Consider the following 56,237-nt stretch of genomic DNA (forward strand, 5'->3'; position numbering starts at 1 on the left):
TGGGTGAACTTGACCACGCTGGACTGGCTGATGCCCAGCGCATTGGCCAGTTGCTGCGAGGAGTAGTCGCGCAGCAGTTGCGCGTTGTCCAGGATGAAATCCGCGATGCGACGTTCCACCGCCGACATCTGGTCGCGTTCGGAGCGGATCTTGACGAGGGGCGACATGTCGGATCGGGTTCCTGCTCAGGCAGCGATATCGGTTTCCAGCCCACGGATCTCGCGAATGCCCAGACCCGGTGCATCCGTCACCGAGATCTCGGATTCGTTGAAGATTACCCCACCGTCCACCGGATTGAACTGGCACAGCGAGGGGCCGTCCAGGTCGACCTTGGTGATCACGTCGGCCTTGGCCACCGCCACGTGCACCGCGGCGGCCACGCTGATGCTGGTTTCCAGCATGCAGCCGATCATGCATTCGATGCCATGCATGGCCGCGATGTCGGCAATCCGGATGGCATTGGAAATGCCCCCGGTCTTCATCAGCTTGATGTTGATGATGTCGGCCGCGCGCAGCCGGATCAACTCGATCACCTCCATCGGACCGAACACGCTTTCGTCGGCCATCACCGGGGTGTGCACGCGCTCGGTGACGTAGCGCATGCCGGCCAGGTCGCGTGCCTTCACCGGCTGCTCGACCAGCTCCAGCTTGATGCCGGCATCCTCCAGCGTCTGCAGCGCATATACCGCCTGCTTCGCGGTCCAGCCCTGGTTGGCGTCCAGCCGCAGCAAGGCGCGCCCCTCCACCGCGGCATAGATCGCCTTGACCCGCTCGATGTCCACGCCGATGTCCTTGCCCACCTTGATCTTCAGCGATTCGAAACCGCGCTCCACGGCACTGATGGAGTCGGCCACCATCTTGTCGATGTAGTCCACGCTGATGGTGATGTCGGTGGTGATCACCGGATCGCCGCCGCCGAGCAGCTTGTACAGCGGCGCCTTGTACAACTGGCCCCACAGGTCGTACAGCGCGATTTCCACGGCCGCCTTGGCGCTGGTGTTTTTCTCCATCGAGGACTGCACCAGGCCGGCAAGCCGATTGAGGTCGGCCACGTCCTGGCCGATCAGCCGTGGCGAAATGTAATGGCGGATCGCGTCGATGATGGAGCCATGGGTATCGCCCGTGATCACCGCCGTGGCCGGGGCTTCGCCATAACCGATGTGGCCGGTGTCGGTATGCACCATGACCACGATGTCCTCGACCTGGTTGACGGTCCGCAGCGCCGTCTTGAACGGCGTCTTCAGCGGAACCCGCAGCATGCCGAATTGAATGTCGGTAATTTTCATGGAGAGCCGTGTCCGTGAGTTCGATGGAAATTCGTCGACCGTCTGTCGCCGGCGATCAGCGACGCATGCGCACGATGCTGGTCATGTGGTCGATGAAGGTGGTGCCGTCCTTGCCGTACAGCATCGGCAACAACGGCGTGACCGACACCGCGTTGAGCTTGACGTGCGCAGTGGAACCGTCGGGCTTGAGGTAGCTCATGCCCAGCACGTCGTGGATCACCCACGGCTGGCCCTGCCACTGGCCCAGCACCATCATCACGTGGCCGGGGATGTAGACCAGGTCGCCGAGCCGGAGCTGCATCGCCGCCTTCAACCGCACCTCGTGGCTGTCGGCGGCAGTGAACAGGCGATGCGCCAGCGCCGGGCTCACGCCCTGGTCACTGGTGTTGCGCGGCATCTGCACGCCCATGCTGCGATAGACGTCGGAGACGAAGCCCGAGCAGTCGCGACCGTCGTAGGCATGGCCCCAACCGTAGCGCTCGCCAAGGAACTTGAACGCCTGGGTGATCAGGTTGCGTGGCGTCAGCGGCAGGTAGTCGCCGGCGGTGTCGGTGTTCTTCTGCAACAACGCGGGCACCAGCGCGAGACTGCCGTCGTCCTTGCGCATCGGCAATTGCAGCGTGTACGAGGTGTACGGGGTCTGGCCGTTCACCGGCTGGTCGGGCGGCAGCGTGGTCAGCAGCGGCACGCGCGTGGCCATGTCCAGCTGCAATTGCGACACCGCCGGCTGCTCGGGGGTGAATACCGTGCGCACACTGGCGCCGGTGACCACCCGGTACGGCGTTTTCGCGGCGTAACCGAGCACCACGTTCTTCGGTGCTTCGGCCACGTACTTCTTTTCCATCCATGCCGCGTAGCGCGGGCTGATCACGAACAGCCACCGGCCATCCCCGCTGGTGTGCACGATGGCCACCGGCGTACCGGGAAATTCGGCGCTTTCCTGGAAACGGTCGATGTCGGTATCGCCCTGCCGACTGAACACACGCAGCATGGTCGGAAAGCTGCGCAACGCGGCACGATGCACCACCAGGCCATAGCGCACCGGCTGTTGCGCAGGGATCGCGCCCAGTGCCAGCTCGCTCATCAGGCTATCCAGCGTGGCCTTGGGTACCGGCCGGCCATGCACGTCGTAAAGCGTGTGCGTAGGTCGTTTCGAACGGTGCTCGATCCAGCCGGTCACCTGCGCCCGCGACACCGACGCGGGCAATGCGGCGAGGTCGTGCATCGACGGATCGAGCTTCAGCAGTTTCGCGTTCTGCGCATCGATCTGCGCGCGGGTGAGGATGAGCTGGTCAGGCGTGGCCTGCAGGCCGATCCAGAACGCCGGGGTGATCTGCGCCTCGCCCACGCCGAGCACGCCGCTCGGCGGTATCGGCAACGTGCCGGCTGCATCGCGCGCCTGCAACGGTGCATGGGCGAACACGAAGGCCAACGCCAAAGCCGCGAACATCGAACGTTTCATCGCTTCACTCCTACATCGCCGCCGCGTGCGACATCAGGCTGGCCACCACCAGGCCAAAACCGGTTCCGAGGATATAGCCGAGCAAGGCCAGCAGGACGCCCACCGGCACCAGCGACTTCGAATAGCTGGCGGCCAGCACCGGCGTGGCCGCCACCCCGCCGATGCACGCCAGCGAAGAGATGCCACACAAATACAGGTCGAAATGGAACAGCCGCGCCAGCAGCACCAGCAGCGTGGCGTGGATGGCAATCACGGTGAACCCGCAGGCGATGTACAGCGGCGCCTGCGCGATACCCTGGAAATTGCTCTGCGAGGCCAGCACCGCCACCACCACGATCAGCAGCGCGCTGGAAATCGCCCCCGCGCCCGGGAAGCGCGCCACCGGCGTCTGCGCCACCAGCAGCCCGGCCACGGTGGCCAGCAGGATCGCCCAGGTCGTCGCCGACACCATGTTTGATGTGGGCAGCTTGCCGCCCAGCCACACCGAGAGCGCACCTACCGCCAGCGCCGCGCCCAGCCACAGCAGCACGTTGTCATATCGGATCGGCCCGATCGCCGGTCGCTCGGCCACGACCAGGTCACCGCTGGACTTTGCCCGCGTCCAGCGGTTGAACGCGGTTGCCAGCGGCCCGATCGAGAACAGCACCACCACCCAGGTCGAATAACCCAGTGCGTCGGTGAGCAGCGAGAAAGCCAGCATCGAATCGGGCATGCCGATGGCCTGCTTCACCGCCACCATGTTGGCGCTGCCGCCCATCCAGCTGCCGGACAGCGCAGCCAGCGGCATCCAGCCATTGCCCGCTGGCAGCCAATGGCGATAGATCAGGAAGGCCCCCATGAACGCCGCGAACAGGCATATCGAAGTGCAGGCGAATACCGCCAGCACGCGCGGACCCAGGGCGAAGATCGCGCGCAGGTCGCAGTTGATCATCAACAGGAACAACAGCGCCGGGATGGCGCGCCCAATCACCGTCGCTTGCGCAGCATGGATCTCGGCATTCACCTGCCACAGCCCCGACACCGAGAGCGCCGTGACCACCAGATAGGTCAGCACGATCGGCGGCAGCACATTGAACACGCGCCAGCCGGAATAACGCTCGACCGCCGGGAACAGGCCGGCGACCAGCAGCATCACCGCGAGATAGGGCCAGACCGTGTGGATCATCGTTTCCCCTTGCCATGGACTGCTGCCGGACGTGCAGGCGCAGCCAGTCTACTTCGAACTGGAATACTTAATTCAACAAATAACAGTTTGAAGCATAAATTATTGACCATCGATTGCAAGCATGCTACACAGCCACCTCGGGGAAAACTTAGCGGGGTGTTCCACGGTGAGAACCGCACCACTTCCGATCATCATGATGCAACACGGGCTGCGTCTGCTGCTTGCCGGCTCGTGGCTCGCCGCCACCTGCGTGGTCGCGGGCGCGGCGCCAGCGACGACAGCGGACACGACCCACCGGATCGCCGCCAGCATCGACGCCGGCCAGTTCCAGACCGCGACCGCCGACATTGATGCCGCGCTGGCCCAACCCGGGCTGGACGCCGCCACCCGCCGGGCACTGCTGTTCCAGCGCGAGCGCATGCGCCGCATCGGCATGGATTTTTCGCTCGACGCGACCACGCTGAAGGCGCGCATCCGCGAACAGATTCCCGACCTGCGCGAGGACGAGTTCCAGCGCTGGGACGCCCACGGCCTGTTCGAGCACATGGTGATCGACGGCCATCTCCGTTACTTCAAGCGCGACGCCGCCAACCTGTACCGGCTCAGCGCCGAGGCCGCCGCGCGTCGCGCCCATCCCGCACCGTTCTATGACGATCCGTACGGAACCCTGGGCGACTATCACCGCTCCGTGCGCCAGGCCGCGCTGGCCAGCCATCGCAGCAGCGTGGAAGCGCATCGCGTGCGCATTACCCAGACGCTGACGGTGGATGCCGACGCGGTGCCGGCCGGTCAGGTCGTGCGCGCATGGATTCCCTATCCGAAACCGCTGCCCGGCCAGCAGGACGACATCCGCTTCATCGCCAGCGTGCCGGCGAAGCACGAACTCGCGCCAGCCAGCGCGCCGCAGCGCACGGCCTATTTCGAGAAAACCGCACAAGCCGGCAAGCCCACCCGTTTCTCGGTCACCTACGAGCTGACCCTGTCCGCGCAGTACCACGTCATCGACCCGGACAAGGTGGTGCCGGCGAAGATCACGCCGGAGCTGGCGCCCTACGTGGCCGAACGTCCGCCGCATGTCGTGTTCACCGAGCAGATGCAGCTGTTCTCGCGACAGGTGGTCGGCAACGAAAAAAACCCGTACCGCATCGCGCAGAAGCTGTTCGCCGCGGTGGACGACATTCCCTGGGCCGGTGCGCGCGAGTACTCCACCATCGGCAACCTCAGCGATTACGCGCTGCACGCCGGCCACGCCGATTGCGGCCAGCAGACCATGCTGCTGATCACCTTGCTGCGGATGAACGGGATTCCCGCACGCTGGCAGTCCGGCGCGATCTTCGCGCCGGGCGGCTACGACGACATCCACGACTGGGGCCAGCTCTACCTGGCGCCCTACGGCTGGATTCCGATGGACGTGACCTTCGGACGCTTGTATCCGGGCGCTCACCCGAAACCGGGCGATGCCGCACTGGAATGGTTCTACCTCGGTGGACTGGATGCCTGGCGCGTCGCCTTCAACAGCGACTTCGGCCGGGACTTCGTGCCGGCCAAGCACGACTTCCGTTCCGACACCGTGGATTCGCAGCGCGGCGAGGTCGAGTGGAGCGGGGGAAACCTCTACTACGACCAGTGGCACTACGGCTTCAACTGGACGCCGGTGTCCGGGCCTGCCGCATCGGCGCAGGGAAACGTGCACCACTAAACCACCACCGCTTTTCATATATGGCATCGACGGCGTCGATGGGGAGATGGGGAATATGAGCAGCAGCCGATACTTTCGCAGGACCGTGTTGTGCGCGGCGCTGGGCCTCGGCCTGTCGTCGCTGGCGATGGCCCCGGCACGGGCCGGCAATACCGATGGTGCAGTGGTCGGGCGGACCCAGGCCGCCGCCACGTTGATCATCACCAGCCCCTCCACCGGGCTGACCCGCACCATCGTCGCGGACAGCCACGGCAACTACCGCTTTCCGTTCCTGCCCGTCGGCCGTTACGTGCTCACTGCCAGCAGCGCGGGACATGCGCTGGGCGAGCCGCAAAACGTCACCGTGAGCCTGGGCAACACCACCACCGTGGATGTGGGCATCAAGACCGCAGCGACCGAGCTGGCCGCAGTGAACGTGGTCAGCAGCACGCTGCCGATCATCGACGTCACCTCCACCGAATCGGCCACCAACATTTCCCACGCCCAGCTCCAGCGCCTGCCGGTGGAGCAGAACGTGGCTTCGGTGGCGATGCTGGCGCCCGGCGTGGTCAAGGGCAATGCCGGCATCGGCGGCATCTCCTTCGGCGGCTCGTCGATCGCCGAGAACGCGTTCTATGTCAACGGCCTCAACGTCACCGATTTCTACAACCGCAACGGCTTCTCGGAAGCGCCGTTCGATTTCTACCAGGAATTCCAGGTCAAGACCGGCGGCTACTCGGTGGAGTTCGGCCGCACCACCGGCGGCGTGGTCAACGCGGTGGCCCGCTCGGGTACCAACGAATTCAAGTTCGGCACCACCCTCACCATGGAGCCGGGCAACTGGCATTCGGTGGCACTGAACCGCTACGACGCCGACGGCAACCGCTACATCACCTCCAGCCGCGACCGGCAGTCGCTGATCAAGACCAATGTCTGGGCGTCCGGCCCGATCGTGAAGGACAAGCTGTTCTTCTTCGCGATGTACGAGCAGCGCGGCAACTCCCCGCGCAACACCGATGACCTCGGTGAGATCATGAACGAGCACAACGGCGACAACGGCTTCTGGGGCGCCACCGTCGACTGGAACATCACCGACAGAAACACGCTGTCGCTGATGGCCTTCTCCGACAAGGACCACGATGTCGACAGCGTCTACGGCTACGACTACGCCACCGATACGGAAGGCGCACGCACCAACGTGGTCAACAACCGGACCGGTGGCCGCAACTGGGCGCTGACCTGGAGCAGCTACCTCACCAACGACTTCTCGATGAAGTTGATGTACGGCAAGAACCAGCGCCAGTCCAACACCGAGTCGCAACTCGACGAGCAATGCAACGTCGTGGCCGCCACCAGCGCGGTGCTGAACCAGTATCCGCCGGGTGCGGCACTGGGCTGCACCAACAGCTCCACCGTGTATGCGCGCACCGACAAGCGTACCCAATACCGTGCCGACTTCGAATGGACGCTGGGCAACCACCTGCTGCGTTTCGGCTATGACCACGAGAAGGACGTCTCCGACTACGCGCGGCACTACGCCGGCCCGGGCGGCTACTACTACAACGTCTACGCCACCACGCCCGGCAGCACCATCGACAACGGCGGCGTGGTGCCACCCGGCTACAACGCTTATGTCCGCGCCCGCCAGTACGTGATCGCCGGCACCTTCCCCACCATCAACTCGGCGGTGTACCTGGAAGACAACTGGTCGATCACGCCGAACCTGGTGCTCAACGCCGGCATTCGCAACGACAGCTTCGACAACGAAGCCGCCAACGGCCAGAGCTACATCAAGATCGACAAGCAGATCGCGCCGCGTCTGGGTTTCTCGTGGGACGTGAAGGGCGACGCCACGATGAAGATCTTCGGCAACCTCGGCCGTTACTACCTGCCAGTGGCCAACGTGATCAACATCAAGCAAGCTGGTGGCCTGCTCGACCGGCGCACCTACTACGGTTTCGATGGCTGGGAAACCCAGACCCTCAACGGCGTGTCGTACGTGGTGCCCAGGCTCGGGCCGCAAATCGGCAACGTGGACGAATCGCAGGGCAATGGCACCGTCGGCGACCTGCGCTCCGAGGTCGACCGCCACATGGATCCGGTCTACCAGGACGAAGCCATTCTCGGCTTCCAGCAACTGCTGAGCGCGAAGTGGTCGTGGGGCGTGCGTGGCATCTACCGGCGCATGCACAACGCGATCGACGACATGGAAATCAGCGCCACCCCGCAATGCGGCGGCAATGGCTACGTGGGCTGGGTGATGGCCAACCCCGGCAAGAATGTCACGGTGTGGGGCGACACCAACTGCGATGGCACGCCGGACGGCTGGGTCACCATCAACACCGCCAAGTACGGCTGGGCGATGTACGACTCGGCCGGCAATTACCTGGGCCAGCGCGGCTGGAAGAAACCCAAGCGCACCTATGGCGCCTTCGAATTCCAGCTCGACCGCGCATGGGACGAGAAGTGGTCGCTGAACGCCTCGTACACGATCGCGTGGAACCGTGGCAACGCGGAAGGCCCGGTCAACTCCGATACCGACTTCGACGATACCGGCCGCACCGAAAACTGGGACAACCCCTACGTCAATCTCAGCAACGGCTTTCTGCCGAACGATCGCCGCCACCAGCTGAAGGTGCGTGGCACCTACGCGCTCGCCAAGCACTGGCAGGTCGGCGCCAACCTCGAACTCAACTCGGGTGGGCCGATCACCAGCTACGGCGTGGGCAATCCCTATGACGCCACCAACTATCACAGCTACTTCATCTGCGTGGACAAGTGCGGTTCCATTCCCGGGCAGTTCGACGCGGACGGCAACCCGGTGCAATACCCCTCCGAAGACCGCGTCTACCACGAGGTGAAACGCGGCAACTACGGGCGCCTGCCGTGGACCTATACCGTCGACGCCAACATCACCTACCTGCGTCCGTTCGACGGCGGCACCCTGCGCGTGAAGCTGACGGCGTTCAACCTGTTCAACCAGCAGCGTACGGTGCAGGTGGACCAGGACCTGCAAACCAGCATCTCCAACTCCACCAACAGCACCTTCCTGCAACCGTTCATCTTCCAGCCTCCGCGTTACGTGCAGCTCGCCGTAGCCCTCGATTTCTGACGGCCTCCCCGCGTGGCGACCCGCACAGCTTGCGGGTCGCCTTTTTTTGATTCCACGAGCAAGCCCATGAGCACGCTGTCCATCCAGCAGACTGCCACCGGCATGGACGCCAGGTCCTCGGCGCAGTTCGACGGCGTCGATCTCGCCGCGCTCGCCGACCGGCTCGGCACGCCGCTCCACGCCTACTCCGCCAGCGCGATCCGCCAACGCATCAACGCGCTGCAGCAGGCGCTGCATGGCCTCGACGCGACGATCTGCTACGCCGTCAAGGCCAACGGCAATCGCGCCATCCTCGAACTGATGGCCGCGGCGGGACTGGGTGCGGACATCGTCTCCGCCGGCGAACTGCGCCGCGCGTTGCAGGCGGGCATCCCGCCCGAGCGCATCGTGTTCTCCGGCGTGGGCAAGAGCGAGGACGAGATCGCCGGCGCACTCGACGTGGGCATCCGGCGCTTCAACGTGGAATCGCTGGACGAACTGCATGCCATCGAACGACTGGCGGCGACGCAACACACCACCGCACGCGCCGCGGTGCGCATCAACCCGAACGTGGACGCACTCACCCACGCCAAGATCGCCACCGGCAAGTCGGAGAACAAGTTCGGCGTAAGCATCGACGAGGCACGTCACTGGTTCGCCGCGCGCGAACAACTGCGGCACGTGCGACTGGACGGCCTGCACGTGCACATCGGCTCGCAGATCCTTTCGCTGGAACCGTTCCGTCTCGCCCTGCAGCGCGTGGCCGCGTTCTGGCACGAGCTGCGCGAGGCCGGTCATCCCATCGCCAGCATCGATGTCGGCGGCGGCCTCGGCGTGCGCTATCGCGAGGACGACACGCCGATCGCGGCGGAAGACTATGCGGCGACCATCCGCGAGGCGCTGGCCGGCTTCGACGGGGATCTGCTGCTCGAACCTGGCCGCTATCTGGTGGCCGAAGCCGGCGTATTGCTGACCCGCGTGATACGCATCAAACAGGGCGAAGCGCGCGACTTCCTGGTGCTCGACGCGGCCATGAACGACCTGGCGCGCCCGAGCCTGTACGACGCCTGGCACGATATCGTGCCGGTCGCGAACGAGACCCGGCCGGAAACCGTCTACGACGTGGTCGGGCCGGTCTGCGAAACCGGCGACACCTTCGCCCGCGACCGCCGCCTGCCCGCCTGTGCCGCCGGCGACCTGTTGATGATCCGCACCACCGGCGCCTATGGTGCCTCGATGGCCTCCACCTACAACTCGCGGCCCCTGGCCGCCGAGGCGCTGCTCGATCGCGGCCGCTACGCCGTGGTTCGCAGGCGCCAGCATTTCGAGGAAATGACCGCCGGCGAACCATCGGCCCGGCATTGGGAGACGGCATGAAACATTTTGCACCGCACACGCTCATGCTTGGCGCGCTGGCATCGGGCCTGCTCGCCTTTGGCCAGCCCGCCGCCGGCGCCACGCAAACGGCCCGGCCCGCCGATCCACCGATCACCATCGACACCCACGTCGACATCCCGTTCACCTACATGCGCGAGCCACGCTTCGATGTCGGCAAGGACACCCGATTACTGGTCGACCTGGGCAAGATGGAACGCGGCGGGCTCAATGCCGCGTTCTTCGTGATCTGGGTGCCACAGGGGCCGCTCACGCCCGCGGGCTACACCAAGGCCGTGCGCCAGGCCGAGGAAAAGTACGAGGGCATCGAACGCATGCTGATGCGCTATCCCGACCGCATCCGCCTCGCCACCACGCCGGCGCAGGCCATGGCCAACCGCCGCGCCGGCCTGCTCTCGGCCATGATCGGCATCGAGAACAGCTATTCGCTCGGCCACGACATCCACCGCCTGGATGCCACCTACGACCGGGGCGCGCGCTACGTGGGGCTGGTCCACGTGGGCGACAACGACCTGTGCACCAGTTCGTTGCCGGACACGAAGCACGGCGAGCCGGCCATGAACAGCGCGGGCGACAAGGGCATGAGCGCGTTCGGTCGCGAGGTGGTGACACGCGCCAACCAGCTCGGCATGATGGTCGATATCTCGCACGCCTCTGATCGCTGCGTGCGCGACGCGCTGGCCTATTCGAAGGCACCGATCATCGCCTCGCACTCCGGTGCGCGTGCCGTGCTCGACCACCCGCGCAACCTGCCCGACGACCTGCTGCGCGCGATCGCCGCCAAGGGCGGCGTGATCCAGGCGGTGGCCTACAAGGAATTCCTCAAGCACGACCCCGGTCGCGAGGCCGCCGAAAAGAAGCTGCAGGACGCCGTGGCCAAGGCCCATGGCGACGCCGAATACGACAGCGACAAGGACGACTACCTGCCAGCGATGGCCCGAGGCATGGCCGAGATCGAGAAGACATACCCGTTGCCCACCCTGGACGACTACGTGAAGCAGATCCGGCACATGGTGCAGGTCGCCGGGATCGACCACGTGGGCATCGCCTCGGACTTCGATGGCGGCGGCGGCATCACCGGATGGAAGGACGCCAGCGAAACCCGCAACGTCACGATGGCGCTGCGCCACGCCGGCTTCAGCGATGCCGACATCGCGAAAATCTGGGGCGGCAACCTGCTGCGCGTGTGGGGCGAGGTGGCGCGCGATGCACGACACTGAGTGCGACACGCCCTCGCGCCCACCAGACAATGCGGCAACCCCGCCTTCGCTCCCTCCCCCACCTGGCAGGGGAGGGCCGGGGTGGGGTGCTCTCCTGCAAGCTCCGGCTCCCCCCTCCCGACTTCCCCCTGCACGCAGGGGGAGGAGAACGGCAGCCCTCCCGCGACCTTGCCTTGCCGATCCGGCAAGGCGCCGCATGCGCGGCGCGTGGCTCGCCTTGCTGTGGCTGGCCTTGCCCTGCGCCGCCGCGCCCGCGCTGCAGGCGGCCAGCCAGCAGGCTCGCACCACCTACGACCCCATCCTCGACGCCGTGGTGGCGCGCTACCACCTGCCCGGCATCGCGCTGGGCGTGATCGAGCACGGCCAGGTGGTCTACATCGGCACGCGCGGCGAGACCATCGCCGGCTCGGGCCACAAGATCACCCCGCGCACGCTGTTCAAGATCGCGTCCAACAGCAAGGCGATGACCACGGCCTTGCTCGGCCGGCTGGTCGACCAGGGCAAGCTGCACTGGAACGACCCGGTGACGAAGTACCTGCCGGACTTCCGCATGCACGACCCGTGGGTCACGAAGAACATGCGCGTGGCCGACCTGCTCACCCACTCCAGCGGTCTGCCCGAAGGCGGCGGCGACCTGATGCTGTGGCCTGAGCCCAACGCGTTCACCCGCGCCGACATCATCCACGGCCTGCGCTACATCAAGCCCGGCTACAGCTTCCGTTCGAAGTACCAGTACGACAACCTGCTTTACGTGGTGGCCGGTGAAGTCGCCGCCGCCGCGGGCGGCGCGCCCTACGAGACGCTGATGCACCGCGAGGTGTTCCAGCCGCTGGGACTCGACCGCTGCCAGGTCGGCCAGTGGAACCGCGACGCCGTGGGCGACGTGGCCGAGCCGCACTACCACGAGGGCAGCCGCAACATCCCGATGCGCGAGGACGGCGCGGTGATCCCCGCGATCACCTCCGCCCCCGCCGGCGGCATCCGCTGCGATCTCGACGACATGCTCGTCTGGGCGCGCAACTGGCTGGCGCCCACGCCGGCGCAGCTGCAGTGGCTGTCGGCACGGCAACGCCACGTACTGCAGTCGCCGCACATGCTGATCCCGGTGTCCGGGCAACGCCGCACGTGGGACCACAGCCACATCATGGCCTACGGCTACGGCTGGCGCATGACCGACGTGGACGGCAGCTGGACGGTGTGGCACACCGGCACGCTGGGCGGCATGTATTCCGAGCTGATGCTGCTGCCCGACCGCCAGAGCGGCTTCGTGTTCATGATCAACGGCGAGGCAGACGACGCGCGCACCGTGCTCGGCGAGGTGCTGGTCAAGCACTTCACCGCGCCGGGCGACACGCACGGCGTGGCCTGGTACGCCGAAGCGCTGGAGCGCGCTGACAAGCAGGCGACGGCCCGCGCCGCCGCGCCCGACACTTCCGCCGCCCAGCCGCTCGCGCCCGCCGCCCTGTCGGCATGGACCGGTCGCTACCGCGATCCCTGGCTCGGCGAGATGACGCTGTGCCCGGACAATGGCCGCGTGCACTTCGCCGTCGCCAAGTCGCCCAGGCTGAATGGCGAGGTGATGCGCCTGGGCAGCCGCGACCTGGTGCGCTGGACCGACCGCAACGTGGCGCCCGACGCCTGGCTGGACCTGCATCCCGCGCAGGGCGGGCAAGCCGCCACGCTGACCATGGCCAAGGTCGATGCGCTGGGCGACTTCAGCTCCGACTACGAGGACCTGCACTTCACCCGCACGGGGGACTGCCCATGACATCCCGCTTCCTGCCCATCGCACTCTTCGCGCTCGCCTTCGCGCCCTACGCGGCGCACGCCGAACAGGCGCCGCAGCTCTCGCCCGCGAAGACCGCGGCGCAAGCCAACCTGGTCGACATCCGCAGCCTGGTGCCCGACATCGCCGAGGACATCAAGTACGCCGGCAGCGACAACTTCGTCGGTCGCCCGGTGCACGGCTACCTTGCCCCGAAATGCCTGCTGCTGCGCCCGGCTGCCGACGCACTGGCCCGGGTCGAACACGACCTGCGGGCGCAGCACTATCGGCTGAAGCTGTGGGATTGCTACCGCCCCGCCCGCGCGGTGGCGGACTTCGTGCACTGGGCGCACGACCTCTCCGACCAGCGCACCAAACCGCAGCACTACCCGAACCTGGACAAGTCGAAATTGCTCGGCGTCTACATCGCCCCCGTGTCCGGCCACAGCCGTGGCGCCACCGTCGACCTGACCATGGAGCGCTGCGCCACCGACGGCACGCATTGCGCGCCACTGGACATGGGTACCGGCTTCGACTGGTTCGGCGTCCGCGCCCACACCGACGCCTCCGGCATCAGTGCCACCCAGCTCGCCAACCGCCACCGCCTGCGCGCCGCCATGGAGCATGAGGGGTTCAAGAACTACACCATGGAATGGTGGCACTACACCCTGACGCCCGAGCCCACGCCGCACACGCTGTACGACGTGCCAGTGCAATGAATGCTCCACTCTCGCCACGCCCTGCACGAAACAATCCCTCTCCCCTCGGGAGAGGGTGCCGGCAGGCGGGAGAGGGTACGGCCGGAGCGCAACGCCAAGCTCCGCCTGAACCCTCACCCCGCCCCCTCTCCCAGCGGGAGAGGGGCTCAAGCACCAGCGCCCAGAGGCTCGCCATGCGCTTCGCCACCATCCTCGCCCTTTCGCTTCTCGCCGCCGGCACTGCCAACGCCACCACCGCCGACGCCATCCAGAACGCCAACCGCCTGATGCAGAAATATACCGGCGACGTTCCCGGTGCCTCGCTGCTGGTGATCAAGGATGGCAAGCCGCTGATCGACCGCGGCTACGGCATGGCCGACCTGGAACACCACGTCGCCGCCACGCCGGCCACCGACTATCGCCTCGCTTCCATCACCAAGCAGTTCACCGCCGCGGCGATCCTGCTGCTGTCGCAGGACGGCAAGCTGAAACTCGACGACTCGATCCGCCACTGGCTGCCGTCGCTGCCGACCTTCGCCGGCAAGGTGACGCTGCGCGAGCTGCTCTGCCATACCGGTGGCCTGCTCGACTACGAGGACCTGATTCCAACCGGCGCCACCAAGCAGTTGAACGACCAGGACGTGCTGCGCATGGTCTCCGCCACCACGCACACCTACTTCGCGCCCGGCTCCACCTACCGCTACAGCAACACCGGCTACGTGCTGCTCGGTCTGGTGGTGGAAAAAGCCTCCGGCCTGCCGCTGCAGGACTTCCTCAAGCAGCGCATCTTCACGCCACTGCACATGGACCACACCCTGCTCTACGTGCACGACGACAAGACGGTGCCACATCGCGCCTACGGCTACAGCGAAACCGATGGCCAATGGCAACGCACCGACCAGGACCTGACCAGCGCCACCCGCGGCGACGGCGGCATCTATTCGTCCATCGACGACCTGGCCAAATGGGATGCCGCGCTGTACGACGACCGCCTGCTCAGCGATGCCTCGCGCAAGCTGGCCTTCAGCCCGCACGTCAAAGTCACTGGCGAACCGTACGAAGCCAGTTACGGTTTCGGCTGGCGCATCACCGGCGACACGCTGTGGCACTCCGGCGAAAGCATCGGCTTTCGCAACGTGATCGTGCGCTGGCCGAAGCAGCATCTCACGGTGATCCTGCTCAGCAATCGCAACACGCCGGAACCCTACCGCACCGTGCTGGCCATCGCCGAGCCGTTCCTGCAATGACTGTCCCCATTGCCCGTCGGCTTCCCGCCATCACGTCCCCTTACCGTCATTCCAGCTTGCGCTGGAATGACGGGCGAAAAGCAGAAGCCATGAAACCCACCGCCATGCGCCAGATACTTCAAATTCCCGGCCTCGTGCGCGCCGCCACCCTGCTGCTCGCACTCGCACTCCTCGCCGCCTGCACCCACGCGCCGCCGCGCAATCCGCTGGCCACCTGGGTGCCTTCGCCCAACCACGACATCCGTCGGCCGGTGCTGATCGTGTTGCACTTCACCAACGAGCATTCGGCGCAGGAAGCACTCGATACCTTGCGCACCCGCAACAGCGGCGGCCCGGTCAGTGCGCATTACCTGATCGGCAGCGACGGCCACATCTACCAACTGGTGGCCGATCAGCTGCGTGCCTGGCACGCAGGGCCAGGGCGCTGGGGCACCATCACCGACCTCAACTCCGCTTCGATCGGCATCGAGCTGGACAACGATGGCCACACACCATTCGCCCAACCACAGATCGCCAGCCTGCTGCGCCTGCTCGCCGATCTCACCACCCGGCTGCATATCCCGCCCACGCAGATCATCGGCCACGAAGACCTGGCCCCCGGACGCAAGGACGATCCCGGCCCGCTATTCCCGTGGCAACAACTCGCCGATGCCGGTTTCGGCCGCTGGCCAAAAGGCCCGCTATGCGATCCACCCGCAGGTTTCGATCCATGGATGGCGCTGGCCGTGGTTGGCTATCCCCTGGACGACCGCCCCGCCGCCGTGCGCTCCGTCCACCACCACTTCCGCGGCATGGACGGCGACACGCTGGACGCACAGGATCTGCGCATTCTCTACAACCTTGCGCAGCAGATCGAACCGGGGCCGGATACCTGCGCCGCACCGGCGCCACAATCCCCCTGACACCGGGAAGCCGCATCGTGCATCATGCGGCCTCCATCCTTCACGGACGACCGGCCGATGATCTACCTGCAACTCCTGCTGCTCGTCATCGGCGTGGCGCTGCTGGTCGTCGGCTACCGGCGCAACGAACGCAAGCTGATGCTGGTTGCGGCCATCGTGCTGTTCCTCGCCGGCAGCGGGGCCCAGCTCGTCACCGGCTTTGTCGAAGGGTTGCACCAAGGTATCGCCGGCTGGGCGAAATAAGCGGCATTCCGGGATGCCTGTTCAAGATCTCTCCGTACTTGCACTTGTAGGAGCGGCTTCAGCCGCGATGCTTTGGGCAATGCGTCCGGAAAGCCCAAAGCATCGCGGCTGAAGCCGCTCCTACATCGCAAAGATGAAGGACTGGACGAGATTTTGAACGGCCCCTAACGTCCGCGCCCCTGCCCCGGCGACACACTCGGGTGCAGCGTCGGAACGGCTTGCGACGGAAGCGGAAAAGCCAGCACCTGGTCGGTGTAGGTCTCGACCAGCGCACTGAAAGGGTGGCCGGCCGCGTCGTACAGCAGCGCCCGGTGCTGCAACACCTCGTGCGGTATCGCCAGCCTGCCGGTGCCGGCCGGCAGCGGCGTTGCGCGCATCTCCCAGCCGGCGGGCAGGGGCGACCACAGCAACCTGGCCGACAATGTCTTGCGGCGGAAGTGCAACGGCCGCACCACCTTGCCGAACGGCACGTCACTGTGGTCGAGCTGGTCGTTCATCGCCGCGGTGAGCCGGTTGGGCAGGTACCAGTTGTCCGCCTCGGACAGCACGTGGTCGCCGCAGGCCAGGCGCACGCGGCGGTAACGCACCGGCTCGTCTGCACCGACGTCCAGCCGCTGGCGCATGTCCGGCGGCAGCGGCTTGTCGCGTCCGCGCACGCGGTACGCGAGCACGGTGGCGGGCGTGGCCATGCCGTGCGCCGCACACCAGCGTTCGAGCGTCAGCGTGGCACTGTCGTGGCCGAGCAGGTCGGCGTTGAAGGTCTCGAGCAGGGCCAGCGCCTGGGTACGGGCGAGCACGGTGTCCGGCCAGCCGGCCCCGTCGGCGACGGCACCGCCACTGGACATCGCCAGCAGCAGCGCCATGGCGACGAGCCAGGCCTGCCGCTTCACAGCCCCTTCGCCGCCTGCGCCACCGCGCGGAACAGCGCGCGCCCCTTGTTCATCGTCTCCTCCCACTCGGCGGCGGGGTCGGAGTCGTAGACGATGCCGGCGCCCGCCTGCACGTGCAGACGGCCGTCCTGGATCACCGCTGTGCGGATCGCGATGGCAGTGTCGGCATCGCCCCACCAGCCGATCCAGCCGATGGCGCCGGCGTAGATGTTGCGCTTGTACGGTTCGAGTTCCTGGATGATTTCCAGCGCGCGGATCTTCGGCGCGCCCGAGAGCGTGCCGGCCGGGAACGTGGCCTTGAGCACATCCATGTAACTGAGGTTCGGCCTGGCGGTGCCCTGCACCTGCGAGACGATGTGCATGACGTGCGAGTAACGCTCGATCGCGAACGAATCGGTGACCTCGACCGTGCCGGTTTCGCTGATCCGGCCGATGTCGTTGCGACCCAGGTCGATCAGCATCACGTGCTCGGCGCGTTCCTTGGGATCGGCCAGCAGCTCGGCTTCCAGTGCCTGGTCCTCGGCCTCGGTGGCGCCGCGCTTGCGCGTGCCGGCCAACGGGCGCACCAGTACCTTGCCGTCTTTCAGCCGAGCGAGGATTTCCGGCGACGAGCCGACGATCTGGGTCTCGCCGAGATCCACGAAATACATGTACGGCGACGGATTCAATGCGCGCAACGCGCGGTACACATCCACCGGCCGCGCATTGAAGCCCACGCTGAGCCGCTGCGACGGCACCACCTGGAAGATGTCACCGGCACGGATGTATTCCTTCGCCTTCTCCACCATCGCCTCGAACTCGGGCTTGGTGAAGGAGGATTTGAAATCGCTTTCGTCCAGCGCGGTGGACTGGGTCAGCTGCGGATAGGCCGCGCCGCCCTGGCGCAGGCGATAGACCAGCGCGTCGAGCCGGCGCTGCGCCTGCGCGTAAGCCTGCGGCTGCGACGGATCGGCATGCACGATCAGGTAGAGCCGCCCCTTGAGGTTGTCGAAAACCGCCACTTCCTCGGCCAGCATCAGCAGCACGTCGGGCGTACCCAGCTCGTCGGCGCGGTCCCACTGCGCCAGGCGCGGCTCGATGTAGCCGATCGTCTCGAAGCCGAAGTAGCCCACCAGTCCACCGCTGAACGCCGGCAGCTGCGGCAGCCGCGGCACGTCGTACTGCGCGCGCAGCTTCTCGATCTCGCCCAGCGGATCGTCGAGGTGGCGGCGCTCGGTGACTTCACCCGAATCCTCCACTTCCAGTTCATGTCCGCGCAGGCGATACACCCGCTTCGCCGGCAGGCCAATGATCGAATAGCGTCCCCAGGTGGCGCCGCCCTCGACCGATTCGAACAGGAAGGTGTACGGGCCATCGGCCAGTTTCAGGTACACCGACAGCGGCGTGTCCAGGTCGGAGAACACCTCGCGCACCAGCGGAATGCGGGTGTGGCCCTGCGCGGCCAGTGCATCGAAGTCGTCTTGGCTGATTTTGCCTGGGGAAATCACGTGGGGGTCCTGCGGGGAAAGTGCATCAAGATAGCAGTCTGTACGGCCATGGGCACGCTCTTCACCCCGGCTTGTTCTGCCGATGGCACTGCCACTAATCTCGCTTCAGGGGAATGCATCGAACAGGGGACCGGTTCGATTTCGGCGATTCGCGACAGACAAACCAGGCTTCCGGCCGGTCTGCGCGTAATGCGCGCATGGATTCCCTTCGTGATCGTCTTTCCGGCGGGACAGCCATGGAAAGCCTATTGCCACCGGCCTTTGTGCAGGTAGCGGCGAATGCAGGACAACCCACAAGGAGTGCAACGTGACAACCACGAACCAGACATGGATCGGCCAGAACGGCAAGCAATACGGCCCGTATGGCGAAGCACAAATCCGCCAATGGCTGAAAGAGGGCAAGCTGGCCCCAGACGCCGTGGCCTGGCGCGACGGCATGGCCGACTGGGTGCCCATCGCCCAGCTGTTCCCTGCCCCGGCCGCTGATCAGCCACCTCAGCCACCCGTCCCGCCTGCACCGCCGCCGTTTGCCAGCAGCTACGCGAACACCACGACTGGCGTGTTCTCGGCTCGCACAGACGACTATTCGTCAGCGACGAACAACACGGATATCCCCACACCACCGTCGCTGCACTGGGCGCTGATCTGGCTGTTCGCCATCCTCACGTTCGGGATCTTCGGCCTCGTATGGCCCTTCATCCAGGCCAACTGGGTGCGCAAGATCGATTCACGCAGCAATGCCATGCTGTTGCTCGGCCTGGCCACCGGCTGTCTCGTGGTGGGCTATCCGATGTATTTCGCCAGCCTCGCGTCGCTGCCCCATGGCGGTGGCGGCACGATAAGCGTTGCCGGTTTGCTGTTGCTGGCCTCCTGGGTGCTTTACCTGGTGGCCTTTTTCTCGATGGCCGGCTCCATGCGCGACAAGCTGGCAAGCCGGGAGCTGCCGCTGGAAATCGGCGGCGTCACCCTGTTCTTCTTCACCATGTATTACCTGCAGGGCCAGCTCAGCTGGGTCGCCCGCTGGAAGCGCACCGGACAGGTGACCCCGCGCGCGCCCAAAGGTGTGTTCTGGGCGCTGTTCTGCATCGTGCCTTTCGTGATTGCCATCCTCGCGGCCATCACCATTCCTGCCTACCAGGGTTACATCAACCGCGCCGAAATTTCCCAGGGCGCCGCCCTAGCCAGTGGCGCCAAGGTCGCGGTCGCCGAGTACTACAACAATCATGGCGAGCTGCCGGCGAACAATGCGGCAGCGGGACTCGCCGAGGACACATCTATCAGCGGCAAGTATGTTTCCGGCGTCTCCATTACTGACGGCAGGATCATGGTGACGTATCGCACCCTGGCGGCAAGCCGTAGCATCCGGGACAAGGTGTTGGTGCTGACGCCGCAGGTCGACCAGGGTTCGATCACCTGGAGCTGCGGCGACAGCACGATTCCGTACCGGGAGCTGCCACGCAGCTGCAGGCAATAATCCCCGCAATCGCCTTCGACTCAACCCAGCCGCTGCCTCGGCATGCCACGCAGGCGCAGGCTGAAGGCCACGCCGCTGCCATCGTCGAGGTTGCGCGCCGCCGCCGTGCCAGCGTGGCGCTCGGCAACCAGGCGCACCACGTACAGGCCCAGCCCAAGATGCGGCGCGTCGCCGGGCGTGGCCTTGTCACGCAGGCTCACCAGCGAATCGAACAGGCGGCCCTGCATCGCCGCGGGTAGCGGCGGTCCCTGGTTGGCCAGCTCGATTTCGGCACCCCCATCGATCACGCGCAGGGTCAGTCGCAGCCAGCCATCGGGTGGCGTGAACGACAACGCGTTGTCCAGCAGCTTGTCCAGCGCCTGCGCAATCGGTTCGGGTGCGCAATGCAGATGCAACGGCACCTCCGGCAACACGCATTCCAGTCGACGTTCGCCAATCAGCGGACGGTAGGCCTCGGCGCAGCCACGCACCACTTCGCACAAGTCCACGTCTTCCGGCTCGGCCGCAGCGATGGCGCGCTCCATCCGGCTCGACTCGCTCATCGCGCGCACCAGTGCGCCCAGTCGTGCCACGCCATCGCGGGCGCGGGCGAGGTAGGGCTGCGCATCCGGCGGCAATTCGCCTTGTGCCAGCAAGGTGTGCTCAAGGTTGTCCAGCGAAGACTTCACGATCGCCAATGGCGTATTCAATTCGTGCGACAGTTTCGAGGCCAGCGTACGCAGGTAGTCGGTATAGCCACCCACCACCTCGAACAAGCGCGAGAAGCTGCGCGCCAGGTCGCCAATCTCGTCATCGGCCTCGACCATCGGGAAATGCTCGCCGCGCAAATGGCCGTCCAGACGGCCGTCGTCCAACTGGGCCCGTTCGGCGGCATCGCGCAGACGCCCCAGTCGCAGACTCAAGCGCGTGGCGAACGCGAACAGCACGATGCCTGCAGCCAGCAGCACGCCGAAACTGGTCAGCAGCAGGCCGAACAGTGCGCGATTGGCCAGCAACGGCACCGCGCGACTGGCCTGCTCCAGCAGCAGCACGCCGTCCGGCTTGCCCTGTCGTTCGATCGGCACTGCCGCCGCCAAAACCACCGTGCCGCGCTGCTCACCCCAGCGCCACATGGCCGAAGGCTTGCCCTTCAGCGCCGTCTGCACTTCGGGCAGGCCTGGCTTCGGCGCCTGCTCGGTCCACGGTTCGGCATCGTGCAGACGATCGGCCAGCAGTGCGCGATAAACCACGGAAGCAAACCAGCCCGGCTGCCGCCCGGCCATGCCCAGTCGACCACTCTGTGCCAGCAACCAGCCCTGCCGCGAAAACACGCGCGCGTGCACATCGACCGGGGCGAGCTGGGTCAGCTCATGCGCCAGCGGATCGGAATATTGCAGCAGGGGCCGCGTATCGACTGCCGTGGGATCGCCACCGGTCACGCCGTCGTAAACGCCCACGCCGAGCCGATCCAGCGCCAGCGTAGGTGGCAGCCGCAATTCCACCTGATAGCCGCTGCCGTCCTCCTGCCACCACGCGTCGATACGATCGGGCAGGCCCGGCACGGCCGGGTCCAGCGGCTCGGCCACCAGCGGCCCCGGCGCGGCACTGGCCAGCAGGTAACGACGCTGGCCGGAGGCATTCGCCAGCAGCAGGGTGATGTGGTCTGCGCGCAGTGCGCCCGGGTCGTCGGCATCGGCACGCGTGCGGCGCGCGCAGCGGATATCGGCGTAGAGGTAGAAGCCATCCGCATCGCTGCCCAGCAGCAGCTTGCCGCGCGTGCCCAGCGACTGGCTCCAGGGCGTCATCGGCGCCCAGTCGTTGCCGTAGCCATCCACGGTGATCGGATTCACCGCCTGCTGCACATACCAGCCGGTGTCGCCCTGCGGCAGCGGCGCATGCGTCACCACCAGGCTGCGCGCCACCGCCCGCGCCGAGGCAATCAACGCCTGCGCCTGCCCTTCGCGCAGCAGCGTCTCCATCTGCCGCACATACAGCCAGCCGGCCACCGGCAAAGCCAGCGTGCACAGGGCGACCAGCAGCAGTTTGCGGCGCAGGGTCATGGCGTGGCCATGAGGTTATGCAATGCGCGGCTCAGTGGGCGGCCGCCGCGGGTTTCGCCAACGGCGGCGCCACGTAGTGCCGGTAATGCGAAGCCACCACCACGCGCATGAAGTCGTCGAGCAAGGCGCGCTGCTGCGGGCCGCCGTCGTTGAAGCTCATCGACCAGCTCAGGCGCACGCCACTGGCCTTGCCGGGATCGCAGAAGGCGACCACGTCGTCGACATGGTCGCTGCCTTCGTAAACGGTGGCCTGGCACGGCATGGCGGCATGCGGCACGGGGAAGCTGCGCGTCTTCGCGGTCGGATCGCGCTGCAGGTAATGCTTGCGATCGGCATCCAGCTCGGCCTGCAACGTGGGCAACTTGCTCGGCCATACATTGAGCACCATCACCCGCTGCGGCTTGCCGGTCCATTCGCCCTGGTAGAGCACCGCGTCGACGCCGATGGCGCGGGCATAGGTGCAGCAATCGCGGGTCCAGCCGGCCGGCGTGTCCACGGCAATCGCCCAAGCCGGAACCTTGCCGTCGCGCGCACCATGGGCCAGCACGTTGCCCGGGGTGGCGCCCGACCCGGCCGTTGTCGCCGCTGCTCCGCCCGCCCATGCCGATATGCCGTACGCGCACAGCGCCAGCAGCAGCCACGCACGACATCCGCGCATCACGGCTTCCACCGGTAGCCGACGCCATGCACGGTCTCGATGGCATCGAACTCCGGCGCCACCGCGATGAACTTCTTGCGGATGCGCTTGATGTGCGAGGTGATGGTGGCGTCATCCACCACCAGCTCGGCCTCGCGCATCAGCTGGTCGCGGTTCTTCACGTGGCCGGGGAAGCGCACCAGCGTGTGCACCATCCAGAATTCGGTCACGGTGAGCGGTACTTCCGCGTCATTCCAGGTGATGCGCATGCGCTCGGATTCGAGCTTCAGCGGACCATGTTCGATCACCGTCTCGCTGGACGTCGGCGCCTTCAGCGACTCGATCCGGCGGAACAGCGCGGCGATGCGCGCGGCCAGCTGGTGCAGGCTGGTGTCCTTGCTGAGGTAGTCGTCGGCGCCCAGGCGCAGGCCGGAAATCACGTCGAAATCCGAATCGCGCGCGGTGAGGAAGATGATCGGCAGCGTGCCCGACTTGGCGCGCAATTCGCGGCACAGGTCGAACCCGCCTTCCGGCTCGTCGCCCAGGCCGATGTCGATGATGACCAGCTCCGGCAACCTGGCCGCAAACGCGGTGGACGCATCCTGGCGCGACCCGTAACCGCGCGTGTCGTAGCCGAAACGGTTCAGCGCCTCGACGTAATTGGCGCGAATCAGCGGTTCGTCCTCGACGATGGCGATGCTGCGACCCATGGGCGATTGTCCTGTGAGGTGATGCTGCGCAGCGTGCTATGCGCGGCGGTCTCGCGCAAGCCACCGTTCGCCACTGCCCGCGTTTTGCCCGATTCGGTCGCCGCTTCGCCCGCTGGCGGACGGCTGACGCGCCGCTGACGGGCGCCTGATGGAATCCAGCCCCGCAGGAACCCCGACGATGCCCAACACCTCCCAGCGCCCCGATCCCGATGCCGAACTGCACCACTTCGAGCCATTGCGCGTGGTGCTGGCACTGGGTGCCCTGCTGCTGGCGCTGTTGCTGATGCTGCCTTGAGCAGCGCCCGCATGTCTCGATCCCGTTTGATGCCGTTTGCCATGATCGTTTCGATTGCCATGGAAGGCGTGGGCGTGACCGGCGCGAAAGGATGCGCGCCGGTCACCACCTGGAGCCAGCGCGCCGATCCGAATAGGCAACCGCTGTAACCGCACGTTCACGGCTTTCCCGCCGTTCCTTCAGCCCCTCCCCGCGGAGGGGCTTTTTTTGCGTTTTGCGCGCGGCCTCGCTGCTGGCCGGCATGCGCAGGTGGGCCGTGTCGCGGATTTTCCGCGTTCAGGGAACCAATCGAAAAGAACCCGGTCCGATACTTCGACAGGCGCGCCTTCCATGGCCGTGGAAGTCGCCGCGAGCGTTGGTTTGAGCCTCCACGATCGCGACGGCGCAGGTGCGCAAGTCAATGGTGCTCTCCTCAAGCGTCGTCACGACGCTCTTTGATCCCGGCGCAATTCGTTGCGTCGGGATTTTTATGCGCGGGCGATGGCCTCGCGCATGGCGGCAATCTCCGCCGCGTAATCATCCGCACCGAAGATCGCCGATCCGGCGACGAAGGTATCCGCGCCGGCGGCGGCAATGGCGCCGATGTTGTCGGCGTTGACGCCGCCATCGATTTCCAGCCGCACGTCCAGCCCGCGCTCGTCGATCATGCGACGCACGCGACGCAGTTTCTCCAACGCCATCGGAATGAACTTCTGGCCACCGAAGCCGGGGTTCACCGACATGATCAGCACCAGGTCGAGCTTGTCCAGCACGTAGTCGAGGCAATCCAGCGACGTGGCCGGGTTGAACACCAGGCCCGCCTTGCAGCCGGAGTCACGGATCAGGCCGATGGTACGGTCGACATGTTCGCTGGCTTCCGGATGGAAGCTGATCAGGCTGGCGCCGGCCCTGGCGAAATCCGGGGCGATGCGATCGACCGGCTTGACCATCAGGTGCACGTCGATCGGCGCGGTGACGCCGTACTTGCGCAGCGCCTTGAGCACCATCGGGCCCATCGTGAGGTTGGGCACGTAATGGTTGTCCATCACGTCGAAATGCACCCAATCGCCACCGGCGGCCAGCACGGCGGCGGTGTCCTCGCCCAGTCGGGCGAAATCGGCGGAAAGGATGGAAGGGGCGATGACGGGGGATTGCTTGGCCATGGCGTCGTCTCTGCGATGTAGGAGCGCACCCTGTGCGCGATGAAGGGGTGCGATGGAAGTTTACGGCGTCATCGCTTCGTAGGCTTTTCGCGCACAGGGTGCGCTCCTACATGTCATTCGGTCATTTGAACCCGCGCTCTTCCTTGATGCGGTCGTAGGCGGCATTGATCTCGCTGGCACGCGCTTCGGCGCGCTTGCGCATGTCTTCGGGCAAGTCGCCGAGGCGGTCCGGATGATGTTCGGAAATCAGCTTGCGGTAGGCGCGCTTCACCGCGCGGTCATCCGCGTCACGGGCAATGCCCAGGATGGCGTAGGGATCCGGACCCTGGGTATTGCGCGTGGGCGGCACGTAGCCGCCACTTCCGCCGGTACCGCGACTGTAGCCGCGCTGGCCGCCGGCGCCGGCGTTCCACGCGTAGCCTTTCATCGCCATCAGCGCCATCAGTTCCATGTCGCTGACCCGCAGGGCGAAGGCCAACTGGCGCAGGATCGCCATCTTTTCCGGTGGCGGATTGCCTTCGGCCAGCACCGTCTCGATCACCACGTCGAGCACGGGGAAAGCGTGGTCGCGACGCAAGCCGACCCACTGGCGCAGCTCGTCGATCATCGGGGTGACGTCGAATTCCGGCTGCTTGCCGCGGTTGAAGCTGGCCACGGCCTGCTGGCGCAACTCCGCGCTGAGGCCCATCCGCGTCATCATGCGTTCGGCCACGGCGATTTCCGCCTCGGAAACCCGACCGTCCGATTTCGCCACGGCGCCGAGCAGGGCAAACAGCGGCCCCACGAAGCCGCCGGCTTCCGGCGTGGCGCTGCGGCGCTGGCTGAAGCGCAGGTTGTCCAGCACGAAGCCGATGATGCCGCCCACCGCCGCACCGACGATGCCGTGACCCAGCAGCAGGCCGGCTATGGCGAACCAGATGGTGTAGGTGTAGCTCATGGCTGCGACTTGGCCGGCGACTGCGGTAACTGGGCGCTATACCACTGCGCCAGCGCATCGAGGTCCGCATCGCTGAGCGGGCCGATGGCGGCACGCATCACCGCCACGTTGCGGCTGCCGTCGCGGTAGTCCTTGAGCGCCTTGCGCAGGTAATCCAGCTTCTGCCCGGCGAGATTGGGCACGCCTGGCACGCGAGCCATGCCGGTGTCGCCATGGCAGGCTGCGCACAAGCCAAGCCGCACGGGCTTCGCCGGCGTGGCGGCCACGGCCGGAAAGGCAAAAGCGAAGCTGAGTGCCGCAATCAGTACGGTTCGCATCGGCAGGAAGGAAACAATAAAGTCGCCGATTCTAGCAGTGCCGACCGCGGGAGCGTGGGCTACAGCCATGGTTCGAGGCGAAATGCCTCACCTGCGAGGCCCGCTTTTCGACGATTCGGCGGCCTATGGCAGTGCCTTGGGCCAGGAAGCGGTGGAAAAATGGACCGCAGACGGGGCTTTGCGGTCGGACGATGGCCGTGGCCGCGCTTCTGAACGCCCACACCGCCACTGCGGCGCGGCGCCGCTACAATGGGCGATCCCTCCACCCAACGTATTCGGAGCGCACGTGCCTACCACCTTGCTGCAAGCCGACCTGCCCGGCCTCGACCTGATCCACCGCGGCAAGGTGCGCGATGTCTATGCGCTGTCTGGCAATCGGCTGCTGATCGTTGCCACCGATCGCCTGTCCGCCTTCGACGTGGTGATGCCCGACCCGATTCCCGGCAAGGGCGAGATGCTCACGCAAATCTCCAACTTCTGGTTCGGCAAGACCGCGCACATCATCCCCAACCACCTGCTGCACACGCCGCTGGCCGAAGTGCTGCCGGCGGGCGTGGACCCCGCGCTGTACGAGAAGCGCGCCGTGGTGACGCGTCGATTGAAGCCGGTGCCGGTGGAAGCCATTGCGCGCGGCTACCTGATCGGTTCGGGCTGGAAGGATTACCAGCGCAGCGGCACGCTGTGCGGCATCACGCTTCCGGCCGGATTGAAGCAGGCGCAACAGCTGCCGGAACCGATCTTCACGCCGTCGACCAAGGCCGCCATGGGCGACCACGACGAGAACGTGAGCTTCGATGCGGTGATTTCCGCCGTCGGTGCGGAACTGGCCGGCCAGGTGCGCGACGCCACGCTGGCCATCTACAAGTGGGCCGCCGCCTATGCCGCCGAACGCGGCATCATCCTGGCCGACACCAAGTTCGAGTTCGGTACCGACGAAGATGGCAAGCTCTACGTGATGGACGAGATGCTCACTCCGGATTCCTCGCGCTACTGGCCCGCCGACGAATACCGCGTCGGCATCAGCCCGCCCAGCTACGACAAGCAGTTCGTGCGCGACTGGCTGGAAACGCAGGACTGGAACAAGAAAGCGCCGGGCCCGAAGATTCCGGCCGAGGTCATCGCGCGCACCCGTGCCAAATACGCCGAGGCACTGCAGCGGCTTGCCGGCATCCAGTTGGACTGACGAATGAACGCCTGGTTGTCCCTGACCATCGCGATCATTGCCGAAGTGATCGGCACCAGCGCGCTGAAGGCCAGTGAGGGTTTCAGCCGTCCCTGGCCCAGCGTGCTCGTGGTGGTTGGCTATGCCGCGGCGTTCTATTTCCTTAGCCTCACCTTGCGGCGCATACCGATAGGCATCGCCTACGCGGTATGGGCCGGAGCCGGCACCGTGCTAATCACAGTGATTGGCGCGGTGGTGTTCCGTCAGAAGATCGACTTGGCTGGTGGCATCGGCATCGGCCTGATCGTTGCTGGCGTCCTGGTGCTGAACCTGCTATCCAAAAGCAGCGCCCATTGAGCGCCCAACCGGGGGATTCCAACCATGCGCACCATGCAGGACTGGCTCGACAGCTACAGCAGCGACCATCGCAATCCGACCAACCAGCGACTGCACTGGCTGTGCGTACCACCGATCGTGTGGTCGGTAATCGCCCTGCTCTGGGCCATTCCGATACCGGCCTCGCTGGCCCGCCAAGGCTCTTGGGCCGTGCTGGTGATGGTGCTGGCGTTCTACTGGTACTGGCAGCGCTCGCGTCGCCTGGCGACGGCCCTGTTGATCGCCTTCGCCGTGCTCGGCCTGATCACCCACGTGCTGTATGAGCGGCTGGGTGCCGAGCACCTGTGCTACCTGGCAGTCATCGTGTTCGTGATCGCCTGGATCGGCCAGTTCGTTGGCCATCACTATGAAGGACGGCGGCCCAGCTTCCTTACCGACCTCTCCTATCTGTTGATCGGCCCGGCATGGCTGATGGAAAAGCTGCTGCGCAAACTGGGCCTTGGAGCCTCGGCATGACCGCTACCCTGCTCACCCTGCTCAGCAGCCTGGTCTGGTGGGTGCTCTACAGCTCCATCGGCGCACTGTTCTGCGCCTTGATCGCGTGGGTGGTGTTGCGCTGGTGCGAACAGGGTCCGCCCGTATTCAACCGCGTCTACATGGCCTGCCTGCTCTGGACGCTGCTCGGCGTACTGATGGTGGCCGGTGTGGCCATCCATGTCGGCAACGTGCGCCCACCCTACGGTGAACTGCTCCACTCCAGCCTGCTGCGGCTGGTACTGGTGATCGACATGCTGGTGGGCGTGGTGTTGCTGTGGCGATTGATTCCGCGCTATGACCAGCGGCGGATTCGCCCGACCAGCGCGTGCCTGGCCGTCGCCATCGTGATGGCGATTGTCTTTGGGGTGGCCACCTCGGTCGGGGTGACCTGACGGTTTTTCGGTTTGGCTTGTGCTCTTCGTGATCGCCAGGTTGCTCGCCTGCGGCGGGCTTTCGCTCGCATTGGCGTGATCGGTGGGTGGCTCGCTTGCAGCGGGCTTTTGCTCGTTCTGACGTAGTCGATGACTGGCTCGCCTGCGGCGGGCTTTCGAGCGCCTGCCGGCGCCCGAGTTACCTCTCTTTGCTGGCCCAAAGAGACGTAACCCAGAGAAATGGCCTGATGGGACCCGCCGACCCTACAAGCCTTGGCGGTCGAGGTGTTTGGAACCTGCGTGACACTTCCTGTTACACGCACGGCCACGCCGCGCCGTCACCGTCAACTGAGGGGTAGGAAGAGCAAGCTCGCGTAATCGGACTCGACGCTGCGGTGTGCGGCTTTTTCATCCCCTTCGAGAAGCGGCGCGCGGCGGAGGATCAGGCCCGCAGGGTGGCTGGCAGGGATGCCAGCCAGTTCGACGCCATGGCAGGCGACGGCATGGATGCCGGAGTTGAGGCAACGCAGGACGCAGTTGCCCGATGCCCTGTCGGCGAACCCCCGTAGCCGGGCGCGGACCCGCCGGCTCGCAGAGCCGGTGGGCGCGAACGCAGGGTGTCCCTCTTTTGGTTCCGTTTTCTCGGACAAGCGAGAAAATGAACCCGGCCGCCGGCAGGCGGGCGGAACCCCGTCACCAAAGGTGGCGGCATGCAGGCGACCACACTCCGGCAAAACGACACAGCCTGCGCCTTCCGGATAACAGTGAACGAAGGCTGGAAGCGCTTCTCAACAGACGCATGTTGTGTCATCCAATGAAAAGCACCCGCATGCAGCACGCAAACCCGTTCGCCTACCCTGACTGACAAACAAAAGGCGGGCCATGGCGGCCCGCCTTTTTCACGACACGAAAACCAGCGTCAGCCGATCACGCGCTTGGTCGCGTCGATCACGTGGGCCACGGTGATGCCGAAGTAATCGAACAATTGCGGTGCCGGGGCCGAGGCGCCGAAGGTGGTCATGCCGATCACTTCGCCGTCCAGGCCGACATACTTGCGCCAGAAATCGGCGATGCCGGCTTCCACCGCCACGCGTGCACGGCACCAGCCGGGCAACACGCCCTCGCGGTATTCCACCGGCTGCGCATCGAAGGTTTCGGTGCACGGCATCGACACCACGCGTACCGGCACATTCTGCTGCGCCAGCGCACGCGCCGCTTCCATCGCCAGCTCCACTTCGGAACCGGTGGCGATCAGGATCGCCTTGAACTTGGTGTCGGCCGGATCGGACAGCACGTAGCCACCGCGCGCGATGTCGGCCAGCTGCTGTGTGGTGCGCTGCTGGTGCTTCAGCGTCTGGCGTGAGAACACCAGGCACGAAGGGCCATCCTTGCGCTCGATCGCCGACTTCCACGACACCGCCGACTCCACCGCGTCGCAGGGACGCCATACGCGGTTGTTCGGGATGTAGCGCAGCGAGGCCATGTGCTCCACCGGCTGGTGGGTGGGGCCGTCTTCGCCCAGGCCGATCGAATCGTGGGTGTAGACGTGGATGGAATGCGCCGGGATCAACGCGCTCATGCGCACGGCGTTGCGCGCGTAATCGGAGAACACCAGGAAGGTGGCGTCGTAGGGCACGAAGCCGCCATGCAACGCCAGGCCGTTGCCGATCGCGGTCATGCCGAACTCGCGCACGCCGGAATGGATGTAGTTGGCGTTGGGGCTGGCTTCGGTAACGCTGACCGAGCCCTTCCAGATGGTGAGGTTGGAGCCGGCCAGGTCGGCCGAGCCGCCGATCAGCTCCGGCAGCAGCGGGCCAAACGCGTCCAGCGTCATCTGCGAGGCCTTGCGGCTGGCCACGTTCGGACCTTCGGCCTGCAGCTTCTCGACGAAGGCCTGCGACTTCTCGGCCCAGTCGGTCGGCAGCTCGGCGGCCAGTCGGCGCTTGAACTCGGCCGCCAGTTCCGGATGCGCCTTGGCGTACTCGGCGAACAGCGCGTTCCACTCGGATTCGAGCTTGGCGCCGGCTTCCTTCGCGTCCCAGCCGGCGTAGATGTCGGCGGGGATGTCGAACGGCGGCGAACGCCAGTCGAGCATGTCGCGCGCGGCGGCGATCTCATCCTTGCCCAGCGCCGAGCCGTGGCAGGATTCGGTGCCTTCCTTGTTCGGCGAACCGAAGCCGATGATGGTCTTGCACATCACCAGCGTGGGCTTGCCGGTCTCGGCCTTGGCCGCGGCCAGCGCCGCCTTGACCTTCTCGGCATCGTGGCCGTCCACGTCGCGGATCACGTGCCAGCCGCAGGCCTCGAAACGCCCGGCGGTGTCGTCGGTGAACCAGCCTGGCACTTCACCGTCGATGGAGATGTTGTTGTCGTCGTAGATCAGGGTGAGCTTGCCCAGCTTCCAGGTACCGGCCAGCGAGATCGCCTCCTGCGAGATGCCTTCCATCAGGCAGCCGTCGCCGCAGAACACCCAGGTATGGTGGTCGACCACATTGAAACCGGGCTGATTGAAGCGCTCGGCCAGCACCTTCTCGGCCAGCGCGAAGCCCACGCCGTTGGCGATGCCCTGGCCCAGCGGGCCGGTGGTGGTTTCCACACCCACCGTCTCATGCGCTTCCGGGTGGCCCGGCGTCTTCGAGTGCAGCTGGCGGAAGCGCTTCAACTCGCTCATCGGCAGGTCGTAGCCGGACAGATGCAGCACGGCGTACTGCAGCATCGAGCCGTGGCCGTTGGACAACATGAAACGGTCGCGGTTGAACCAGTGCGGGTTGGCCGGGTTGTGGTGGTGGAAGTCGTTCCACAGCACCTCGGCGATATCCGCCATGCCCATCGGCATGCCCGGGTGACCGGAGTTGGCCGCCTCCACGGCGTCCATGGCAAGGGCACGCACGGCATTGGCAAGTTGGCGACGGGTGGTCATGAAAGCATCTCCGATGGGCTGCGGTGACGAAAAACCGTCATTGTCGCCGATCGCCATGGGCATGTCGCGCAGCAATGCTGCCCGAGGGCGGGACTTAACCCGACCTTAATACTGCACTTAACGGTATTGAAACCCTTCAGGCGTGTGCCCATCTAATGGCACGGCACCGCTACATGACGGTTGCCGGACCGCGACATCACCTTTCCCCAAGGCGTCGCGGGACGCATCAAAAACAAGAGGATCATCCCCATGAACAAGACGTTGTTTGCCCTTGCCCTGGCCACCGGCGGCCTGATCGCGGTTCCTGCCGCATTCGCGCAAGACTCCACCCCCACGGCCCAGCACGGCTGGTACGTCGGCGCCGATGCCGGCTATGCCCACATCACCCAGGGCAATTACGACAACGGCGCTTTCGCCGGCGGCGTGAAAGGCGGCTATCGCTTCGCGATCAACCCCGAAACCTCGCTGGGCGTGGAAGTCGGCTACCAGTACCTGGGTCGCACCAAGGCCGATGGCGCATATAACGGCCTGCCCGGCACCAAGTCCAAGCTGCGCGGCAGCACCGCCGGCCTCGACCTGCGCTACAACTTCCAGCCGAACTGGTACGCCGAAATTCGCGGCGGCGCTTTCTACGCCCAGGCCGAAGGCCTGACCGGCGGCGACAATGCGCAATTCCGCCACTTCGAGAAAACCAGCTATTACGCCGGCGCCGGCGTGGGTTACAACTTCAACCCGCAGTGGAGCGTGGGCCTGAATTACAACTATTACGGCGCCTCCGACAAGGGTCTGAAAATGAACCCGAACGTCTACACCGTATCGGGCGAATATCGTTTCTGATGGCTTGAAACGGCTTTGACAAAGCCTGTGCAATCAGGCACCTGGAGGCGCCTGATTGCCTGGCAGCCCAACATTTCAGAAAACAGAACGATTGCTGAATTAATTCAGACTTAATGCTTTTACTACGGTCGTTGAATCTTTTCCGTAGTGCTCCATCTAAGTATTCGTCCTTGTCGGATTTCATTCCGATTCGGCACCGGTACCGCCGTTTTCCCCAACCCGGTCGGTCACCGTTTTTCCAATAACAGGAGACACTCCATGAAGAAGTCGCTGCTCGCCCTCGCTTTCGCCACCGCCGGCCTGATGGCCGCCCCGGCCGTCTTCGCGCAGAGTGCGCCGAACGGCAACGGTGGCTGGTTCGTCAACGGCAACGTCGGCCGCACTTCCATCAACAAGGGCCCGTATGACGGTCACGACACCGGCTACGGCATCAACGGCGGCTACCGCTGGGCGGTGAGCCCGTCGGTCGCGCTGGGCGCCGAGATCGGCTACAACGATCTGGGCAACATCCACGCCAAGAACATCTTCAACGGCAATCGCGTGGTCGATCGCCAGAAGACCCAGTTGCATGGCTGGACCGCCGGCGTGAACGGCCACTTCAACATCAGCCCGAACTGGTATGTCAGTGCCCGCACCGGCATCTACGGCTGGAAGGGCCACGGCCTGAGCAACGACGACCTGCCGACCCGCCATCGCCTGGATGACACCAGCTGGTACGCCGGCGCCGGCTTCGGCTACGACTTCACCAACAACTTCAGCCTCGGCCTGAACTACGACTACTACAACGCCAAGAAGCACAACGTCGACCTGAGCACCGACATGGTCTCGGTCAGCGCCGAATACCGCTTCTGATCGACGGCTGCAAACGTCGGAAACAAGAACGGGCGCCGCGAGGCGCCCGTTTTCATTTGCCGAACAGCGAATCGGCTTACTTGCCGTTCCACTGCCCCAGTGCGGCCAGGCCGTTGTCCTTGGCGCGCGCGTGCACGGTCTTCTGGGCGTCGGCGTAGTTCGCCTTCATGTCCTTGGACCACAGCTTCAACGCGGCCTGCTGCATGGCGCGGCCGTAGGAGAACGACAGCGGCCACGGGTGCGGGCCCATGCGGTTCATGGCATTGAGGTGCGAGGTGCTCTGCTCGTCGGTCTGGCCGCCGGACAGGAACACGATGCCCGGCAACGAGGCCGGCACGCAGGTCTTGAGCACCCGCACGGTGGCCTCGGCCACTTCCTCGACGCTGGCCTGCTCGTCGCATGCCTTGCCCGGAATGACCATGCTGGACTTCAGGATGGTGCCTTCCAGCATCACGTTCTGCTCGTACAGCGCGTTGAACAGGCTGCGCAGCACGGCCTCGTGCACTTCATAGCTCACCTCGATGGTGTGGTCGCCATCCATGATGACTTCCGGCTCGACCATCGGCACCAGGCCCGCTTCCTGGCACAGCGCGGCGTAGCGTGCCAGCGCGTGGCAGTTGGCTTCGATCGCGGTGGAGCTGGGGTTGTCCTCGGTGATGTTGATCACCGCGCGCCACTTGGCGAACTGGGCACCCAGCCTGGCGTACTCTTCCAGGCGCGGACGCAGGCCGTCCAGGCCTTCGGTGACCACGTCGCCCGGGAAGCCGGCCAGCGGCACCGGGCCCTTGTCCACCTTGATGCCGGGGATGATGCCGGCCTTCTTCATCACTTCCGTGAACGGCACGCCGTCCTTGGTCTTCTGGCGGATCGTCTCGTCGTACAGGATGGCGCCGGAGATATGCTCGTTCAGGCCCGGCGTGGTCAGCAGCAGCTCGCGATAGGCGCGACGGTTCTCCTCGCTGTTCTCGATACCGACCGCCTCGAAGCGCTTGGCGATGGTCTTGGTCGATTCGTCGATGGCGATGATGCCCTTCCCGGGCGCAACCATCGCCAGGGCGATGCTTTCGAGATCTTCGATGCTCATGAACGACTCCGCAAAACTGATGGCGGCCACTCGGCCGCCCCATGGGTGGATGCCGCCCACTACGGGCTGGCAAGGCTCAAACCGCGCATTGTAGCCGGAACCGGCATCCGCGACAGACGTCGGTTCAGCCTTGGTTGTAGCCCGGCAGGGCGCAGGGCGCCATCAGCTTGTCGCGGGCCGCCTTGTCGTCGGGGGAGTTGAACGGCACCACGTAGTAGGTCGCCACGGGGTTGTGGCTGCGGTTGCTCAGCGACGGGCCATAACGGAAATTGGTTACTGCACTGGCCGCCGCCGGGCCCAGGTCGCTGGCCGGCACGACCTTCTGCACCTTCACGTGCAACGGTACGCCATCGGAGCCGATCAGGTAACTGACCGCCACGCAACCGGGCTTGAGCAGGTTCTTGCCGCTGTTGGGCATGTTCACCTGCACCTTGGTGTTCAGGCGGATCCAGTAGTTGTACAGCTGCTGCGGGCCCACCTTGCGAGCCTCCTGCGCCAATACCGGCAGGGTGCAGAGCACGGCGGAAGCCAGCAACAACGACTGACAGAGGCGGCGTGACGTGGTGTTCATCGGGAATCTCCTGCGCAGGGGCGAAAGCGGGTGCACGCACGCAGTTTAATCGTCTTGCGCGACGCCCGTGTCATGGTTTGCCGGCTTGTCGTCGACATGCGGATAACCACGCAAGCGGTGGAGCATGCCAGTCAACCCCCGCGCACCAACCAACAGGGCGGCACCCGCAACCATCTGCACTACGACATGGATCACGCCGGACCACGCCGAGGCCGCCATCGCCGTATCCGGATACATCGCGGCCATCCGATGTACTCGCCACGCGATCCAGACTTGCGGCACAGCCGACGACAACCCGCCCACGAGCAACCACGCACCGAGCGTCGCAAAGGCGATGCGCTGGATGGCTTCGACACCCAGCGGGCTTTCCAGCACCTCGTGTCCCGAACGCCCGATCGCCCATCTCGCCAGCAACCCCGGTTTCAACCACAGCGCCACGGCGATCAGCAGGCCCACGATGATCAAGGACAACTCGATCAATCGCAGGACCGCATCGCGGGTTTCCAGCCAGAACGACAGCAATGTGACAAGCAGCTCCACGGCCATCAACACCGCAGCCAGCCGGATAGCAACGCACAACACCGTATAAAGCGTCGTTTTCATGCCCCTCCCTGTGCAACGCCGCGCTACCGGCGTCAAAGATCGCGCATGGTATCTACTGCGCCGTCGGCACCCACCGACAGCAGCTTCAGCGTGTTGGTGCCGCCGACGTGGCCCACGCGGTCACCGTAGGTGATCACCACGCGGTCGCCCTCGCCCAGCTTGCCCTTCTCGAACAGCAGCCGCACCGCGGCGCGGGTGGAGGCGGCCATGCTCTGCTTCTCGCCATGGCTGAATTCCACCGGCTGCACGTCGCGCAGCAGCAGCATGCGGCGGCGTGCGGCGGCGAACGGCGACATGCCGTAGATCGGCACCGCGCTGCGATAACGCGACAGCCACTGCGCGGTGGCGCCGGATTCGGTGAGCGCGACGATGGCGCGCACGCCCAACTGGCCGGCCAGCACCATTGCGGCCAGCGCAATCGCCTGGTCGGTGCGGTCCATCCGGTGATGTGCGGCGGACAAGTCTTCCTTCGGTTCGAACTGGCGTTCGGCGCCCAGGCAGATGCGGGCCAGCGCGGCCACCGCCTTGTCCGGATGGGCGCCGGCGGCCGATTCTTCGGACAGCATTACCGCATCGGTGCCGTCGATCACCGCGTTGGCCACGTCCAGCACTTCGGCGCGGGTGGGAATCGGCGAACGCACCATCGACTGCAGCATCTGGGTGGCGGTGATCACCGCGCGATTGCGTTCCACCGCCTCGCGGATGATCTTCTTCTGCAAACCGGGCAGCTCGGCATCGCCGATCTCCACGCCCAGGTCGCCGCGCGCCACCATCACCACGTCGGACGCATCGATGATCTCGCCCAGCACGGGGATGGCGTCGGCGCGCTCGATCTTGGACACCAGCGCCGCGTTGCCACCGGCTTCATGCAACAGGCGGCGAGCCTCGTGCATGTCGGCGGCGGAGCGCACGAAGGATACGGCCAGGAAGTCCGCGCCAATCTCGGCGGCGAGCTTGATGTCGGCCTTGTCCTTGTCCGACAGCGCTGTCACGGAAAGCCCGCCACCTTGGCGATTGAGGCCCTTGCGGTTGGACAACTTGCCGGCAACCAGCACCTCGCAGCGCACTTCGGCGCCCACCACCTCAAGCACGGTCAGCGCGACCAGGCCGTCGTCCAGCAGCAGCACGTCGCCTGCATGCACGTCATGCGGCAACTCGTGATAGCTCACGCCCACGCGGTCGATGTTGCCGGGCGGGGCGTCGGGCGAGCAATCCAGCACGAAGTGCTTGCCCACCTCCAGTTCCACCGGGCCTTCCGCAAACGTCTCGATGCGGATTTTCGGCCCCTGCAGGTCAGCCAGCACGCCGACTTCGCGGCCGGCAGCGGCCGCCGCCTTGCGCACCGCGTCGGCGCGGGCACGGTGATCGTCCGCATGGCCGTGGGAAAGATTCAGGCGGACCACGTCCACGCCCTCGGCAATGATCTTTTCGAGCATGCCCGGCGCGTCGGTGGCGGGACCGAGGGTGGCGACGATGCGGGTACGGCGGTTCTGCGTTGCGTTTGTCATCCGGCCATGTCTGGTGTCGTTTATCGTCCGATCAGACTATCAGAAGCCCAAGGGCATGCGCGTGCGTTATGCATCAATCTCCCAACGCGGTATTGAGCACCTCGGCCAGGCGCCGCCCGGCAATGCGCAACCGGCGCTCGGCCACCGGTAGCTCCGCGTCGACGTAGGTCTGGCCGATCTTGTGTTTGGACGGATAAATGTCTCGCGTGATCCGGCAGGATTCCTCGGCCCACTGCGCGTAGGGATTGTCCAGCGGCGCGATCGGCGGCGGCAGCGCCACCGGGCCTTCGGCATCGAGCTTCTGCGTGTAGGCCTGCCAGTGAAGGCCGGTCGTGTAGAGCATGCCGGAGTCCCAGACCCGATGCAGATTGCTGCCCTTGCCCTCGAACTGCACCTGGAACTTGTTGCCGCCAAGGTCGTCGCGATAACCGGCATGCAGCGGCTGGTGGATGTCGCCCACGAAATGCACCACGAACTTCAACGCCTGCTGACGCACCGCGTCGGGCTGGTTCTTGTCGCCCAGGATCGCGATGTAGTGCTGCAGCGCAGCGACCACTCATTCGCCATTGCGGCAATCGCGCGGCGGCACGTAATCGCACGACGGGCCGCCGCGGAAATTGATGTAATGCAGCCGGCGCGTCTGCTTCCACAGGGTTTGATCGGCCGGGTTGTCCTGGATCTGGTCGGGCCAGCTGGCGACGTCGGCCAGTTCGGTCACATGATCCAGCGCCAGCAGGTGTTCGACCTCGGCCTCGGCAGCCGGGCTGAGGTGGCGCTGTGCCAGTGCGGCGACGATGCTGTGGCCGAGCGGGCCCCAGGCCCAGGCGGGGGTGACGACGGCGAACGCGGCGAGCAGCGCGACGACAAGGCGGCGGTACGACATGAGAGTGGCTTCCCGAATGATGCAGGCAACGAGTCTGCCATATCCCGCCCACGGCCAGTCATCTCCGCAGCCAGCGCGCCGATACCCACCAGCCCAGCAACATGGCCGGCAGCAACCAGACCAGATCGGCATTGCCAAGCCCGATGCCAGCCAGCACCGGCCCGGGACAGTAGCCGGCCAAACCCCAGCCAGTCCCGAACACCGCCGCCCCGAGCAACAGGCGTGCGTCGACGCGGCGTTCTGCCGGCAGATGAAACGCGCCATCCAGCAAGGGTCGCGGACAACGCACCACGAAACGGTAACCGACCGCGTAGGTCCCCATCGCCCCCAGCATCACCAGCAGCAGGCTGGGATCCCACATCCCCGCCACATCGAGAAACCCGAGCACCCGTTGAGGATCAGCCATCCCGGACCATGCCAACCCTGCGCCGAACAGCAGGCCGGCCAGCCATGCCATCACCCACTTCATGACACCCCTCCATGCTACAGATGACGCCGGACGAAGACGCTCAGCATGGCGACCGCCATGAACACGAGCACGGCCGCCAGCGAGCGCGGCGAACCGCGACCGAGTCCACACACGCCATGGCCACTGGTACACCCCGAGCCAACGCGGGTGCCGATACCCACCAGCAGCCCGGCCAGGATGAGGCGCCATGGTGCCGCGTGGCTGGCGACCGACAAACCGCCCACGCCCAGGGCCCACACCGCCGCGCCCGCCGGCAGGCCCAGCACAAATGCCAGGCGCCAGCCGATGTCGCCGAGTCGTGGCGGCAACAAACCCGCCGCGATACCGCTGACGCCGGCAATCCGCCCCACCGTGACCAACAACAACAGCGAGGCCAGACCGATCAGCATTCCGCCTCCCAACGCGGCCCAGGGCGCAAATGCAGGACTCATGTCCGTGCCTCCAGTGCCGAAGCATCCAGCGGCAGCTTCAGAAAATGCCCGCCGGAAGCATCTTTCGGCGGCAGTTCACCTGCGCGGATATTGAGTTGCACCGCTGGCCAAAACAGCCGCGGCGTGCCCAGCGAGGCGTCGCGCTGCTCGCGCAGAGACACGAAGGTCGCCTCGTCCGTGGCATCGGTGAGATGCGCATTGCTTGCGCGCTGCTCGCGCAATGGCACCATGCAGCGTGGCCATGCGCCCTCGGGCGGATAGTCATGGCACAGATACAGCCGGGTGTCATCCGGCAATGCGTACAGGCGGCGCACGGAAGCATACAGCGTCGCGGCACTGCCACCCGGGAAGTCGCAACGCGCACTGCCTGCGGCGGGTGAAAACAGGGTGTCACCAACGAATACGGCGTCGCCCACCCGATAGCTGACACTGTCAGCGGTGTGTCCGGGCGTGGCCAACACCTCCAGCATGGCCGAACCCAGCGGCAGGCGCTCGCCATCGTGCAAAAGGCGGTCGAACGGAGCACCTTCGGCAGCAAACTCGCGCCCAAGACCCAGCCGCTGCCTGAGGGTTGCCTGCACTTCAACCACACCCGCGCCGGTCGCCACGGGAGCGCCGGTCTGGCGACGCAACCACGCCGCAGCGCTCAAGTGATCGGCGTGGGCGTGCGTCTCCAGGATCCAGGCCAGATCAAGTCGCTGGACACGAAGATGGTCCAGCACGGTGCGCGCACCCGTCGCATCCAGACGACCACTGGCCGGGTCGAAATCCAGTACGGGATCAATGACTGCCGCCACGCCGTCAGGGAGGTCGCTGACAACATGCGTCCAGCTCGAGGTGGGAACGTGCAGGAAAGACTCGACTACAGGCATGGCAACGACTCCGAGAATCTGTGAGTTACTATATATTAGAAATATCTAATTTAGCAACTTATGACATCATGCCTCCCATGAAGCCTGCTCCCAACATGGCCCGCATGCGCGCCCACGCCGGAGAGGCCAGCGCGCTGCTCAAGGCGCTGGCCAACGAACAGCGGCTGCTGGTCTTGTGCCACCTGGCCAGCGGCGAGCTGGCCGTGGGCGAATTGCTGGAACGAGTGGACCTGGGCCAATCCGCGCTGTCGCAGCACCTCGCGAAACTGCGCGAAGCCGAGCTGGTACAAACCCGGCGCGAGGCCCAGGTGGTGTATTACCGTCTTGCCGAAGGGCCGGTGCAGGCGCTGATGGACACACTGCACGACATTTATTGCGGGCCGCCCACGCGCCAGCAGCGCTGATCCCGGCAAGGCTTGCAGATTCGCTGTAAAATCCCGCTTTCCGGCCGCGCCTGCCGCGGCCGTCCATCCCCGTCGATTTGGAGGACGCTGTCTCATGACCATCAAGGTCGGTATCAACGGCTTCGGCCGCATCGGTCGCAATGTGTTCCGCTCTGCGGTGCAAAACTTCGGCAACGACATTGAAGTCGTGGCGATCAACGACCTGCTCGAACCGGATTATCTCGCTTACATGCTGAGCTATGACTCCGTGCACGGCCGCTTCAAGGGTGACGTATCGATCGACGGTGGCCACCTGGTGGTCAACGGCAAGAAGGTTCGCCTGACCCAGGAGCGCGATCCGGCCGCACTGAAGTGGGGCGAGGCGGGCGTGGACGTGGTGATCGAGTCCACCGGCCTGTTCCTGACCAAGGAATCGGCGCAGAAGCATCTGGACGCCGGTGCGAAGAAGGTGATCCTGTCGGCCCCGTCCAAGGACGACACGCCGATGTTCGTGTTCGGCGTGAACCACGCCACCTACGCGGGCCAGGCGATTATCTCCAATGCCAGCTGCACCACCAACTGCCTGGCACCAGTCGCCAAGGTGCTGCACGACAAGTGGGGCATCAAGCGCGGCCTGATGACCACCGTGCACGCCGCCACGGCGAGCCAGAAGGTCGTCGACGGCCCGTCCAACAAGGACTGGCGCGGCGGTCGCGGCATCCTCGAGAACATCATCCCCTCGTCCACCGGCGCAGCCAAGGCCGTCGGCGTGGTCATCCCCGAGCTCAACAAGAAGCTCACCGGCATGAGCTTCCGCGTGCCGACCTCCGACGTTTCCGTGGTCGACCTCACCGTCGAACTCGAGAAGGGCGCCAGCTATGCGGACATCTGCGCCGAAATGAAGGCGCAGAGCCAGGGCGCGCTGAAGGGTGTGCTGGCCTATACCGAAGACAAGGTGGTGTCCACGGACTTCCGTGGCGAGACCCACACCTCGGTGTTCGACGCCACCGCCGGCATCGCGCTGGACGATACCTTCGTCAAGCTGGTGACCTGGTACGACAACGAGTGGGGCTACTCGAACAAGTGCCTGGAAATGGTGCGCGTCGTCGCGAAGTAATTCCCGCACGAGCACATGCAAAAAAGCCGCGTCGAGGCATCGACGCGGCTTTTTTCATGCGCGCCGGTTTTCGCACGCCGCCCCGCTTTCCTGTGGAGCCCGCTGGCGGGCGATGCTCTGGTTTCAATGTACATCGCCCGCCAGCGGGCCCCTGCAGTGCGCCGATGCGAAGAAGTTGCGTGGCGACTCAGCGTTTCAGCAGCGGCAGTTTGTCCGGCACGCCGTCCCACTGTGCCGCATCCTCCGGCGACGGTTTCTTTGCCGTCAGCACCGGCCACTCGCGCGCCAGTTCGGCATTGAGCGCAAGAAAACCCTCTTGCCCGGCCGGTACGTCCAGCTCGGGGAAGATCGCGCCCACCGGGCACTCGTCCACGCACAGGGTGCAGTCGATGCACTCGTCCGGATCGATCACCAGGAAGTTCGGCCCCTCGTGGAAGCAGTCCACCGGGCACACCTCGACGCAGTCGGTGTGTTTGCAGTTGATGCAGTTTTCGGTAACGACGTGGGTCATGGTTTTCTCCGCGGACAGTATGTCGACGGCAGCCATCCACGGCGCTGATCCAGGTCAACCCGCAGGGTGCGGACAACGGAAAGGCGCGAATCGCGGAAACCTGCGACAACGCACCACAGCGGCTGAGCCCCTGTACGCCGCGGTCGCTTGACGCACGTCAATCGCAAGAACATGTCGCGCCTGCAAAATATCGGTATCTGCTACTGGATTCCACGCATGTCCTCCACCGAGTATTACAACGACAAGGTCGTTCGTCAGTTCCTGCTGGCCTCGGCCGTGTGGGGCATCATCGGCATGTCGGTCGGGCTGTATGCCGCGGCCGATCTGATGTGGCCCGCGCTCAACTTCAACGTGCCGTGGCTGACCTTCAGCCGGATCCGCCCGGATCACACCTTCGGCGTGATCTTCGCCTTCGGCGGCAGCGCGCTGATGGGTACCTGCTTCTACATCGTGCAACGCACCGGCCACGCACGGCTGGCCTACGGCAAGCTGGCCGCCTTCGTGTTCTGGGGCTGGCAGCTGATCTGCGTGTGCTCGATGGTCTCCATGCCGCTGGGGCTGACCCAGAGCAAGGAATACGCCGAGCCGGAATGGTGGATCGACATCATGATCGCCGTGGTCTGGGTCAGCTTCGGCGTGGTGTTCTTCGGCAGTCTGGCGCGCCGGCGCATCCGCCACATCTATGTGGCGAACTGGTATTACGGCGCCTTCATCATCGCGGTAGGCCTGCTGCACATCATCAACAACCTGGCCATCCCGGTGTCGTTCACCAAGTCCTACCCGATCTACTCGGGCGTGGTCGATGCAATGGTGCAATGGTGGTACGGCCACAACGCGGTAGCGTTCTTCCTCACCGCCGGCTTCCTCGGGATGATGTACTACTTCGTGCCGCGCCAGGCGCAGCAGCCGTTGTGGAGCTACCGCTTCTCCATCGTCAATTTCTGGGCGCTGATCTCGGTCTACATGTGGGCCGGCGCGCACCACCTGATGTACACCGCCCTGCCGGACTGGGTGCAATCGGTCGGCATGGCGTTCTCGCTGGTGCTGCTGATGCCAAGCTGGGGCTCGGCGGCGAACGGCCTGATGACCTTCAACGGCTCGTGGTCGAAACTGAAGACCGACCCCGCGGTGAAGTTCATGGTGATGGCGCTGGTGTTCTACGCCGCCGCCACCTTCGAAGGCACGATGATGGCGGTGAAGACGGTGAACTCGCTGTCGCACTACACCGACTGGACCATCGCCCACGTGCACTCCGGCTCGCTGGGCTGGGTGGCGATGATCACCATCGGCTCGCTGTACGCGATGGCGCCGCGTGCGCTGGGCCGTCCCGCAATGCATTCGCACAAGGCGATGGACCTGCACTTCTGGCTGCACATCATGGGCACGCTGATGTACGTGGGCTCGATGTGGACCGCCGGCATCACCGAAGGCGAGATGTGGCGCGCCACGCTGCCGGACGGCTCGCTGAAATACGCCTTCCTCGACAGCCTGATCGCGATCAAGCCGATGTACCTGATCCGCTGGGCCGGCGGCGCGCTGATCCTCAGCGGCATGTGGGTGATGGCCTGGAACCTGTGGCACACCGCCGCCGATGCCCGCGCGCGGCTGATCAAGCCGATCCCGGTGCCGATTCCCGAGCCGGTGCCCGACCAGGTGCCTGCCCCGCTGCCGGCCGTTATCTGATGCGATCGTCCATGATCGCCGCTTCGTTGAAGCTCCTGTTCTCGGGGGCCTCTCCGGTCCCGCAAGTCCAAAGGCGGCCATCCATGGCCGCACTCTTCAAGTAGAGCTCTCACCTCATGGCCTACAAACATTTCGAATTCATCGAGAAGCACGCCGCGGTGCTGGGCATCTTCACCGCGATCATGGTGTCATTCGGCGGCCTGGCCGAGATCACCCCGTTGTTCATGGAGGCGCATACGGTGAAGGCGCCACCCGGGGTGAAGCCGTATGACCCGCTGCGCCTGGCCGGGCGCGACGTCTACGTGCGCGAAGGCTGCTACCTGTGCCACTCGCAGATGATCCGCGCGCTGCGCTTCGAAACCCAACGCTACGGGCATTTCTCCACCGCCGAGGAGTCGGTCTATGACCGCCCGTTCCAGTGGGGTTCCAAGCGCACCGGGCCCGACCTGGCCCGCGTCGGCGGCAAGTATTCCGACCAATGGCAGCGCATGCACCTGTTGAACCCGCGCAGCGTGGTGCCGCAATCGAACATGCCCGGTTACCCGTGGCTGGAACACAACACCATCGACGGCGCCGACATCCAGGCGCGCATGCGCGTGCTGCGCAAACTCGGCGATCCGTACAGCGATGCCGACATTGCCGGCGCGCCGGCGGCGGTCAAGGGCAAGACCGAGATGGATGCGCTGATCGCCTACCTGCAAGGGCTGGGCATCGACAACGAGCCGCATCCCCTGACCGTGGCCGACACCGGCAAGGCAGGTACGCCATGAATCCGATCTGGGGCCATGTGGCCGGCGTCGTCACCGTGTTGCTGATGCTCATCTTCATCGGCATCTGGATCTGGGCGTGGCGCAAACGCCACAAGAAGGTGTTCGACTACATGGCGAAACTGCCGCTGCAAGACGACGACCCGGACGCCGACGTCTACGCCATCCAGACCCGTTCGAAGGAGGAACCGCGATGAGCATGGGCTGGTCGTTGTGGGTGATGTTCCTGGTGGTGCTCAACATGGGCATCAGCCTGTTTCTGTTCCTGTGGGGGCCGCGCGCGAAGATTCCGTCCCAGCCCGACCAGACCACCGGCCACGCGTGGGCGCACGGCACCATCCGCGAGGGACTGCGCCCGCTGCCACGCTGGTGGCTGCTGCTGTCCGGCAGCATGTTCATCGGTGGCATCGGTTACCTTGTGTTGTACCCGGGCTTCGGCAACCACAAGGGCCTGCTGCATTGGACCTCGCACGGCCAGTTGGCGAAGGCCGTCGCGGCCAACGATGCCAAGCTCGACCCGCTGCTGCAGCGCTTCGACCTGTATTCCGTCGAACAACTCGCCGGCGACCCCGAAGCACAACAGATGGGCCAGCGCCTGTTCGACGACAACTGCGCGGCCTGCCACGGCCGCAACGCCCACGGCAACCAGGCGCTGGGGGCGCCGAACCTCACCGACAACGACTGGTTGTACGGCGGCAGCGGCAAGGACATCACCACCTCGATCCATGACGGTCGTGGCGGCGTGATGCCGCCGTGGGCCAGCCTCGGCGAGCAGACCGTGAAGAACCTCGCGCAATACGTTCTCAGCCTGTCCGGCGAGCCGCACGACGCGAAGATGGCGGCCGCGGCCGAGCCGATCTTCAAGGGCACCTGCGCAGCCTGCCACGGCGCCGACGGCAAGGGCACGCAGGCACTGGGCGCGCCCAATCTCACCGACCACATCTGGCTGCATGGCGGTTCGCTCGCGGACATCGAGAAGACCATCCACGACGGTCGTCAGGGCCACATGCCGAACTGGGACAAGCGCCTGAGCGACGACGACATCCACGTTCTGGCCGCCTACGTCTACCACGTGTCACACCCCGATGTCGGCGCGCAATAACCCGCACCCCGGTGACCACGGAGAGGCCTGGTACCAGCAGCCGATCCTGTGGTTCGGCGCAGCGATCTTCGCCGCGTTGCTGGCCGGCTGCGTTTGGATGATCGTGGTGAGCGCACGCCACGCCGACACGCCACTGGATGCCCCGCACGCGGTACTCGGCGTTCCCGCCTCCACCCATTCCACGCACCCGCCATCGCCATGAACGCCACCGCCGCATGGGCGCGACCGGGGCTGGCCGCACAAGTGCTGCGCACGCGGCGCGACGGCTGCAGTGAAGTGGCGTTGCGCGTGCCGTCGCTGGACGATCCGCGGCGGGTGCTCCACCTGGAGCAGGCGATCCACACGCTGCCCGGCGTGCAACGCGTCGCCATCGATGTCACGGCCCGGCGCGTGCGCGTGGTGTGGGATGCACGGCACACGTCGTTGCCACGCCTGCTCGACGCCTTCGCCCATGCCCGCTGCGAGGCGCAACCCTTGCGTCACGATCGCATCGACGACGAACGCGCGTGCGCGATGCGCGATGCGCTCAAGCGCCTACTGGTCGCCGGCATGTGCGCGATGCAGGTGATGAGTTATGCGCTGGTGCTCTACCTCGGCGCGGTGGACATCGAAGACGCCAGCACGCGCGGGCTGTTCCGCTGGCTGGGGCTGATCTCCGCGCTGCCGATCGTCGGTTACTCGGCCATCCCGTTCTACATCGGCGCCGCGCGCGAGTTGCGCGAACGCCGGCTCGGCATCCATCTGCCGGTGGCACTGGCCGTCGTGCTGATCTTTTTCGCCAGCGTCTTCGCCACGCTGCGCGGACACGGCGAGATCTATTTCGATTCGATCAGCATGTTCGTGTTCCTGCTGCTGGTCGCGCGCCACGTGGAATTGCGTGCCCGCCAGCGCAGCGGTGCGCTGGGCGATGCCAGCATCGACGCCACCCCGTTGCTTGCGCAACGCCGCAGCGCCGACGGCCGACTGGAAACCGTCGCTGCGATGGAACTGGCGCCCGGCGACCGGGTACACGTGGCCGAGGGCGCCACCGTCCCGGCCGATGGCCTGCTGGAAAATGCCTGGGTGCAGGTGGACGAAGCACTGCTCTCCGGCGAATCACGCCCGGTGCGGCGCCAACGCGGCGAGCGCCTGATCGCCGGCAGCGTGCTGCTGACCGGCCCGGCCGAGTTGACGGTCGAACACGGCGGCGACGCCACGGCGCTGGCAAAGCTGGATGCGCTTGGTCGTCGTGCCCGCGAAGCACGCTGCGTCACCACGTCCCCTACCGACCGCGCGATCGCCCGCTTCGTCGCCCGCGTGCTGTTGCTCACCGCGCTCACCGCGCTGGGCTGGCTGCTGGTCGATCCCGCGCGCGCGTTCGAGTCGGCTGTCGCCGTGCTGGTGGTCGCCTGCCCGTGTGCGTTCGCGTTGACCCGGCCGGCCGCACTCAGTTGCGCTCTTGGCGCATTGTCACAGCACGGCGTGCTGGTGACCGACGATGCCGCGCTGGATACGCTGGCGCGCGTCGATACCGCCCTGTTCGACAAGACCGGCACCCTCGGCGTGCCCACGCTCGACCGCGAACATATCGATACACGGCGCGACCTCACCCCGGCCGAAGCGCTGTCCCTGGCCGCCGCGCTGGCGCGGGAAAGCACGCACCCGCTGGCTCACGCCCTGACCAACGCCGCGAGTGACGAGGCCGCACTCTTGCATGCCCATCAGGCGCAAGTCAGCGCCGGCGGGGGTATCGAAGCCATCGTGGACGGTCGCCGTCTGCGCCTGGGTCGCGTTGGTTTTGCGCTCGCCGACAGCAACGAGCCGGACGCTGCCGACGGCGCCCTGTGGCTGGCCGACGACCAAAGCGCGCTGGCCATCTTCCATTTCGACGAACAGCCGCGCGCCGACGCACCACGCATGTTGGAAACATTGCACGCCGAGGGCATCCGCTCGGTCATTGCCAGCGGCGACACCGCCGGACGCGTGAGCGCGCTGGCCACCCAACTCGGCATCGACACCTGGCACGCCCGCCAATCGCCCGCCGACAAGCTCGTCCGACTGCACCACCTGCAGCAGGACGGTCGCATCGTGCTTGCCGTCGGCGACGGCAGCAACGACGCACCGATACTGGCCGGCGCTGATGTCTCCGCCGGCCTGTCCAGCGGCACCGCCCTGGCCCAGGCGCACGCCGACCTGCTGTTGCTCGATGGTCATCTGGACGGCCTCGCCACCGCCCACACTCTGGCCCGGCGCATGCAACAGGTCATCGCCGATGGCCGGCGCTGGTCGCTGGTCTACAATCTGTGTGCCGTACCCTTCGCCGCATTCGGCTTCGTGCCACCCTGGCTGGCCGGCATCGGCATGTCGCTCAGCTCGCTGGCAGTGGTGCTCAACGCACTACGCACCGGACGCGGCATCGCGCCGAAACCACAGGCCATGCGCGCATGAACATCCTGCTCGTGTTGATTCCGGTCACCCTGCTGATCGTGCTGATCGCCATCGGCGTGTTCTTCTGGGCGGTGAATCACCAGCAATTCGAGGACATGGACAGCCCTGCCGTATTGCCGTTGATGGAAGATGATCCGGCCACGCCGCCAGACACCACGTTGACCGACCGCCCCGATGCCACATCGGCAGCTTCGCCCTCCAGCGCCACCCGCACCACCGAACAGCCCTCTGCATCCCCATGAATACTGCAACGACACTCGACGAATCCCGCATCGCCAACCTGGTCGACCGCTTCTACGACAAGGTCCAGGCCGACCCCTCGATCGGCCCGATCTTCAATGCCGCCGTGCACGACTGGCCCGAACACAAACGCCTGCTCACCTCGTTCTGGTGCTCGGTGGCACTGCGCGCAGCCAGTTACCGCGGCAACCCCATGTCCGTGCATCGCGCGCAGCCGTCGATTCGCACCGAACACTTCGTGCGCTGGCTGGAACTGTGGCGCGAAACCACGCTTGAAGTGCTGGACGAAAACGACGCCGCGCAAATGCTCGACTACGCCGAACGCATCGGCCGCAGCCTGCGCATGGGGATGGGATTGCCGGATCGGCTGGACGCGCGGCCACTCGGTATTCCGGTGGTAGGCCTCGGCAAGCCCTGAGCGGGAGGCTGCCTCGTCCTGCTCTGCCGATCTGTATCTCTGTTGCCCGGAACGTTTGGGAATTGTGTCGTTCTGACTGAACGATTCGGCCAGTGTGCCGCCACCTTTGGTGCCGGGGTTTCACCCGTCTGCCGACGGGCGAGTCACTTTCTCTCGCTTGCCCGAGAGAAAGTAACCCAAGAGAGGGGCACCCTGCGTTCGCTTCTCGAAGGGTTGGAAGAGCCGCACACCGCAGCGACAAGCTCGACCACCCGCGCCCGCTCTTCCTACCCCTCAGTTTTCGGTGACGGCGCGGAGTGGCCGCCCGTGTAACAGGAAGAGCCACGCAAGTTCCAAACACCTCGACCGCCAAGGCTTGTAGGGTCGGCGGGTCCCACAGGCCATTTCTCTGGGTTACGTCTCTTTGGGCCAGCAAAGAGAGGTAACTCGGGCGCCGGCAGGCGCTCGAAAGCCCGCCGCAGGCGAGCCAGTTTGCAACCGCGCCAGTACGAGCGAACACCCCCACAGACAAGCCAATGTGCGACCACGCAAACCCAAAAAAAACCCGCCAGTCTCACGACCAGCAGGTTTTCAAACACATCAAAAAAACAACTCAGCCGAGAACCTTAAGCGCCGCCTCGTAATCAGGCTCATGGGCGATCTCGTCCACCAGTTGCGCATGGATCACCTTGTCGTGCGCATCCAGCACCACCACCGCGCGGGCGGCAAGACCGGCCAGAGGGCCTTCCGCGATCGCCACGCCATAATCCTTGAGGAACTGGTGGCCGCGCATCATCGACAGGCTGACGACATTGTCGAGGCCTTCGGCACCGCAGAAGCGCGCCTGGGCGAATGGCAGGTCAGCCGAGATGCACAGCACCACCGCGTTATCCAGCTTGCTTGCCGATTCGTTGAAATGACGCACCGACGCGGCGCAGGTCGGCGTATCGACGCTGGGGAAGATGTTCAGCACCTTGCGCTTGCCGGCGAAATTCGCCAGCGACACATCGGCCAGATCCTTGCCCACCAGCGAGAACGCCGGAGCCGACTGACCTGCCGTCGGGAACGTACCGTCAACCTGGATCGGCTGACCCTTGAAAGCTACCTTGGACATGGCACACCTCATTCGTTGGGGAAGATGGGCTTACAAGTAGAACATGGTCTTGGCCAGGAACACGATCCCCACCATCATCGCCAGCACGATGCGGTGCGTATAGCGGAAGCGGCAGGCATTCATGCGCCCGCGTGCGCCGGCCCATACCGCATTGATGAACACACCCAGCACGCCGAACGCCAACGTCACCTTCAGCAGCAGGAACCAGCCGAAACGGGTGGTGCCGATGCAGGTCAGGCCATTGCAGCGCAGGTCGAACAGCATGCCGCCGCTGATGAACAACAGCAGTACCACCACCGGCATGAAGCGGCGCACGCGCGCCATTACCGCCTCTTCGAGCTGGCGCATCGTGGTGACGTCGAAACGCTTGTGCAGCGCTTCCAGCACCAGCACCTCGAACGCCGCGGCGCCCACGAACACGATCGCGCACGACAGGTGCAGCAGCACGATCCACGAATACCAGGCAGCCATGCTCATTTCTCCACGACAGACATGCTCCAAGTTTGCGCGCCGTCTCGATCCGGCACGCTGACCTGAATCAAGTCACGGACGGTGTCAGCCCGGCTTGCCGTCCGCCCGCGGCGTCAGATAGATCCACGCCGAGCGCAGCACCCACGGCAGGAACGCCAGCAACCAGCCTGCGCCGGCGATCACCAGCCACAGGTACATGTCGCCACCCAGTTCCGCACGGATGCGCAGCAACGCCACCGCCTGCAGCAACCCGAAGCACAACCACGGCACCGCGCCCATCTGCAACGGCCGGCCGGAATGGCCGTGGGTCACCCGCGTCACCATCGCCACCAGCATCGAGCCGAAGAAACCGATCGCCAGCGCGTGCAACGGCGCGCGACCCAGCACGTAGCCACCGCCGGTCGCCAGCACGATGTCCTGTATCGAGAACAGCACGAACGCCAACGGCAGCCACGCGAACGCGATGTGCAGCACCGCGAGCAGGCCGGGCCGCATGCACTTCCACGGCTGCCAGGCCAGGGCGTGCCAGCCGAACACCAGCGCCAGCGGCACATCGCACAGCCACAGCCAGCGCAATTGCCCGCGCCAGTCCAGCAGGAGATGCACGAGCAGCAGCGCCCACACCACCGGCAGGCTCCAGCCCGGCCGCCGCATCACGTAGCCGCGTCCCTTCGCGATGTTGTTGCTGAAGAACGGCAGCATGCGATGGCAGACGGTGAAATAGACCGGTAGCAGGAAGCCGAACGTGCCCAGCTTCACCGCGAGCTCGGCGCAACTTGTCGGCGCGCCCAGCAGCAGCCAGCCCAGGAACAACAGCAGCCCCAGCGTGCCGCAGCAGAACGCGGCGAAGCACGACCAGCCATGTTTGTTGCGTTCGGTCGCCGCGCGCAGCACGCCGCCCAGGGTAGCCACGCCGATGACATAGCCAACCAGCATCAGCCCCATGCCCAGCTTCAGCAGCCATGGCAGTCCGAGCAGGCCGATGTTCGCCAGCACGTAGCCGCCGAGCACGCCGCCGGCTACCGGCAGATAGCGCGCGGGTGGCACCGTCGGCCCGTTCATCCAGCGCGGGAACGTGGTCATCAGGAAGCCGAACATGAACAGTGGAAACAGGCCGTACTGGATCAGCATCGCGTGCCCCCAGATCGGCGGGATCGGCGGTTGCGGCCAGTGGCCCCAGCCGAATCGCAACGACGCCAACTCCAGTGTCCACCAGGTCATGCTGAGCAGCACCGCCACGGTGCCGGCAAGAAACAGGGGGCGATGCGGTGCCGCTGCAAGCAGGCGCGACAGCGCGGCGTTGGCCGAAGCCGTGGAAAGAGGCTCGCTCATGGGGCTCAGGATAGTCGTTATCGCAGCATGCTGGCATGCCGCGAGCGGACGCTCACTGACCTGGATCAGACCGATGGAATCAGGGCCGATGGAATCAGGCCGATGGAATCAGGCCGGGAGCGTGGGCGGTAGAAACTTTCGAGGGGAAAAAGTGGCTGCGCAAGGACAGATTTTCGACGATTTGCCGGCCTATAGTGGTTCTATGGGCAATAAGCGATGGAAATATGGACCACGCAGACGCTTTTGCAGCCCGGAAGATTTCTGCCGGCCACGCTCCTAACCCGCCTGATCCGGCAGCAGGCTGGCACCCAGCTCGCGCAGGCCGTCGGGATCGAGCAATGCCAGCTCGCGGCCATCGATCTCGATCAACTTCTGTGCGCGGAAGCGGCTCAACACCCGGCTGACCGTTTCCGCCGCCAGCCGCAGGTAATTGGCGATATCGCCCCGCGACATGCTCAAGTGGAAACGCGTGGCCGAAAAGCCGCGCGCCGCGTAGCGTACCGACAGGTCGATCAGGAACGCCGCCATGCGCTCGTCCGCGCTATGGTCACCGGCCAGCAGCGAGACCGCGCCCAATTCCTTGCTGATCAGCCGGAACATGTGCTGCTGCACCGCCGGCATGCGCGTCGCCAACGCACTCATCGCGGGGAACGAGAAGCGACAGAACTTGGTGTTTTCCAGCGCCACCGCATCACAGGGAAAGTGATCCGGGTAGATCGCATTCAACCCCACCACCTCGCCCGGCAGGTAGAAGCCGAGCACCTGCTCGTTGCCCTCGCGGTCGAACAGGCGCGTCTTCACCGAGCCCTCGCGCACCGCATAGATCGCGCGGAACGGATCGCCAGTACGGAACACGTGCTCACCGGCCTGGAACGGCCCCACGTGCTCCACCAGACAATGCAATTCCGCCAGCTCGGGTTTGCCGTACCCCACCGCGATGCAGGCGTCGGAGAACGCGCAGGTGGTGCAGAAATGCGTGGCGTCCCCGTCGTCGGCGATCGGCGTGGGCACCAGATGCAAGCGTCCTGCGGAATTCTTGGATGGCATAGCTCGGGTCAGGCCGTGGCAGCGCGGAGTCGGTTATCCCGACGGGGTGACGCGTCGGGACATTACCGATGATACGCAGACCGCGCCACGGCCGCGAGCTTCCGCGACCGATGGACGTGGCGGCCCGTCGTCTGCTCAGGCCTTGCCGACGATGCGCTGCTCGATCGCACCGAAGATCGAGGCGCCGGCGGCATCAGTCACGTCGATGCGCAGCGTGTCGCCGAATTTCAGGAACGGGGTGGACGGCTTGCCGTCACGCAGGGTTTCCACCGTGCGCTGCTCGGCCAGGCACGACGCGCCCTTGCTGGTGTCCTGGTTGGCAATGGTGCCCGAGCCGACAAGGGTGCCCGCGGTGAGCGGACGGGTCTTGGCCACGTGCGCCACCAGTTCGGCAAAGCTGAATTGCATGTCGACGCCACACTCGGCCTCGCCGAACCACTGGCCATTGAGCCAGGTGCGCATCGGCAGGTGCAGCTTGTCGCCCTGCCACACCTCGCCCAGCTCGTCCGGCGTCACCAGCACCGGCGACAATGCCGAGCGCGGCTTGCTCTGCAGGAAGCCGAAGCCCTTGGCCAGCTCGCCCGGGATCAACCCGCGCAGGCTCACGTCGTTGATCAGGCCAACCAGCTGGATGTGCTCGGACGCCTGCGCCGGCGTGGCCGACATCGGCACGTCGTCGGTGACCACGACCACTTCGGCTTCCAGGTCGATGCCGAAGTCTTCGCTCGGCACCACCACGTCGTCGTGCGGTCCGAGGAAGCCGGCGCTGGTGGCCTGGTACATCAGCGGGTCGGTGTAGAACGAGGCCGGCACCTCGGCGCCGCGCGCCTTGCGCACGCGTTCCACGTGCGGCAGATAGGCCGAACCATCGACGAATTCATAGGCGCGCGGCAGCGGTGCAGCCAGCGCCGCCACGTCCAGCTTGAACGCACCATTGGCACTGCCCGCATTCAATGCGTCGGACAAGGCATTGAGGCGCGGCGCCGCGCTCGACCAGTCGTCCAGTGCGGCCTGCAGCGTCGGGGCGATACCGGTGGCCTTCACGGCGTGCGTCAGATCGCGGCTGACCACGACCAAGGTGCCGTCACGGCCACCTTCCTTGAGACTTGCAAGTTTCATCAAATGCTCCTAACCGCAATTTTCAACGTAATCGACCTGCGGCGGCACACCTGCATGCCACCGCGTCACCTTGCCCTGTGCATCCGTCTCGAATACCACGACGCCATCACTCTGCGGCGCGGCGACACGCAGATACTTTGCACCGGCGACGTACTTGTGTGGTTGCGCTTCGACACGCGCGCCGTACAACGTGCGGATCCGCGCCTCGTCCATGCCCACTCTGCCGCCGCCTGGCGCAACCTCCTTGGCGGTGCCTACATCGTAGCGAACGAAACGGCCACCCTCGAACATGAAGGCGAACTCCCTTGGCGACTTCACCCATTTCGGCGTTTTGTAAAAACAGGTCGAATCCGGCCCCGGCGCGCCCTTCAACTCGCCAGCCCAAGCCTTATTGAAGCTGGCTCTATCGAAGGCAGCCTCATCCATCCCGAAGCGCGTATCGCCGTAGCCGTCGTAGTGCGCCAGCGTATCCGCCGCAGCCGCCGTCACCGGCCTGATTGTCGGCGCAACGGCCGATGCGGGCGTTGTCGCCGACTGGTCGGTATCGCCACACCCGACCAGCATCAGCGTGCAGGCGATGCCGAACGGAATGCCGGACCACCGGCGCTTCACGACGGGTTGCCCGCATCGAAATGCTTCGCGATGCCCTGCCAGCACTGGTAATAGTCCTGCTGCAGTTGCGGCGCATCGAGCGCCTGCTGCGTGGGCCGAATCACCTTGCGCGTCTCGAACATGAAAGCCATGGTGTTCATGATGTGATCCGGCTTGCCCGTATCGGCCGCACTGGCTTTCTCGAAGCTGGCGGCATCCGGGCCATGACCGCTCATGCAATTGTGCAGCGAGGCGCCGCCCGGCGCGAAACCGCCAGCCTTGGCATCGTAGGCGCCTTCGATCAGGCCCATGAACTCGCTGGCCACGTTGCGGTGGAAATACGGCGGCCGGAAGGTGTGCTCGGCCACCAGCCAGCGCGGCGGAAAGATCACGAAATCCATGTTCGCCGTGCCCGGGGTATCGGACAACGAGGTCAGCACAGTGAAGATCGACGGATCGGGATGATCCACGCTGATCGAGCCGATCGTGTTGAAGCGGGTCAGGTCGTACTTGTACGGCGCGTAATTGCCGTGCCAGGCCACCACGTCCAGCGGCGAATGATCGATCGCCGCCTGCCACAACGCCCCCTGGAACTTGGCGATGAGCTTGAAGTCGCCCTCGATGTCCTCGTACGCCGCCACCGGCGCGAGGAAGTCACGCGGCAGCGCCATCGAGTTGGCACCGATCGGGCCCAGGTCGGGCAAGCGCAGCATGGCACCGAAGTTTTCCGCCACGTAGCCGCGCGCGGTGGCATCGAGCAGCTCGACGCGAAAGCGCACGCCGCGCGGAATCACCGCGATCTCCAGCGGCTTCACTTCCAGTACGCCAAGTTCGGTGGCGATGTGCAAGCGACCCTGCTGCGGCACGATCAGCAACTCGCCATCGGCATCGTAGAAGAATCGCCCTTCCATCGAGCGGTTGGCCGCATAGAGATGGATGCCCACGCCCGCCTGTTCCGCCGCCCCGCCATTGCCGGCCAGCGTGAGCAGACCCTCCACGAAATCGGTGGGCGCCTCGGGCAACGGCAACGGATCCCAACGCAACTGGTTGGGCGTGGCCGGCGCTTCATCGAAACGGTTATGGAAAAGCTCGTGCAAAAGTGGCGCAAACGACTTGTGCATCGCTGCCGGACGAATGCGATACAACCAACTGCGCCGGTTCGCATGCCGCGGCGCGGTGAACGCGGTGCCGGACAACTGCTCCGCATACAGGCCGTGTGCCACGCGCTGAGGCGAATTCTGGCCCTCGGGCAGCACGCCCGGAACCGCCTCGCTGGCGAACTCGTTGCCGAAGCCGGATTGGTAGTTGGGTTGCGCGTTCACTGCGAATGCTCCGGATAGTGTGTTCTGGTTCCACCGGCCCTTCGACTCCACCTGGCCCAGGCTCGTCAAGGTGCTCGGGACGAACGGTGGATAAACCGTTCGCGCTGAGCGTAGCTTGCAAAGCAAGCGGAGTCGAAGCGCCTTTCAATCACCGTTGATGCTGGTGTTTGCCCTTGGCCAAAGCGCCCAGGGCGTCCCAGTTTCCCGCCATGTACGCTAGCTTTTTGGCTCGACTCCAGCCTTTCAGCTTGCGTTCCATGGTCAACGCCTCGTAACGCGTTTCGAAGCCTTGCGTGTGGATCAGCTTCAAGGGCCGTCGTGTCGAGGTATAGACGCAACCTTTGCCCTGATCGTGCTGCTCCATCCGCTTGTCCAGGTCGTCCGTGTGCCCGATGTAGAAACTGCCATCGGCGCATTCGAGGATATAGAGAGTGAATTCCATTTCTGCGGCTTCCTTGCCGGTTTGGTCGCTCGACTGCCCTTCGACTCCGGCCCTGCGGGCCTACGCTCAGGGCGAACGGTGCAACAAACTCCGATCACCCTGAGCGTAGCCGCGCAGCGGCGAAGTCGAAGGGCCGCAGGCTCAAGAATCAAAGCACGCCGCGTTTCATCTGGTCGCGTTCGATCGACTCGAACAGCGCCTGGAAGTTGCCTTCGCCGAAGCCTTCGTTGCCCTTGCGCTGGATGATCTCGAAGAAGATCGGGCCGATGCAGTTCTGGGTGAAGATCTGCAACAGCAGGCGCTTCTTCGTTTCCGGGTCGGCATCGATCAGGATCTTGTTCTTGCGCAGGCGCGGCACGTCTTCGCCGTTGCCGGGAATGCGCAGGTCGACCACGTCGAAATAGGTGTCCGGCGTATCAAGGAATTCCACGCCCTGGCCACGCATTGCTTCCACCGTGTCGTAGATGTTGTCGGTGAAGCAGGCAATGTGCTGGATGCCTTCGCCATGGTAAGCGTCGAGGTATTCGTTGATCTGGCTCTTCGGATCATTCGACTCGTTGAGCGGGATGCGCACGATGCCGTCCGGCGCGGTCATCGCCTTGGACACCAGACCGGTCTTGGCGCCCTTGATGTCGAAGTAGCGGATCTCGCGGAAG

The 56,237-nt window shown here is 65.5% G+C and carries 57 protein-coding genes and 1 pseudogene (2 of these 58 only partly in view); 27 read left to right on the forward strand and 31 right to left on the reverse strand.

Going from position 1 to position 56,237, the window contains the following annotated elements; all coding sequences use genetic code 11:
* The 4 genes in view from AB7849_RS02730 to AB7849_RS02745 are tightly spaced (at most 55 nt apart) and all read right to left on the reverse strand, a layout consistent with a single transcriptional unit that may run on beyond the window.
* A protein-coding gene (locus tag AB7849_RS02730) for a MurR/RpiR family transcriptional regulator (protein ID WP_008211202.1) crosses the window boundary here: on the reverse strand, positions 1-167 show its 5' portion. The gene continues 691 nt to the left of window position 1, outside the view; only the first 167 of its 858 coding nucleotides appear in the window; the start codon lies at positions 165-167; the stop codon falls past the left edge of the window.
* Positions 168-185: 18 nt separating this feature from the next.
* Positions 186-1,286, reverse strand: a complete 1,101-nt coding sequence (locus tag AB7849_RS02735) for a dipeptide epimerase (RefSeq protein ID WP_008211204.1) — start codon at positions 1,284-1,286, stop codon at positions 186-188.
* 55 nt (positions 1,287-1,341) lie between these two features.
* The gene (locus AB7849_RS02740) at positions 1,342-2,748 is read right to left on the reverse strand and encodes a C40 family peptidase (RefSeq protein WP_008211206.1); all 1,407 of its coding nucleotides are present in this window, start codon (positions 2,746-2,748) and stop codon (positions 1,342-1,344) included.
* A gap of 10 nt (positions 2,749-2,758) precedes the next feature.
* Positions 2,759-3,913, reverse strand: a complete 1,155-nt coding sequence (locus AB7849_RS02745; RefSeq protein WP_008211208.1) for a DUF819 family protein — start codon at positions 3,911-3,913, stop codon at positions 2,759-2,761.
* A 196-nt stretch (positions 3,914-4,109) separates the two neighbouring features.
* On the opposite strand from AB7849_RS02745, the gene AB7849_RS02750 reads away from it, so the two are divergent.
* The 9 genes from AB7849_RS02750 (at position 4,110) to AB7849_RS02790 (ending at position 16,152) form a co-directional block, all read left to right on the forward strand.
* On the forward strand, positions 4,110-5,612 hold the full coding sequence (locus AB7849_RS02750; protein WP_008211210.1) for a transglutaminase-like domain-containing protein: 1,503 nt from the start codon (positions 4,110-4,112) through the stop codon (positions 5,610-5,612).
* A 55-nt stretch (positions 5,613-5,667) separates the two neighbouring features.
* On the forward strand, positions 5,668-8,703 hold the full coding sequence (locus AB7849_RS02755) for a TonB-dependent receptor (RefSeq protein WP_008211213.1): 3,036 nt from the start codon (positions 5,668-5,670) through the stop codon (positions 8,701-8,703).
* Positions 8,704-8,769: 66 nt separating this feature from the next.
* Entirely contained in the window at positions 8,770-10,059 is a 1,290-nt protein-coding gene (gene lysA / locus AB7849_RS02760) for a diaminopimelate decarboxylase (RefSeq protein ID WP_008211215.1), read from the forward strand.
* The gene (locus AB7849_RS02765) at positions 10,056-11,297 is read left to right on the forward strand and encodes a dipeptidase (RefSeq protein WP_008211217.1); all 1,242 of its coding nucleotides are present in this window, start codon (positions 10,056-10,058) and stop codon (positions 11,295-11,297) included. Before lysA ends, AB7849_RS02765 begins: the two co-directional genes overlap by 4 nt.
* Positions 11,298-11,493: 196 nt before the next feature.
* Positions 11,494-13,065, forward strand: a complete 1,572-nt coding sequence (locus AB7849_RS02770; RefSeq protein ID WP_369500528.1) for a serine hydrolase — start codon at positions 11,494-11,496, stop codon at positions 13,063-13,065.
* Positions 13,062-13,781 carry a M15 family metallopeptidase gene (locus AB7849_RS02775; protein ID WP_008208710.1) on the forward strand — a complete coding sequence of 240 codons (720 nt, stop codon included), beginning with the start codon at positions 13,062-13,064 and terminating at the stop codon, positions 13,779-13,781. The genes AB7849_RS02770 and AB7849_RS02775 overlap by 4 nt, the downstream gene beginning before the upstream one ends.
* A 173-nt stretch (positions 13,782-13,954) precedes the next feature.
* Positions 13,955-15,007, forward strand: a complete 1,053-nt coding sequence (locus AB7849_RS02780; protein ID WP_008209465.1) for a serine hydrolase domain-containing protein — start codon at positions 13,955-13,957, stop codon at positions 15,005-15,007.
* An 89-nt stretch (positions 15,008-15,096) separates the two neighbouring features.
* Positions 15,097-15,909: an N-acetylmuramoyl-L-alanine amidase gene (locus tag AB7849_RS02785; protein WP_008209464.1), complete on the forward strand. Its 813-nt coding sequence runs from the start codon at positions 15,097-15,099 to the stop codon at positions 15,907-15,909.
* A 57-nt stretch (positions 15,910-15,966) separates the two neighbouring features.
* The gene (locus AB7849_RS02790; RefSeq protein WP_008209463.1) at positions 15,967-16,152 is read left to right on the forward strand and encodes a hypothetical protein; all 186 of its coding nucleotides are present in this window, start codon (positions 15,967-15,969) and stop codon (positions 16,150-16,152) included.
* 164 nt (positions 16,153-16,316) lie between these two features.
* Here AB7849_RS02790 and AB7849_RS02795 read toward each other — a convergent pair whose 3' ends face one another.
* Positions 16,317-17,015 (reverse strand): hypothetical protein, encoded by a 699-nt coding sequence (locus tag AB7849_RS02795; RefSeq protein WP_050984288.1) that lies wholly within the window; start codon positions 17,013-17,015, stop codon positions 16,317-16,319.
* A gap of 23 nt (positions 17,016-17,038) precedes the next feature.
* A complete protein-coding gene (gene trpE, locus AB7849_RS02800) occupies positions 17,039-18,529 on the reverse strand; it encodes an anthranilate synthase component I (RefSeq protein WP_008209461.1) in 1,491 nt (496 codons plus the stop codon).
* 307 nt (positions 18,530-18,836) lie between these two features.
* Here trpE and AB7849_RS02805 point away from each other — a divergent pair, with 307 nt between their 5' ends.
* A complete protein-coding gene (locus AB7849_RS02805) occupies positions 18,837-20,003 on the forward strand; it encodes a pilin (protein WP_369500529.1) in 1,167 nt (388 codons plus the stop codon).
* Positions 20,004-20,023: 20 nt separating this feature from the next.
* Here the strand turns inward: AB7849_RS02805 and AB7849_RS02810 are convergent, their stop codons facing one another.
* The 3 genes from AB7849_RS02810 to pdsR are packed head-to-tail and all read right to left on the reverse strand — an operon-like array spanning position 20,024 to position 23,389.
* Positions 20,024-22,042 (reverse strand): ATP-binding protein, encoded by a 2,019-nt coding sequence (locus AB7849_RS02810; protein ID WP_008209458.1) that lies wholly within the window; start codon positions 22,040-22,042, stop codon positions 20,024-20,026.
* A gap of 31 nt (positions 22,043-22,073) precedes the next feature.
* A complete protein-coding gene (locus tag AB7849_RS02815; RefSeq protein WP_037098894.1) occupies positions 22,074-22,700 on the reverse strand; it encodes a hypothetical protein in 627 nt (208 codons plus the stop codon).
* A complete protein-coding gene (gene pdsR, locus AB7849_RS02820) occupies positions 22,700-23,389 on the reverse strand; it encodes a proteobacterial dedicated sortase system response regulator (RefSeq protein ID WP_008209455.1) in 690 nt (229 codons plus the stop codon). The genes AB7849_RS02815 and pdsR overlap by 1 nt, the downstream gene beginning before the upstream one ends.
* A gap of 306 nt (positions 23,390-23,695) precedes the next feature.
* On the opposite strand from pdsR, the gene AB7849_RS02825 reads away from it, so the two are divergent.
* Positions 23,696-23,833 carry a hypothetical protein gene (locus tag AB7849_RS02825; protein ID WP_157618036.1) on the forward strand — a complete coding sequence of 46 codons (138 nt, stop codon included), beginning with the start codon at positions 23,696-23,698 and terminating at the stop codon, positions 23,831-23,833.
* A gap of 318 nt (positions 23,834-24,151) precedes the next feature.
* Here AB7849_RS02825 and rpe read toward each other — a convergent pair whose 3' ends face one another.
* The 3 genes from rpe to AB7849_RS02840 form a co-directional block, all read right to left on the reverse strand.
* Positions 24,152-24,826: a ribulose-phosphate 3-epimerase gene (gene rpe, locus AB7849_RS02830; protein ID WP_008209453.1), complete on the reverse strand. Its 675-nt coding sequence runs from the start codon at positions 24,824-24,826 to the stop codon at positions 24,152-24,154.
* A 121-nt stretch (positions 24,827-24,947) separates the two neighbouring features.
* Entirely contained in the window at positions 24,948-25,763 is an 816-nt protein-coding gene (gene djlA / locus AB7849_RS02835) for a co-chaperone DjlA (RefSeq protein ID WP_008209451.1), read from the reverse strand.
* The gene (locus AB7849_RS02840; RefSeq protein WP_008209449.1) at positions 25,760-26,080 is read right to left on the reverse strand and encodes a c-type cytochrome; all 321 of its coding nucleotides are present in this window, start codon (positions 26,078-26,080) and stop codon (positions 25,760-25,762) included. Before AB7849_RS02840 ends, djlA begins: the two co-directional genes overlap by 4 nt.
* Before the next feature lie 286 nt (positions 26,081-26,366).
* Between AB7849_RS02840 and AB7849_RS02845 the strand changes: the two genes are divergently transcribed.
* The 4 genes from AB7849_RS02845 to AB7849_RS02860 are packed head-to-tail and all read left to right on the forward strand — an operon-like array spanning position 26,367 to position 28,507.
* Positions 26,367-27,263 (forward strand): phosphoribosylaminoimidazolesuccinocarboxamide synthase, encoded by an 897-nt coding sequence (locus AB7849_RS02845; RefSeq protein ID WP_037098884.1) that lies wholly within the window; start codon positions 26,367-26,369, stop codon positions 27,261-27,263.
* 3 nt (positions 27,264-27,266) lie between these two features.
* Positions 27,267-27,599: a DMT family transporter gene (locus tag AB7849_RS02850; protein WP_008209445.1), complete on the forward strand. Its 333-nt coding sequence runs from the start codon at positions 27,267-27,269 to the stop codon at positions 27,597-27,599.
* Positions 27,600-27,623: 24 nt separating this feature from the next.
* Positions 27,624-28,094: an Mpo1 family 2-hydroxy fatty acid dioxygenase gene (locus AB7849_RS02855; protein WP_008209443.1), complete on the forward strand. Its 471-nt coding sequence runs from the start codon at positions 27,624-27,626 to the stop codon at positions 28,092-28,094.
* The gene (locus AB7849_RS02860; RefSeq protein WP_008209441.1) at positions 28,091-28,507 is read left to right on the forward strand and encodes a hypothetical protein; all 417 of its coding nucleotides are present in this window, start codon (positions 28,091-28,093) and stop codon (positions 28,505-28,507) included. Before AB7849_RS02855 ends, AB7849_RS02860 begins: the two co-directional genes overlap by 4 nt.
* An 898-nt stretch (positions 28,508-29,405) precedes the next feature.
* On the opposite strand, the gene tkt is transcribed toward AB7849_RS02860, so the two are convergent.
* Positions 29,406-31,406 carry a transketolase gene (gene tkt, locus AB7849_RS02865; RefSeq protein WP_008207533.1) on the reverse strand — a complete coding sequence of 667 codons (2,001 nt, stop codon included), beginning with the start codon at positions 31,404-31,406 and terminating at the stop codon, positions 29,406-29,408.
* Between the two features lie 249 nt (positions 31,407-31,655).
* On the opposite strand from tkt, the gene AB7849_RS02870 reads away from it, so the two are divergent.
* Positions 31,656-32,243, forward strand: a complete 588-nt coding sequence (locus AB7849_RS02870) for a porin family protein (protein ID WP_008207531.1) — start codon at positions 31,656-31,658, stop codon at positions 32,241-32,243.
* Positions 32,244-32,501: 258 nt separating this feature from the next.
* On the forward strand, positions 32,502-33,095 hold the full coding sequence (locus AB7849_RS02875) for a porin family protein (protein ID WP_008207528.1): 594 nt from the start codon (positions 32,502-32,504) through the stop codon (positions 33,093-33,095).
* A gap of 76 nt (positions 33,096-33,171) precedes the next feature.
* Here the strand turns inward: AB7849_RS02875 and AB7849_RS02880 are convergent, their stop codons facing one another.
* The 8 genes and pseudogenes from AB7849_RS02880 to AB7849_RS02915 form a co-directional block, all read right to left on the reverse strand.
* Positions 33,172-34,179, reverse strand: coding sequence for a class I fructose-bisphosphate aldolase (locus AB7849_RS02880; RefSeq protein WP_008207526.1), 1,008 nt, complete (start codon positions 34,177-34,179; stop codon positions 33,172-33,174).
* 124 nt (positions 34,180-34,303) lie between these two features.
* A complete protein-coding gene (locus AB7849_RS02885) occupies positions 34,304-34,750 on the reverse strand; it encodes an energy transducer TonB (RefSeq protein ID WP_008207524.1) in 447 nt (148 codons plus the stop codon).
* A 45-nt stretch (positions 34,751-34,795) separates the two neighbouring features.
* Positions 34,796-35,353: a hypothetical protein gene (locus tag AB7849_RS02890; protein WP_008207522.1), complete on the reverse strand. Its 558-nt coding sequence runs from the start codon at positions 35,351-35,353 to the stop codon at positions 34,796-34,798.
* Positions 35,354-35,385: 32 nt separating this feature from the next.
* Positions 35,386-36,861, reverse strand: coding sequence for a pyruvate kinase (gene pyk, locus AB7849_RS02895; RefSeq protein WP_008207520.1), 1,476 nt, complete (start codon positions 36,859-36,861; stop codon positions 35,386-35,388).
* A 73-nt stretch (positions 36,862-36,934) separates the two neighbouring features.
* Positions 36,935-37,744: pseudogene (locus AB7849_RS02900) on the reverse strand (S1/P1 nuclease).
* Positions 37,745-37,802: 58 nt separating this feature from the next.
* On the reverse strand, positions 37,803-38,213 hold the full coding sequence (locus AB7849_RS02905) for a DUF6691 family protein (RefSeq protein ID WP_008207517.1): 411 nt from the start codon (positions 38,211-38,213) through the stop codon (positions 37,803-37,805).
* Positions 38,214-38,227: 14 nt separating this feature from the next.
* The gene (locus tag AB7849_RS02910; RefSeq protein ID WP_369500530.1) at positions 38,228-38,644 is read right to left on the reverse strand and encodes a YeeE/YedE family protein; all 417 of its coding nucleotides are present in this window, start codon (positions 38,642-38,644) and stop codon (positions 38,228-38,230) included.
* Complete coding sequence (locus tag AB7849_RS02915) at positions 38,641-39,516, reverse strand: MBL fold metallo-hydrolase (protein WP_008207510.1); 876 nt, start codon at positions 39,514-39,516, stop codon at positions 38,641-38,643. The genes AB7849_RS02910 and AB7849_RS02915 overlap by 4 nt, the downstream gene beginning before the upstream one ends.
* A 77-nt stretch (positions 39,517-39,593) precedes the next feature.
* Here AB7849_RS02915 and AB7849_RS02920 point away from each other — a divergent pair, with 77 nt between their 5' ends.
* A complete protein-coding gene (locus AB7849_RS02920) occupies positions 39,594-39,920 on the forward strand; it encodes an ArsR/SmtB family transcription factor (RefSeq protein ID WP_237711730.1) in 327 nt (108 codons plus the stop codon).
* A gap of 94 nt (positions 39,921-40,014) precedes the next feature.
* Positions 40,015-41,016 carry a type I glyceraldehyde-3-phosphate dehydrogenase gene (gap, locus tag AB7849_RS02925; protein ID WP_008207506.1) on the forward strand — a complete coding sequence of 334 codons (1,002 nt, stop codon included), beginning with the start codon at positions 40,015-40,017 and terminating at the stop codon, positions 41,014-41,016.
* Positions 41,017-41,203: 187 nt separating this feature from the next.
* Here the strand turns inward: gap and fdxA are convergent, their stop codons facing one another.
* Positions 41,204-41,527, reverse strand: coding sequence for a ferredoxin FdxA (fdxA, locus tag AB7849_RS02930; protein ID WP_008207504.1), 324 nt, complete (start codon positions 41,525-41,527; stop codon positions 41,204-41,206).
* A gap of 216 nt (positions 41,528-41,743) precedes the next feature.
* Here fdxA and ccoN point away from each other — a divergent pair, with 216 nt between their 5' ends.
* The 8 genes from ccoN to AB7849_RS02970 all read left to right on the forward strand — a co-directional run bounded on the left by ccoN (position 41,744) and on the right by AB7849_RS02970 (position 48,164).
* Positions 41,744-43,210 carry a cytochrome-c oxidase, cbb3-type subunit I gene (gene ccoN / locus AB7849_RS02935; RefSeq protein ID WP_037097858.1) on the forward strand — a complete coding sequence of 489 codons (1,467 nt, stop codon included), beginning with the start codon at positions 41,744-41,746 and terminating at the stop codon, positions 43,208-43,210.
* Between the two features lie 116 nt (positions 43,211-43,326).
* Positions 43,327-43,980 carry a cytochrome-c oxidase, cbb3-type subunit II gene (gene ccoO, locus AB7849_RS02940; protein ID WP_008207499.1) on the forward strand — a complete coding sequence of 218 codons (654 nt, stop codon included), beginning with the start codon at positions 43,327-43,329 and terminating at the stop codon, positions 43,978-43,980.
* Positions 43,977-44,174 (forward strand): cbb3-type cytochrome oxidase subunit 3, encoded by a 198-nt coding sequence (locus tag AB7849_RS02945; protein ID WP_008207497.1) that lies wholly within the window; start codon positions 43,977-43,979, stop codon positions 44,172-44,174. Before ccoO ends, AB7849_RS02945 begins: the two co-directional genes overlap by 4 nt.
* Positions 44,171-45,079 (forward strand): cytochrome-c oxidase, cbb3-type subunit III, encoded by a 909-nt coding sequence (gene ccoP / locus AB7849_RS02950; RefSeq protein WP_008207495.1) that lies wholly within the window; start codon positions 44,171-44,173, stop codon positions 45,077-45,079. Before AB7849_RS02945 ends, ccoP begins: the two co-directional genes overlap by 4 nt.
* On the forward strand, positions 45,063-45,281 hold the full coding sequence (locus tag AB7849_RS02955) for a hypothetical protein (RefSeq protein ID WP_008207492.1): 219 nt from the start codon (positions 45,063-45,065) through the stop codon (positions 45,279-45,281). Before ccoP ends, AB7849_RS02955 begins: the two co-directional genes overlap by 17 nt.
* On the forward strand, positions 45,278-47,506 hold the full coding sequence (locus AB7849_RS02960) for a heavy metal translocating P-type ATPase (protein WP_008207491.1): 2,229 nt from the start codon (positions 45,278-45,280) through the stop codon (positions 47,504-47,506). The genes AB7849_RS02955 and AB7849_RS02960 overlap by 4 nt, the downstream gene beginning before the upstream one ends.
* Positions 47,503-47,748 (forward strand): cbb3-type cytochrome oxidase assembly protein CcoS, encoded by a 246-nt coding sequence (gene ccoS, locus AB7849_RS02965; RefSeq protein ID WP_008207489.1) that lies wholly within the window; start codon positions 47,503-47,505, stop codon positions 47,746-47,748. Before AB7849_RS02960 ends, ccoS begins: the two co-directional genes overlap by 4 nt.
* Entirely contained in the window at positions 47,745-48,164 is a 420-nt protein-coding gene (locus AB7849_RS02970; protein ID WP_092701908.1) for a group III truncated hemoglobin, read from the forward strand. Before ccoS ends, AB7849_RS02970 begins: the two co-directional genes overlap by 4 nt.
* Positions 48,165-48,756: 592 nt before the next feature.
* Here the strand turns inward: AB7849_RS02970 and tpx are convergent.
* The 9 genes from tpx to hppD all read right to left on the reverse strand — a co-directional run.
* Complete coding sequence (tpx, locus tag AB7849_RS02975; RefSeq protein WP_008216942.1) at positions 48,757-49,257, reverse strand: thiol peroxidase; 501 nt, start codon at positions 49,255-49,257, stop codon at positions 48,757-48,759.
* A gap of 30 nt (positions 49,258-49,287) precedes the next feature.
* The gene (locus AB7849_RS02980; protein WP_008216939.1) at positions 49,288-49,728 is read right to left on the reverse strand and encodes a CopD family copper resistance protein; all 441 of its coding nucleotides are present in this window, start codon (positions 49,726-49,728) and stop codon (positions 49,288-49,290) included.
* An 84-nt stretch (positions 49,729-49,812) separates the two neighbouring features.
* A complete protein-coding gene (locus tag AB7849_RS02985) occupies positions 49,813-51,060 on the reverse strand; it encodes an NnrS family protein (RefSeq protein WP_008216936.1) in 1,248 nt (415 codons plus the stop codon).
* A 276-nt stretch (positions 51,061-51,336) separates the two neighbouring features.
* A complete protein-coding gene (locus AB7849_RS02990) occupies positions 51,337-52,107 on the reverse strand; it encodes a helix-turn-helix domain-containing protein (protein WP_037100886.1) in 771 nt (256 codons plus the stop codon).
* 135 nt (positions 52,108-52,242) lie between these two features.
* Positions 52,243-53,226 (reverse strand): fumarylacetoacetate hydrolase family protein, encoded by a 984-nt coding sequence (locus AB7849_RS02995; protein WP_008213522.1) that lies wholly within the window; start codon positions 53,224-53,226, stop codon positions 52,243-52,245.
* 9 nt (positions 53,227-53,235) lie between these two features.
* Positions 53,236-53,838, reverse strand: a complete 603-nt coding sequence (locus AB7849_RS03000) for a hypothetical protein (protein WP_008213523.1) — start codon at positions 53,836-53,838, stop codon at positions 53,236-53,238.
* Entirely contained in the window at positions 53,835-55,139 is a 1,305-nt protein-coding gene (gene hmgA, locus AB7849_RS03005; RefSeq protein WP_008213525.1) for a homogentisate 1,2-dioxygenase, read from the reverse strand. Before hmgA ends, AB7849_RS03000 begins: the two co-directional genes overlap by 4 nt.
* Before the next feature lie 148 nt (positions 55,140-55,287).
* On the reverse strand, positions 55,288-55,581 hold the full coding sequence (locus AB7849_RS03010; protein ID WP_008213527.1) for a GIY-YIG nuclease family protein: 294 nt from the start codon (positions 55,579-55,581) through the stop codon (positions 55,288-55,290).
* A 148-nt stretch (positions 55,582-55,729) separates the two neighbouring features.
* Positions 55,730-56,237, reverse strand: the 3' portion of a protein-coding gene (hppD, locus tag AB7849_RS03015) for a 4-hydroxyphenylpyruvate dioxygenase (protein WP_037100889.1). 587 nt of this gene lie beyond the right edge of the window; the window shows 508 of its 1,095 coding nt (coding positions 588-1,095); its start codon lies off the right edge, out of view — the gene reads right to left on this strand; it ends in the stop codon at positions 55,730-55,732.

It is taken from the genome of Rhodanobacter sp. FW021-MT20 (assembly GCF_041107475.1).
GTDB lineage: Bacteria > Pseudomonadota > Gammaproteobacteria > Xanthomonadales > Rhodanobacteraceae > Rhodanobacter_A > Rhodanobacter_A glycinis.

Coding starts and splice junctions, on each gene's coding strand:
- AB7849_RS02840 (WP_008209449.1), bottom strand. CDS start 26,080: ATGCGAACCGTACTGATTGCGGCACTCAGCTTCGCTTTTGCCTTTCCG.
- fdxA (WP_008207504.1), bottom strand. CDS start 41,527: ATGACCCACGTCGTTACCGAAAACTGCATCAACTGCAAACACACCGAC.
- ccoN (WP_037097858.1), top strand. CDS start 41,744: ATGTCCTCCACCGAGTATTACAACGACAAGGTCGTTCGTCAGTTCCTG.
- AB7849_RS02995 (WP_008213522.1), bottom strand. CDS start 53,226: ATGAAACTTGCAAGTCTCAAGGAAGGTGGCCGTGACGGCACCTTGGTC.
- AB7849_RS02745 (WP_008211208.1), bottom strand. CDS start 3,913: ATGATCCACACGGTCTGGCCCTATCTCGCGGTGATGCTGCTGGTCGCC.
- AB7849_RS02810 (WP_008209458.1), bottom strand. CDS start 22,042: ATGACCCTGCGCCGCAAACTGCTGCTGGTCGCCCTGTGCACGCTGGCT.
- AB7849_RS02915 (WP_008207510.1), bottom strand. CDS start 39,516: ATGCCTGTAGTCGAGTCTTTCCTGCACGTTCCCACCTCGAGCTGGACG.
- AB7849_RS02750 (WP_008211210.1), top strand. CDS start 4,110: ATGCAACACGGGCTGCGTCTGCTGCTTGCCGGCTCGTGGCTCGCCGCC.
- AB7849_RS02885 (WP_008207524.1), bottom strand. CDS start 34,750: ATGAACACCACGTCACGCCGCCTCTGTCAGTCGTTGTTGCTGGCTTCC.
- AB7849_RS02880 (WP_008207526.1), bottom strand. CDS start 34,179: ATGAGCATCGAAGATCTCGAAAGCATCGCCCTGGCGATGGTTGCGCCC.
- AB7849_RS02920 (WP_237711730.1), top strand. CDS start 39,594: ATGAAGCCTGCTCCCAACATGGCCCGCATGCGCGCCCACGCCGGAGAG.
- gap (WP_008207506.1), top strand. CDS start 40,015: ATGACCATCAAGGTCGGTATCAACGGCTTCGGCCGCATCGGTCGCAAT.
- AB7849_RS02855 (WP_008209443.1), top strand. CDS start 27,624: ATGCGCACCATGCAGGACTGGCTCGACAGCTACAGCAGCGACCATCGC.
- rpe (WP_008209453.1), bottom strand. CDS start 24,826: ATGGCCAAGCAATCCCCCGTCATCGCCCCTTCCATCCTTTCCGCCGAT.
- AB7849_RS02740 (WP_008211206.1), bottom strand. CDS start 2,748: ATGAAACGTTCGATGTTCGCGGCTTTGGCGTTGGCCTTCGTGTTCGCC.
- AB7849_RS02905 (WP_008207517.1), bottom strand. CDS start 38,213: ATGAAGTGGGTGATGGCATGGCTGGCCGGCCTGCTGTTCGGCGCAGGG.
- tpx (WP_008216942.1), bottom strand. CDS start 49,257: ATGTCCAAGGTAGCTTTCAAGGGTCAGCCGATCCAGGTTGACGGTACG.
- AB7849_RS02850 (WP_008209445.1), top strand. CDS start 27,267: ATGAACGCCTGGTTGTCCCTGACCATCGCGATCATTGCCGAAGTGATC.
- AB7849_RS02980 (WP_008216939.1), bottom strand. CDS start 49,728: ATGGCTGCCTGGTATTCGTGGATCGTGCTGCTGCACCTGTCGTGCGCG.
- AB7849_RS02990 (WP_037100886.1), bottom strand. CDS start 52,107: ATGCCATCCAAGAATTCCGCAGGACGCTTGCATCTGGTGCCCACGCCG.
- ccoS (WP_008207489.1), top strand. CDS start 47,503: ATGAACATCCTGCTCGTGTTGATTCCGGTCACCCTGCTGATCGTGCTG.
- AB7849_RS02945 (WP_008207497.1), top strand. CDS start 43,977: ATGAATCCGATCTGGGGCCATGTGGCCGGCGTCGTCACCGTGTTGCTG.
- AB7849_RS02875 (WP_008207528.1), top strand. CDS start 32,502: ATGAAGAAGTCGCTGCTCGCCCTCGCTTTCGCCACCGCCGGCCTGATG.
- AB7849_RS03010 (WP_008213527.1), bottom strand. CDS start 55,581: ATGGAATTCACTCTCTATATCCTCGAATGCGCCGATGGCAGTTTCTAC.
- AB7849_RS02775 (WP_008208710.1), top strand. CDS start 13,062: ATGACATCCCGCTTCCTGCCCATCGCACTCTTCGCGCTCGCCTTCGCG.
- AB7849_RS02870 (WP_008207531.1), top strand. CDS start 31,656: ATGAACAAGACGTTGTTTGCCCTTGCCCTGGCCACCGGCGGCCTGATC.
- djlA (WP_008209451.1), bottom strand. CDS start 25,763: ATGAGCTACACCTACACCATCTGGTTCGCCATAGCCGGCCTGCTGCTG.
- AB7849_RS02860 (WP_008209441.1), top strand. CDS start 28,091: ATGACCGCTACCCTGCTCACCCTGCTCAGCAGCCTGGTCTGGTGGGTG.
- ccoP (WP_008207495.1), top strand. CDS start 44,171: ATGAGCATGGGCTGGTCGTTGTGGGTGATGTTCCTGGTGGTGCTCAAC.
- AB7849_RS02910 (WP_369500530.1), bottom strand. CDS start 38,644: ATGAGTCCTGCATTTGCGCCCTGGGCCGCGTTGGGAGGCGGAATGCTG.
- AB7849_RS02790 (WP_008209463.1), top strand. CDS start 15,967: ATGATCTACCTGCAACTCCTGCTGCTCGTCATCGGCGTGGCGCTGCTG.
- AB7849_RS02795 (WP_050984288.1), bottom strand. CDS start 17,015: ATGGCGCTGCTGCTGGCGATGTCCAGTGGCGGTGCCGTCGCCGACGGG.
- AB7849_RS02815 (WP_037098894.1), bottom strand. CDS start 22,700: ATGCGCGGATGTCGTGCGTGGCTGCTGCTGGCGCTGTGCGCGTACGGC.
- AB7849_RS02735 (WP_008211204.1), bottom strand. CDS start 1,286: ATGAAAATTACCGACATTCAATTCGGCATGCTGCGGGTTCCGCTGAAG.
- AB7849_RS02960 (WP_008207491.1), top strand. CDS start 45,278: ATGAACGCCACCGCCGCATGGGCGCGACCGGGGCTGGCCGCACAAGTG.
- AB7849_RS02785 (WP_008209464.1), top strand. CDS start 15,097: ATGAAACCCACCGCCATGCGCCAGATACTTCAAATTCCCGGCCTCGTG.
- pdsR (WP_008209455.1), bottom strand. CDS start 23,389: ATGGGTCGCAGCATCGCCATCGTCGAGGACGAACCGCTGATTCGCGCC.
- AB7849_RS02825 (WP_157618036.1), top strand. CDS start 23,696: ATGTCTCGATCCCGTTTGATGCCGTTTGCCATGATCGTTTCGATTGCC.
- ccoO (WP_008207499.1), top strand. CDS start 43,327: ATGGCCTACAAACATTTCGAATTCATCGAGAAGCACGCCGCGGTGCTG.
- pyk (WP_008207520.1), bottom strand. CDS start 36,861: ATGACAAACGCAACGCAGAACCGCCGTACCCGCATCGTCGCCACCCTC.
- AB7849_RS02780 (WP_008209465.1), top strand. CDS start 13,955: ATGCGCTTCGCCACCATCCTCGCCCTTTCGCTTCTCGCCGCCGGCACT.
- AB7849_RS02890 (WP_008207522.1), bottom strand. CDS start 35,353: ATGAAAACGACGCTTTATACGGTGTTGTGCGTTGCTATCCGGCTGGCT.
- AB7849_RS02765 (WP_008211217.1), top strand. CDS start 10,056: ATGAAACATTTTGCACCGCACACGCTCATGCTTGGCGCGCTGGCATCG.
- AB7849_RS02955 (WP_008207492.1), top strand. CDS start 45,063: ATGTCGGCGCGCAATAACCCGCACCCCGGTGACCACGGAGAGGCCTGG.
- AB7849_RS02755 (WP_008211213.1), top strand. CDS start 5,668: ATGAGCAGCAGCCGATACTTTCGCAGGACCGTGTTGTGCGCGGCGCTG.
- lysA (WP_008211215.1), top strand. CDS start 8,770: ATGAGCACGCTGTCCATCCAGCAGACTGCCACCGGCATGGACGCCAGG.
- AB7849_RS02970 (WP_092701908.1), top strand. CDS start 47,745: ATGAATACTGCAACGACACTCGACGAATCCCGCATCGCCAACCTGGTC.
- tkt (WP_008207533.1), bottom strand. CDS start 31,406: ATGACCACCCGTCGCCAACTTGCCAATGCCGTGCGTGCCCTTGCCATG.
- AB7849_RS02770 (WP_369500528.1), top strand. CDS start 11,494: ATGCGCGGCGCGTGGCTCGCCTTGCTGTGGCTGGCCTTGCCCTGCGCC.
- AB7849_RS02985 (WP_008216936.1), bottom strand. CDS start 51,060: ATGAGCGAGCCTCTTTCCACGGCTTCGGCCAACGCCGCGCTGTCGCGC.